The 57671-nt window shown below is 56.0% G+C and carries 50 protein-coding genes and 1 pseudogene (1 of these 51 running past the window's edge); 18 read left to right on the top strand and 33 right to left on the bottom strand.

Annotation, left to right across the window (positions count from 1 at the left end):
- Positions 1 to 8, top strand: the 3' end of a protein-coding gene (locus C0039_RS06190) for an SDR family NAD(P)-dependent oxidoreductase (protein ID WP_101517591.1). 709 nt of this gene lie to the left of the window's left edge; 8 of the gene's 717 nt are visible here — the last part of the coding sequence; its start codon lies beyond the left edge, outside the window; the stop codon is at positions 6 to 8.
- Positions 9 to 161: 153 nt separating this feature from the next.
- On the opposite strand, the gene C0039_RS06185 is transcribed toward C0039_RS06190, so the two are convergent.
- From C0039_RS06185 to C0039_RS06150, 8 genes are all read right to left on the bottom strand, one after another.
- Positions 162 to 1649, bottom strand: coding sequence for a DUF5666 domain-containing protein (locus C0039_RS06185; RefSeq protein WP_133125953.1), 1488 nt, complete (start codon positions 1647 to 1649; stop codon positions 162 to 164).
- A 173-nt stretch (positions 1650 to 1822) separates the two neighbouring features.
- Entirely contained in the window at positions 1823 to 3154 is a 1332-nt protein-coding gene (locus C0039_RS06180) for a sensor histidine kinase (protein WP_101517589.1), read from the bottom strand.
- Complete coding sequence (locus C0039_RS06175) at positions 3144 to 3818, bottom strand: winged helix-turn-helix domain-containing protein (protein ID WP_101517588.1); 675 nt, start codon at positions 3816 to 3818, stop codon at positions 3144 to 3146. The genes C0039_RS06180 and C0039_RS06175 overlap by 11 nt, the downstream gene beginning before the upstream one ends.
- Before the next feature lie 62 nt (positions 3819 to 3880).
- Positions 3881 to 4183: a PepSY domain-containing protein gene (locus C0039_RS06170; RefSeq protein WP_101517587.1), complete on the bottom strand. Its 303-nt coding sequence runs from the start codon at positions 4181 to 4183 to the stop codon at positions 3881 to 3883.
- A gap of 130 nt (positions 4184 to 4313) precedes the next feature.
- A complete protein-coding gene (locus tag C0039_RS06165; protein ID WP_243391565.1) occupies positions 4314 to 5159 on the bottom strand; it encodes a pirin family protein in 846 nt (281 codons plus the stop codon).
- Positions 5160 to 5193: 34 nt separating this feature from the next.
- Entirely contained in the window at positions 5194 to 6153 is a 960-nt protein-coding gene (locus C0039_RS06160; protein WP_101517586.1) for a glutathione S-transferase family protein, read from the bottom strand.
- 2 nt (positions 6154 to 6155) lie between these two features.
- Positions 6156 to 6752, bottom strand: coding sequence for an FMN-dependent NADH-azoreductase (locus tag C0039_RS06155; protein WP_101517585.1), 597 nt, complete (start codon positions 6750 to 6752; stop codon positions 6156 to 6158).
- 33 nt (positions 6753 to 6785) lie between these two features.
- Positions 6786 to 7232, bottom strand: coding sequence for a DoxX family protein (locus C0039_RS06150; RefSeq protein WP_101517584.1), 447 nt, complete (start codon positions 7230 to 7232; stop codon positions 6786 to 6788).
- A gap of 140 nt (positions 7233 to 7372) precedes the next feature.
- Here C0039_RS06150 and C0039_RS06145 point away from each other — a divergent pair, with 140 nt between their 5' ends.
- Both C0039_RS06145 and C0039_RS06140 read left to right on the top strand, forming a co-directional pair.
- Positions 7373 to 8275, top strand: coding sequence for a LysR substrate-binding domain-containing protein (locus C0039_RS06145; protein WP_101517583.1), 903 nt, complete (start codon positions 7373 to 7375; stop codon positions 8273 to 8275).
- A 205-nt stretch (positions 8276 to 8480) separates the two neighbouring features.
- Positions 8481 to 8747: a DksA/TraR family C4-type zinc finger protein gene (locus C0039_RS06140; protein ID WP_076001833.1), complete on the top strand. Its 267-nt coding sequence runs from the start codon at positions 8481 to 8483 to the stop codon at positions 8745 to 8747.
- Positions 8748 to 8813: 66 nt separating this feature from the next.
- Here C0039_RS06140 and fghA read toward each other — a convergent pair whose 3' ends face one another.
- Together fghA and C0039_RS06130 are read right to left on the bottom strand one after the other, a co-directional pair.
- A complete protein-coding gene (gene fghA / locus C0039_RS06135) occupies positions 8814 to 9653 on the bottom strand; it encodes an S-formylglutathione hydrolase (protein WP_101517582.1) in 840 nt (279 codons plus the stop codon).
- 48 nt (positions 9654 to 9701) lie between these two features.
- Positions 9702 to 10832: an S-(hydroxymethyl)glutathione dehydrogenase/class III alcohol dehydrogenase gene (locus C0039_RS06130; protein WP_076001835.1), complete on the bottom strand. Its 1131-nt coding sequence runs from the start codon at positions 10830 to 10832 to the stop codon at positions 9702 to 9704.
- A gap of 147 nt (positions 10833 to 10979) precedes the next feature.
- Here C0039_RS06130 and C0039_RS06125 point away from each other — a divergent pair, with 147 nt between their 5' ends.
- On the top strand, positions 10980 to 11846 hold the full coding sequence (locus tag C0039_RS06125) for a LysR family transcriptional regulator (RefSeq protein WP_076001836.1): 867 nt from the start codon (positions 10980 to 10982) through the stop codon (positions 11844 to 11846).
- 36 nt (positions 11847 to 11882) lie between these two features.
- On the opposite strand, the gene C0039_RS06120 is transcribed toward C0039_RS06125, so the two are convergent.
- The 4 genes from C0039_RS06120 to C0039_RS06105 all read right to left on the bottom strand — a co-directional run bounded on the left by C0039_RS06120 (position 11883) and on the right by C0039_RS06105 (position 15585).
- Entirely contained in the window at positions 11883 to 12302 is a 420-nt protein-coding gene (locus C0039_RS06120) for a nuclear transport factor 2 family protein (RefSeq protein ID WP_076001837.1), read from the bottom strand.
- Positions 12299 to 13207 (bottom strand): NAD-dependent epimerase/dehydratase family protein, encoded by a 909-nt coding sequence (locus tag C0039_RS06115; protein ID WP_076001838.1) that lies wholly within the window; start codon positions 13205 to 13207, stop codon positions 12299 to 12301. The genes C0039_RS06120 and C0039_RS06115 overlap by 4 nt, the downstream gene beginning before the upstream one ends.
- Positions 13208 to 13285: 78 nt before the next feature.
- On the bottom strand, positions 13286 to 13747 hold the full coding sequence (locus C0039_RS06110) for a nuclear transport factor 2 family protein (protein ID WP_084179935.1): 462 nt from the start codon (positions 13745 to 13747) through the stop codon (positions 13286 to 13288).
- 134 nt (positions 13748 to 13881) lie between these two features.
- A complete protein-coding gene (locus C0039_RS06105; protein WP_076001839.1) occupies positions 13882 to 15585 on the bottom strand; it encodes an N-acyl-D-amino-acid deacylase family protein in 1704 nt (567 codons plus the stop codon).
- Between the two features lie 261 nt (positions 15586 to 15846).
- On the opposite strand from C0039_RS06105, the gene C0039_RS06100 reads away from it, so the two are divergent.
- Positions 15847 to 16698 carry an SDR family NAD(P)-dependent oxidoreductase gene (locus tag C0039_RS06100; protein WP_076001840.1) on the top strand — a complete coding sequence of 284 codons (852 nt, stop codon included), beginning with the start codon at positions 15847 to 15849 and terminating at the stop codon, positions 16696 to 16698.
- A 43-nt stretch (positions 16699 to 16741) separates the two neighbouring features.
- On the opposite strand, the gene C0039_RS06095 is transcribed toward C0039_RS06100, so the two are convergent.
- On the bottom strand, positions 16742 to 19102 hold the full coding sequence (locus tag C0039_RS06095) for a membrane-bound PQQ-dependent dehydrogenase, glucose/quinate/shikimate family (protein WP_101517581.1): 2361 nt from the start codon (positions 19100 to 19102) through the stop codon (positions 16742 to 16744).
- 210 nt (positions 19103 to 19312) lie between these two features.
- Between C0039_RS06095 and C0039_RS06090 the strand changes: the two genes are divergently transcribed.
- Together C0039_RS06090 and C0039_RS06085 are read left to right on the top strand one after the other, a co-directional pair.
- Positions 19313 to 20464, top strand: a complete 1152-nt coding sequence (locus C0039_RS06090) for a helix-turn-helix transcriptional regulator (RefSeq protein ID WP_076001842.1) — start codon at positions 19313 to 19315, stop codon at positions 20462 to 20464.
- Positions 20465 to 20565: 101 nt separating this feature from the next.
- On the top strand, positions 20566 to 21351 hold the full coding sequence (locus C0039_RS06085) for an SDR family NAD(P)-dependent oxidoreductase (protein ID WP_101517579.1): 786 nt from the start codon (positions 20566 to 20568) through the stop codon (positions 21349 to 21351).
- Positions 21352 to 21773: 422 nt separating this feature from the next.
- Here the strand turns inward: C0039_RS06085 and C0039_RS06080 are convergent, their stop codons facing one another.
- The 4 genes from C0039_RS06080 to C0039_RS06065 form a co-directional block, all read right to left on the bottom strand.
- Positions 21774 to 23018 (bottom strand): sulfotransferase family protein, encoded by a 1245-nt coding sequence (locus C0039_RS06080; protein ID WP_101517578.1) that lies wholly within the window; start codon positions 23016 to 23018, stop codon positions 21774 to 21776.
- A gap of 16 nt (positions 23019 to 23034) precedes the next feature.
- Positions 23035 to 23868: an SDR family NAD(P)-dependent oxidoreductase gene (locus C0039_RS06075; protein ID WP_101517577.1), complete on the bottom strand. Its 834-nt coding sequence runs from the start codon at positions 23866 to 23868 to the stop codon at positions 23035 to 23037.
- 138 nt (positions 23869 to 24006) lie between these two features.
- On the bottom strand, positions 24007 to 26001 hold the full coding sequence (locus C0039_RS06070; protein WP_133125952.1) for a pyrroloquinoline quinone-dependent dehydrogenase: 1995 nt from the start codon (positions 25999 to 26001) through the stop codon (positions 24007 to 24009).
- 89 nt (positions 26002 to 26090) lie between these two features.
- Positions 26091 to 28643, bottom strand: coding sequence for a TonB-dependent receptor (locus tag C0039_RS06065; protein ID WP_243391564.1), 2553 nt, complete (start codon positions 28641 to 28643; stop codon positions 26091 to 26093).
- A 342-nt stretch (positions 28644 to 28985) separates the two neighbouring features.
- On the opposite strand from C0039_RS06065, the gene C0039_RS20900 reads away from it, so the two are divergent.
- From C0039_RS20900 to C0039_RS06040, 6 genes are all read left to right on the top strand, one after another.
- Positions 28986 to 29231, top strand: a complete 246-nt coding sequence (locus tag C0039_RS20900; RefSeq protein WP_133125951.1) for a hypothetical protein — start codon at positions 28986 to 28988, stop codon at positions 29229 to 29231.
- A gap of 112 nt (positions 29232 to 29343) precedes the next feature.
- Complete coding sequence (locus C0039_RS06060; protein ID WP_101517575.1) at positions 29344 to 30945, top strand: flavin-containing monooxygenase; 1602 nt, start codon at positions 29344 to 29346, stop codon at positions 30943 to 30945.
- A gap of 247 nt (positions 30946 to 31192) precedes the next feature.
- On the top strand, positions 31193 to 32407 hold the full coding sequence (locus C0039_RS06055; protein WP_101517574.1) for an NnrS family protein: 1215 nt from the start codon (positions 31193 to 31195) through the stop codon (positions 32405 to 32407).
- Positions 32408 to 32427: 20 nt separating this feature from the next.
- Positions 32428 to 33477 (top strand): NAD(P)/FAD-dependent oxidoreductase, encoded by a 1050-nt coding sequence (locus tag C0039_RS06050; protein WP_101517573.1) that lies wholly within the window; start codon positions 32428 to 32430, stop codon positions 33475 to 33477.
- Entirely contained in the window at positions 33474 to 34601 is a 1128-nt protein-coding gene (locus C0039_RS06045) for an NnrS family protein (protein WP_101517572.1), read from the top strand. The genes C0039_RS06050 and C0039_RS06045 overlap by 4 nt, the downstream gene beginning before the upstream one ends.
- 227 nt (positions 34602 to 34828) lie before the next feature.
- Positions 34829 to 35578 (top strand): succinate dehydrogenase iron-sulfur subunit, encoded by a 750-nt coding sequence (locus tag C0039_RS06040; RefSeq protein WP_101517571.1) that lies wholly within the window; start codon positions 34829 to 34831, stop codon positions 35576 to 35578.
- 32 nt (positions 35579 to 35610) lie between these two features.
- On the opposite strand, the gene C0039_RS06035 is transcribed toward C0039_RS06040, so the two are convergent.
- From C0039_RS06035 to C0039_RS05975, 11 genes are all read right to left on the bottom strand, one after another.
- On the bottom strand, positions 35611 to 36501 hold the full coding sequence (locus C0039_RS06035) for a DUF4344 domain-containing metallopeptidase (RefSeq protein WP_101517570.1): 891 nt from the start codon (positions 36499 to 36501) through the stop codon (positions 35611 to 35613).
- 90 nt (positions 36502 to 36591) lie between these two features.
- Positions 36592 to 37716, bottom strand: coding sequence for an ABC transporter permease (locus tag C0039_RS06030; RefSeq protein WP_101517569.1), 1125 nt, complete (start codon positions 37714 to 37716; stop codon positions 36592 to 36594).
- Positions 37717 to 37718: 2 nt separating this feature from the next.
- Positions 37719 to 40484: a ribosome-associated ATPase/putative transporter RbbA gene (rbbA, locus tag C0039_RS06025; protein WP_101517568.1), complete on the bottom strand. Its 2766-nt coding sequence runs from the start codon at positions 40482 to 40484 to the stop codon at positions 37719 to 37721.
- 2 nt (positions 40485 to 40486) lie between these two features.
- Positions 40487 to 41509, bottom strand: a complete 1023-nt coding sequence (locus C0039_RS06020; RefSeq protein ID WP_101517567.1) for an HlyD family secretion protein — start codon at positions 41507 to 41509, stop codon at positions 40487 to 40489.
- A 111-nt stretch (positions 41510 to 41620) separates the two neighbouring features.
- Positions 41621 to 42040, bottom strand: a complete 420-nt coding sequence (locus C0039_RS06015) for a hypothetical protein (RefSeq protein ID WP_076001856.1) — start codon at positions 42038 to 42040, stop codon at positions 41621 to 41623.
- Positions 42041 to 42166: 126 nt separating this feature from the next.
- The gene (locus tag C0039_RS06010) at positions 42167 to 42724 is read right to left on the bottom strand and encodes a TetR/AcrR family transcriptional regulator (RefSeq protein ID WP_243391563.1); all 558 of its coding nucleotides are present in this window, start codon (positions 42722 to 42724) and stop codon (positions 42167 to 42169) included.
- 402 nt (positions 42725 to 43126) lie between these two features.
- Positions 43127 to 45055 (bottom strand): vWA domain-containing protein, encoded by a 1929-nt coding sequence (locus tag C0039_RS06005; protein ID WP_076001858.1) that lies wholly within the window; start codon positions 45053 to 45055, stop codon positions 43127 to 43129.
- A 2-nt stretch (positions 45056 to 45057) separates the two neighbouring features.
- Positions 45058 to 45261, bottom strand: coding sequence for a hypothetical protein (locus C0039_RS06000; RefSeq protein ID WP_133125949.1), 204 nt, complete (start codon positions 45259 to 45261; stop codon positions 45058 to 45060).
- Positions 45262 to 45266: 5 nt separating this feature from the next.
- Entirely contained in the window at positions 45267 to 46349 is a 1083-nt protein-coding gene (locus C0039_RS05995; protein ID WP_133125948.1) for a hypothetical protein, read from the bottom strand.
- 75 nt (positions 46350 to 46424) lie between these two features.
- The gene (locus tag C0039_RS05990; protein WP_101517565.1) at positions 46425 to 47678 is read right to left on the bottom strand and encodes an acyl-CoA dehydrogenase family protein; all 1254 of its coding nucleotides are present in this window, start codon (positions 47676 to 47678) and stop codon (positions 46425 to 46427) included.
- 618 nt (positions 47679 to 48296) lie between these two features.
- Positions 48297 to 49184, bottom strand: coding sequence for an alpha/beta fold hydrolase (locus C0039_RS05975; RefSeq protein WP_101517564.1), 888 nt, complete (start codon positions 49182 to 49184; stop codon positions 48297 to 48299).
- A gap of 219 nt (positions 49185 to 49403) precedes the next feature.
- Between C0039_RS05975 and C0039_RS05970 the strand changes: the two genes are divergently transcribed.
- The 3 genes and pseudogenes from C0039_RS05970 to C0039_RS05965 all read left to right on the top strand — a co-directional run bounded on the left by C0039_RS05970 (position 49404) and on the right by C0039_RS05965 (position 51751).
- On the top strand, positions 49404 to 49883 hold the full coding sequence (locus tag C0039_RS05970; protein WP_076001863.1) for an MgtC/SapB family protein: 480 nt from the start codon (positions 49404 to 49406) through the stop codon (positions 49881 to 49883).
- 312 nt (positions 49884 to 50195) lie between these two features.
- A pseudogene (locus C0039_RS21315) lies at positions 50196 to 50359 on the top strand (transposase); the annotation flags it as partial.
- An 81-nt stretch (positions 50360 to 50440) separates the two neighbouring features.
- Positions 50441 to 51751, top strand: a complete 1311-nt coding sequence (locus C0039_RS05965; RefSeq protein ID WP_101517563.1) for a hypothetical protein — start codon at positions 50441 to 50443, stop codon at positions 51749 to 51751.
- A gap of 146 nt (positions 51752 to 51897) precedes the next feature.
- On the opposite strand, the gene C0039_RS05960 is transcribed toward C0039_RS05965, so the two are convergent.
- The gene (locus tag C0039_RS05960; protein ID WP_101517562.1) at positions 51898 to 52824 is read right to left on the bottom strand and encodes a pirin family protein; all 927 of its coding nucleotides are present in this window, start codon (positions 52822 to 52824) and stop codon (positions 51898 to 51900) included.
- Positions 52825 to 52992: 168 nt separating this feature from the next.
- Here C0039_RS05960 and C0039_RS05955 point away from each other — a divergent pair, with 168 nt between their 5' ends.
- Both C0039_RS05955 and C0039_RS05950 read left to right on the top strand, forming a co-directional pair.
- Positions 52993 to 54537 (top strand): glutamate synthase-related protein, encoded by a 1545-nt coding sequence (locus tag C0039_RS05955; RefSeq protein WP_101517561.1) that lies wholly within the window; start codon positions 52993 to 52995, stop codon positions 54535 to 54537.
- Positions 54538 to 54686: 149 nt separating this feature from the next.
- On the top strand, positions 54687 to 55334 hold the full coding sequence (locus C0039_RS05950) for a DUF924 family protein (protein ID WP_101517560.1): 648 nt from the start codon (positions 54687 to 54689) through the stop codon (positions 55332 to 55334).
- A gap of 55 nt (positions 55335 to 55389) precedes the next feature.
- Here the strand turns inward: C0039_RS05950 and C0039_RS05945 are convergent, their stop codons facing one another.
- Both C0039_RS05945 and C0039_RS05940 read right to left on the bottom strand, forming a co-directional pair.
- The gene (locus tag C0039_RS05945; protein ID WP_101517559.1) at positions 55390 to 56010 is read right to left on the bottom strand and encodes a 3-hydroxybutyrate dehydrogenase; all 621 of its coding nucleotides are present in this window, start codon (positions 56008 to 56010) and stop codon (positions 55390 to 55392) included.
- A 263-nt stretch (positions 56011 to 56273) separates the two neighbouring features.
- A complete protein-coding gene (locus C0039_RS05940; protein WP_101517558.1) occupies positions 56274 to 57668 on the bottom strand; it encodes a DUF3604 domain-containing protein in 1395 nt (464 codons plus the stop codon).
- Positions 57669 to 57671 lie beyond the last annotated feature (3 nt).

The following is a 57671-nucleotide window of genomic DNA, read 5'->3' as shown; positions in this document are numbered from 1 at the left end:
TGCCGTGAGGCGCCGCAAGATCAGTTCTCCTGAGACGCTGACTTATGCATATAAAGAAGAACCCACCCCCTGAGTGTAGAGGTTAACATTAGGAAAACATAATATATTTCTCAAAACCGCTGGAGGGCGAGCACCAGACCAACCGAGGCGCCAAGTGCAACCTAGTTGCTACCGCCCTTCAATTCAATCTCTCGAACAATAAGCGTGCTACCGTTCCATTCTCCTTCCGCTTCTACAATATCGCCCTCACCTACTGACAGAAAGAACGTTACCTGGTCCGATACACCCGGCCCTTCGAAATCGGTTGTGACATCGGTTGTTGCTGCGACTTCAAGTATTCGAAGCATTGGGTTACTGATAGCTGTGGCAGGGCCGGTGACTTCGTAATCAGTATCAGTGGTGATCTCCACCTTTGCTGCCACCAGCGCGCCCTCCGCATCGACTGAAGAGAAGCCCTCTACCTCGATCATTTGACCGGTAGCGATATCAGCGAAATCAAGTGGGGCGTTATTAGCGCCTTCCATTCGCGTTGTAGGAGTGACCATCACTGTGACCCCCATTATTACTAGAGACCGCGCTGCCGGGTCTACGGATTCTACTGCACCGGTTAACGAGTAGGCTGCGGTCACCTGGTCGGTCAGGAACTCAACCTCAGTTGCCACCAGTACGCTTTCTGCATCCAGCCGGCCCTCCACTTCTACATAAGCACCCACTACGACATCGCTGGCCATGCCCTCTTCATATTCAGTAGCTGCGTCAGTACGCACTATGCGCGAGGCAACGCTAAACTCTGTGTTTGATGTGATGGAGGTGATTTCTCCTTCCACAATAGCCAGGTCACCTTCAACGCTTTCAAAGCTCCGGTTCGATTCCAACTCGACCTGTTCCGCCATGAGTACACCGGCAGAATACACACTGCCTTCAACCTCAACCCAGTCGCCAGCCGCGGGAGCAGCGCTGAAAATCTCCAATGTGGCGTTGGCGTAGTCCACTGTAAGTGTTCCAATGTTGAATGTCTTATTCACGTCATCCACATCACCAATTGCTCCGCGCACCTCAAAGTCGTCGCTGGCATTGTCCAGCTCAATCCTGCCGGCGGTAACATTCCCGGAAGCATTGCGCTGCCCGGAAACCTCAATGAAATCACCTTCTGTTAACCCGGCCAGTTCATTTGGCACAATATTGCTGGCAAACACCGTCAGCTTGTCCACCTGTACGACCTGTCCCAGTACCTGCATTGTGCCAGCGTCGAGATCGATAGAATTGGCCTCTATGGGCCCCTCTACGAGGTTATCGATATGAATTGCAGTAAGCGCCAGCGTGGTTCCATTGTCGCTACTGGTGCCCTGATAGCGAATTCGCTGGCCCACCCGTAGGTCAGACAGTCCGGCAGGTTCGTCGTCTATTGTGACCCGCAGGTCGGCGTCAGATACGTCAAACTGTTTTGTGCCCACAGTCAGCGTAGCGCCAGAACCCGAGTATTGCCTGACGATGCCCTCTCCTACAACGGTGCTGGGAGAAGGAACCGGCACCACCGGGTCCGGGTTGCCGCCACTTCCGCCGCTGCTATTTCCGCTGCTGCCGCAGGCGGCAAGACCTATGCAAAGCACGGCGGCACCTATCAACCTGAAGAATCCTTTGTTAGACATGTTCACCTCATATACCTCGTAAATAGTGATAATTTACGATGATACAGAGGCGAGGTTACGCGCGTATTTCTGGAACTATACAGAACTGTAAGCTTGCTTGAGCGCCTCAGAAAACACCTCGCATTGCCCGGGCAGCCCCCCGTAGTAAGCCAGGTGTGCGACAGGGCCTGGATTTATGTTCTTTTGAATAAAATCCTGACCGCCAACCCCGGAGCGTTGTCGGCTAATTCCATAGCCGCCCCGTGGCGCTCTGCAATTCGCGCGGCAAGACTCAGCCCGAGGCCGCTTCCGCGACTCTGCCGGCTGCGATCCACCTGGAAGAACGGCTTCAACACTTCGCTACGCAGCGCCTCAGAAATGCCAAGCCCGTCGTCAGCAACCACAACCTCAACACCTTCGGCTTGTCCCATTGCTGAGATAGAAATAGCGACACCTGCGCAATTATGGGTTATCGCGTTTTCGATCAGATTCGCCAACATTTGAGTTATAAGCGCTTTGTCACCCTGAACAACAAGGCCACTGGTGGCGTTACAGCTCAGCTGCTGTCCATTGTCCTCGGCGATAGCGCTGTAGGTCTCATGCAGGTTGGCGATCAGAGTGGAAAGATCCACGGGCTCTCTCTCTATGCCTGTGGAACCAGATTCCATTTCGGCAATTCGCATCAGCGCGGCAAAGGTGCCCATCGTTTCTTCCAGTGTGCAAATCGCCCGCTGCAGAAGCTCATTTGCTTCTTGCGGCAATTCCAGACCTTCGAGTTGATCCAGTTGTTGACGCAATCTGCCCAGCGGTGTCCGCATATCATGTGCAATGTTCACTGACACGTTCTGCACATCTGCTACCAGCTTCTCGATGCGTTCCAACATCTTGTTGATTGTTACTGCCAGTTGCTCGAAGTCATCCCCGACACCGAGGAGCGGAATCCGGGCCGACAACGATTGTGCACCCACCTGCTCGGTAATATTGCGTAATCGCTCGACCTGCTTCAAAAATCTACTGCTTAAAATCGCCCCTGCCGCAAGGCTGAAAAACAGCACGGCGGTTATCATCAAGCCCGTTGAGCGCTTAATTGCGCCAGAAAACTCAGATAGACCACGCGTGCTCGCGGCCACACCAAGCCGGAAACCTCCTTCCAAGGGCGTGGTCAGCAGTAATAATTCAGGGGCATTGGTTCGGCTTATATAGCTCCACCCAGCGATGGGGGGCAGTTCAATGCGGTCGAATACGGTAACGCCCTGGTCATTGACCAGCGTGTACTTCAGTCGCGAATTGGGGGCACGCTCTCGCCGCTCAACGATATCGTGACGGAGTTCATCCGAACCGCTATCGTAATAGTCGCCCAGTAGCTGGGCTGTTTCACTGATGATATGGTCGCGTAACTCACGCTCCATACCTGCACTGACGGTATAGTAAATGAAAGCGCTCAGCAGTAACGTGAATACGGTGAAGACCAGCGTCGACAGGGCCGCGAATTGAAAATTGACTGTTTTTAGCCATCTAATCGCCATTGGTAATCATGTACCCGGCGCCGCGAATCGTCTTGATCAGTTCTTTATCGAAACCTCGATCGACCTTCGCCCTCAGTCGGCTGATGTGTGTCTCCACAATATTGGTTTTGGGGTCGAAGTTGAACTCCCATACATGCTCCAGCAACATGGTGCGGGTCACGACATTGCCTTTATTTTTCATCAGGTATTCGAGTAACCGAAACTCCGTTGGCAGAACCGCGATTTCCTGGTTCGCACGACGAACCGTCCTTTTCAGCAGATTGATCTCCAAATCCCCAACCGAGAGGCTATCTGGCGTTTGCCGTAGCTGGGGTCGGCGGGTGATCGCCTCAACGCGTGCGCGCAGTTCCGCAAACGCAAAGGGCTTAACCAGGTAATCGTCGGCCATTTTCAGGCCTTCAACTCGATCGTTGAGATTACTGACAGCCGTTAGAAAAATGGCGGGAGTCGTATCACCCCCAGCGCGCAGCATTGACAGCACTCTAAAGCCATCAAAACCGGGAACCATTCGATCCAGTATCAGGGCATCGTAGTCGCTTTCAGCGGCGAGCATTATCACATCTTCACCGCGCGAGGCGTGGTCTATAATATGGCCGTCTTCTCGAAAACCCTGCAACACATACTCTGCAGTGTCGGGATCGTCCTCAAGCAGCAATAAACGCATGGGTATCCTTGGCGTGAACCCGCCGCATAATCAGCGGCGGATTCCAGCAGTATCGTTAGCTGTCAATTTTTGTCCTCGCGCACCCCGAGCACCTCACCCGTTTCGGCGCTGACTCGTACGTCATAAACCACGCCATCGCGAACAAGCGTAACCTCAAACTCAGGTTTAAAGCTGTCTTCATCGATACCGGCTTCGATGGCCGTACCCTCATGCGCGGATTGTGCATGCTGAATCGCTTCAACCAGCGTAATCTTCGCCCCGGCTATCGCTCGCACTTCATCCTGATCAGCCATTGTCAGCCCTGAGAATGCGAGGGTAAATGCTGCAATACTGAAAAGGCTAACGTTCTTGATTCGAGTAATCATACCAATAATCTCCTGTTGCTTTGTTCCGTAGTCAGCTTATCTGACAGTGTCCAGACTACGCGGCAAGTGATAACAAAGGCATTACTCAAGCTATACAAAATTGTAATCTATTGTGGGCGCCTCTGAATGACTAACCGGGTGAAGACACCAACAGCTTTCCTTGCTGATAATCACGGATGGCCTGTTCGGTTTCCTCGGGGTGGTTCATTACAAATGGACCATACTGGGCAATAGGCTCTCGCAAGGGCTCGCCGGACAACACCAGCGCCTCAAAGCCGGCCTCCCCGGCCCGCAGTGTCAGCGCGGCGCCGCTCCCGTAAACGCCAAGCTGCCTGGTGTTCAGCTCCGTACTCTCTCCAGCGTAAACAAACACCAGTACACGCTCGTATTCACCCACGTCCAGAACCATTTCCTTTCCGGCTGACACGGATACATCGGCGAGTAGTGGCCTGGTAGTCATGACTGGCAGTCGGCCACTGAGCAGTTGGTCTTCAATCGTAACCTCGCCTGCTATAACCCGAACCTCGCCCTCCTGTTTGTCCCGAGTGCACGCGATCTCTGCACTGCGAATATCGCGATACGCCGCAGGCTTGAGCTTGTCGACTGCAGGCAGGTTCAGCCATAACTGAAAGCCATGCATCAGACCCTGTTCCTGCTCCGGCATTTCCGAGTGCAATACGCCCCGTCCAGCGGTCATCCACTGCACATCGCCAGGCCCTATCACACCCTCATTGCCCATGTGGTCGCGATGACGCATGCGACCAGCTTTCATGTAGGTGATGGTCTCGAATCCACGATGTGGATGCTCGGGAAAACCGCCCATATAGTCCGCCGCCGAATCGGAGTTGATCTCATCGATCATCAGAAACGGGTCCAACACCGCATGCATCTGAGCTCCGGCAATGCGATTTATCTTCACCCCATCACCATCATGGGACGGCTGCGCCTGATACACCTGCAACAATTTCCTGTTCACGTAAAACCCCCTTGCGCTGGCACGCTAAGTATTGTCAGACCAACTGGTCACGGTTATGTGGCAGCGTAAAATCCTGGTCCGGACCCACTGGCACCACCTGCGTTGGGTTGATGGTCACGTGACTGCTGTAGTAGTGCTGCTTGATGTGGACAAAGTCCACTGTCTGGGCAACGCCCGGGCGCTGATACAAATCCCTCAGGTAGTTGCTGATCGCCGGGTAGTCGGCAATACGCTGGCGGTTGGTTTTAAAATGCCCGTAGTAGACCGCGTCGAAGCGAATCAAGGTGGTAAAAAGACGCCAGTCCGCCTCGGTCAAGCGGTCGCCCGCAAGATAGCGTTGCTGCGTTAAGGTTTGCTCAACCCAGTCCAGCGCATCAAACAGCTTGTAATACGCTGCCTCGTAGGCCTGCTGATTGGTTGCAAACCCGGCGCGGTACACACCGTTATTGACGCCATCGTAGATACGCTCATTAATCACGTCGATCTGCGCGCGCAATGCTTCAGGGTAGTAATCACTGTCGTTGCCGGTGAGGCCGTTAAAAGCGCCGTTGAACATACGGATAATATCGGCCGATTCATTACTGACGATAGTCTGCCGCTGCTTATCCCACAGTACAGGTACCGTAACGCGGCCTTCGTAATCCGGGTTCGCTTTTAGATACAACTGATACAGATAATCCAGTCCGTACTGATCCCCCTTCAATTCCCAACCGTTGCTCAACATCAATGGCTCGACCACGGTAACATCAATCAAGTCCTGCAGGTCCTTGAGCTGACGAAAGATAAGCGTGCGGTGCGCCCAGGGACAGGCCAGTGACACGTATAAGTGATAGCGCCCGGGTTCTGCCTTGAAGCCCTCGTCACCGGTTGGCCCGGCCTCGCCATCAGCGGTCACCCAGTTGCGAAAGCGACTTTCCTGGCGGCGGAACTCACCACCACTTGAGTCCGTGTCATACCACTGATCCACCCACTGACCGTTCTGTAATAAACCCATAACTATGCTACCTCCAACTCGCGCTGCATCAGCACCGCATCAATTTGCTGCCGGGCACCTGCAATCACCAATTCTGGCGATCCCTTGGAGCCGCTGGCATCGATATGAATGACGTCGTCAACGCCCAAAAAGCGACAGATGTGTTCCATATAGCGGCTGGCGAAGTCCATGTCATTGCCAATCTGTGTGCCGCCAGACGCCGTGACAATGAACGCCCGCTTTACGGCGACCAGGCCTTCCGGCCCGTTTTCAGTGTAGCGGAATGACACGCCGGGGCGGCACACGTAGTCTATCCACTGTTTAAGATGGGTGGGCACACTGAAGTTGTACATGGGTACGCCCACTACCAGCGTATCGGCCTGCTGTAACTCGGCGATCAGTTCTTCGGACAGGGCAAGATGGCGTAGCAGGCTGGGTCGCTGATCATCATGCGTCCCGTGCACCCCCAACATATCCTGCGGACTCATCGGCGGCAGGGGGTTTTTAACCAGGTCACGTTCGATAACCGGCTGTCCCAGCTTGCGCACCAGATAGTCTGTGATGATGCGCGAGTTCGCGCCCTCCAGACGGGCGCTTGAATCAATTTTCAGTACAGTCATTAGAATTTCTCCCTTGGTTAAGCCAACAATGCTTTATCCGGCCAGTCTGTCACTGAGCAGCCGGTCAATACTGGCACTGCCTGCACCGCGAATTGCCAGGCCGACGCTCACCGCCAGCAACGCCAGGCCGAATTCGTAGCCGTTATTGGCCATAAACAAGCCGTTTGACAGATGCACCGTGACGATTGCCACCACCATGGTCAGTGCCAGCACCACGGCGGCGGGACGCAACAGCAAGCCCAGAATCAGTGCCAGGCCTCCGAAAAACTCGGCGCTACCCGCCATTGCGGCCATCAGCACACCGGGCTCCAGACCGATGGATGCCATCCACTCGCCGGTGCCCTGCAGGCCGTATCCGCCGAACCAGCCGAACAGTTTTTGTGCGCCGTGTGCGGCGAAGATCACGCCGGCGCCAATGCGCAGTGGCAGGGTGTCGTAGCCGGCTGAAGAGGCTGTGATGCGTCGTATTACATTTTCCATGATCGTCTCCTGATATAAACAAATAGGTTTGTTGAACTGACGAATACAATGTACCAATGCGTGACCGACCGAATAAGGGTGCATTTTCTTACAATATGTTCTAATTTATTGAACAATATTTTTATACTGAGGAACACTCGATGAGCCTTACCCCCATCACCCTTGATGCGTTGCAGGTACTGGACGCCATCGACCGGCGCGGCAGTTTTGCCAGGGCCGCTGAAGAGTTAGGCAAGGCAACTTCAGCGCTGTCCTATACGGTGCAGAAGCTTGAAGAACAGATGGCTGTGACCCTGTTTCAACGCCAGGGACGACGCTCGGTACTCACGCCCAGCGGCAGGCTGCTGCTCGACGAGGGACGCAAAATTCTCCGCGCCACAGCTTATCTCGCTGATCAGGTGCAGGAACTGGCTACCGGCTGGGAACCGCGATTACGCCTGGGGCTGGAGTCCACCACAGTACGTGAGCCCTTTTTTCAGGCCCTGGGCGCTTTATTGGCGGAGCAACCCAGCCTGGAAATTGATATACGTGAATGCGTGCTTGGTGGAGGATGGGAGGCACTGGAAATGGACAGCATCGATCTATTGGTAGGCGCGCCGGCACCGGTGCCTCTGCAGAAGGGGTTTCGCGCGCTGCCAATCCCTCCGGCGGACATGTTGCTGGTGGCAGCGGCCCATCACCCGCTTGGCCTCATTGCCAGGAATCCTCAGGCGATCGCGGCACAGTTACCTGACTACCGGCGAATCGTGACGCATGACACGACAAGGCATAACGTCATGCGCAGCGAAGGCTTGACCCTCGGCAAACAGGTGCTCTACGTACAGACCATGGAACAGAAGATCCAGGCGCAACTGGCAGGCCTGGGCGTAGGCCATCTGCCTCAAAAACTGATTCAGTCACATCTGGACAGCGGAGCACTGGTCAAACTGACCACCGAGGAACCGACCACCGAGGATCAGGAACGCTATATAGCCTGGAAAATCAGTAACAAAGGCAAGGCGCTCAAACGGCTCAGCCAACTATTGATGAATGAATCCTTTTAACCCGTCGCGCCTGTACGTTTACATGCATTGCCCCCGGTAACCATGAATGGCAAACCAGGGGTATCGCCTGCATCGCGCAATGGTTGGTAAATTGACCAGCGGCTCTGGCAAGACATGCTATTATGCTCGTATACAAGCACAAAACGTTTTCACTCTCTTGTGGTGCAAAGTAGCCGGGGAGTGGCGGTAGCCCGAGGGGACCATCATGGCCGGAGGTTTTGCTAAGGATGGCGCAGTTCAGGAACAGATTGATGCCAGCCTGGAGGACGAAATCAACCGCGCTCGCGATCAACTGCCCCGGGGAGAAAGCGCTTCCCACTGCGACGAGTGCGGCGTGACAATCCCCGAGGCCAGGAGAAAAGCAATTCCGGGCGTACGACTCTGCGTATCGTGCCAGGAGACTGTCGATGCTGAACGAAAGGCTTTTGCCGGTTATAACCGGCGAGGCAGCAAAGACAGTCAATTGAGATGAGCGCTCACTCATTCATTCGATAGAACGCCATATTCGCCCGTTACCCAGTGCACCCACTGGCAAAAACTAGCCGTTCAAGTGCGCGGCATGAAAGCGCAGGTGATCGTCGATAAAGCTGGCGATAAAATAGTAGCTGTGGTCGTATCCTTCCTGAAGGCGAAGTTCCAGGGGATAGGCGCTGGCCTCAGCCGCCGCTGCTAACAACTCGGGCTTGAGCTGCTCCACGAGAAAATCATCCCCCTCACCCTGGTCAACCAGCGCCGGGACAAACTGCGTGGCCCGCCGCATGAGCTCACTCGCATCATATTCGCGCCAGCTTTCCCGGTCTTTCCCGAGATAGGCGTTGAAGGCCTTTTGTCCCCAGGGGCAGTTCATAGGATTAGTAATGGGACTGAACGCTGATACCGATGCATAACGCTCCGGGTTGCGCAGCGCGATAACCAAAGCGCCGTGACCGCCCATAGAGTGACCGCTGATGGCGCGTTTGTCCGAGACCGGAAAAGTCGATTCGACCAGCCGGGGAAGCTCGTCAACCACATAATCGTACATGTGGTAGTGACTACTCCATGGCTCCTGGGTCGCGTTAACGTAAAAGCCCGCGCCCTGCCCCAGGTCGTAATTGTCGTCATCTGCCACACCCTCACCTCTCGGGCTGGTGTCCGGCACGACAATAGCTATGCCCAACTCCGCCGCCAGGCGTTGCGCACCAGCCTTGTGTATGAAGTTCTCATCCGTACACGTCAGTCCGGAAAGCCAATACAGTACCGGCACTTTGTCTCCATTAGAGGCGTTTGGCGGCAAGTAAATCGCAAACCGCATGGTACAGTTCAGCGATTCTGAATAGTGGTTGTACTGCTTGTTCCAGCCACCAAAGCTCTTATTTGAACTCACGTTTTCAATAGTCATTGCGTGTTTCCTGATATTGGCCTCCCGCAGGAGGCCGAGTTGTCGTCATTACTTGTCAAAATGGATAACGGTTCGAATACTTTCGCCCTTGTGCAAGAGATCAAAGGATTCGTTGATATCTTCCAGTCCCATGGTGTGGGTAATAAAGTCGTCCAGCTTGAACTCACCCTGCAGATAACGCTCAACATACTCAGGAAGTTCAGAGCGACCCTTGACGCCGCCAAATGCCGAGCCGCGCCAGACTCGACCGGTTACCAATTGGAAAGGACGTGTAGAAATCTCCTGACCTGCACCGGCAACGCCGATGATGACGGATTCGCCCCAACCCTTGTGGCAGCATTCCAGCGCCGAGCGCATGACATTGACATTACCAATGCATTCAAAGGAAAAGTCCACGCCGCCGTCGGTCATCTCGACAATTACATCCTGGATGTCCTTATCATGATCCTTGGGGTTAACGCAGTCGGTCGCACCCAGCTTGCGTGCCAGCTCGAACTTACTCTCATTGATGTCGATCGCGATAATCCGTGACGCTTTTGCCATGGTGGCGCCGATGATTGCGGACAGGCCGATACCGCCCAGGCCGAATACAGCCACGGTGTCGCCTTCCTGAACCTTGGCCGTTTTGGTCACCGCACCCATACCCGTGGTCACGCCGCAACCTAGCAGACAAACTTCTTCCAATGGTGCGGCAGGGTTAACCTTGGCCAGGGCGATTTCGGGCAACACCGTGTACTCGGAAAAAGTTGAGCAACCCATGTAGTGGTAAATGGGCTTACCGTCCTTGTAAAACCGGGTGGTACCATCGGGCATCAAGCCCTTACCCTGGGTTTCGCGAATCTTCTGACACAGATTGGTTTTCCCAGACAGGCAGAATTTACATTCACCACATTCGGGGGTGTAGAGCGGGATGACATGGTCACCTACTTGAACACTGGTAACACCCTCACCGACCTGCTCGACAACCCCACCACCCTCATGGCCCAGGATGCAGGGGAAAATGCCTTCCGGATCGTCGCCGGACAAGGTAAAAGCATCGGTGTGGCAGACGCCTGATGCCAGGATTTTCACCAGCACCTCGCCCTTTTTCGGCAGCATGACATCCACTTCCTCTATCGATAGTGGCTGGCCTGGTCCCCAGGCTATGGCGGCTCTTGATTTTATAAATTGCTCAGACATGTTCATTCTCACTTGTTAAGGGGATAGTTGATGGAACAGGACATTAACTATAGGCCCGATCATCATGTGGGGTAGCCATTATATTAATTTCCACATGACAAACAATTGCACTATTATGCAATTCACTTTTACTTCACGGTAACAATCATGCAATGGGAAGGCATCAGTGAGTTTGTTCATGTAGCCGAAACGGAGAGCTTCACCAGGGCCGCGAAAAGGCTGTCTATTTCGATACCACAGGTTAGCCGCCAGATCAGCGCCCTGGAAAAGCGGCTGAATATCAAGTTGTTCTATCGCACAACCCGCCGTGTTTCCCTGACTCAAGAGGGTGACATCTTTTATCAACACTGTCGTAGCGTGCTCGATGGCCTCGATGCTGCTGAACGCGCCGTGACCAACCTTCAGAGTCGACCCCAGGGTAAAATCAAGCTGACTGCGCCGGTAACATACGCCGAGCGGAAAATCCTGCCGCTGCTGAACAATTTCTTACAGCAGCACGCCGATGTCCAAATCCACGCAAACTTGACCAACCAACAGCTTGACCTTGTGGAGGAAGGTTACGACATTGCGATTCGACTGGGGAAGTTAGCCGACTCCACTTTGATGGCAAAAAAGTTGAGCAACCGCCGGAACTATGTCTGCGCGTCACCCGCCTACGTGAAACGAAATGGAACCCCCCATTCACTGTCGGAACTAGCCTCACACAATTGCCTACTGGGGACCCTTGACCACTGGCGATTCAAAGAAGACGGCCGGCAGAAACTACTTCGCGTGAGTGGAAATCTAACCTGTAATAGTGGTTCCGGGTTGATTGACGCGGCGTTGAAGGGCCTGGGACTTGTTCAACTCCCTGACTACTACGTTGAGTCACACATCGAAGATGGCAGTCTGGTGACGGCGCTGGACAAATACGCAGAAACAGGCGAAGGCGTCTGGGCGGTTTACCCGCAAAACCGGCACTTATCACCGAGAATACGTCTGCTGGTAGATTATCTGGTGGAGAACCTGGAATAACCCGTAAGACCACCGAGTTCCTTAGTCACAGGCGATTCAGCCCAGAATCGGTGCAGTGATCTCTCGCTCGTCCTGCCACACCACATTAAGGTCACGCGACAAATAGCGCGCTTCTCCACCGCGCACCTCAATCACGTCCTGGTAGCGGATGCCCATGTCCATACACAGTGAGCGGCCGTCGCGTTGGAAGAAATGCGATGCCACGCAGTAGGTCTCACCACGATACTGATCGCCCTGCCACTCCCCCGCCACCTGGCCGAGCAAATGAAAGGTGCTATCGAAGGAGCGCAAAACCGCCAGGTTAGCGATAAACACCGTCCGCGACTCCGCTGAAAACCCCGGCCCCTGCTGCGTAAATTCGGGCCACATAAGTGTCTCCATGGCGCTGAACTGGCGATCATCAACGGCCCTCGCATAGTCTGCCGCAAGGGTTGAAGGGGCATTCTCGCGATTCATTGGGATGCCTCATAGCTGGCAACGATTTCGGCAATAGCGGATCGCACACGCCCAGTTCGGTAACCAAGCTCTGCCACGCCTTCCGGGGTATAGCTGACCGTCGCGTTGCGACCGGCAAACATGATGATATCAGGCATCAGCGGGTGTTCATCACCACGCACCTCCAGCTCTTGAGAGTTGCCGGTTTCCTCACACCACATCTCGAAGTACTCTTTCCAGGTGAGGTTTTCGTCACCCACCAAATAGGCGCGGCCCGATTCACCATTTTCCAAAGCACCCTGCACTGCCTCAGCCACCGAGAGAGATGTGATGTGGTTGGTGCCGCCCTCGGGCGCCCAGAGTGGCACACCTTCCATCAGGCCCTTCGTATAGAGATAGTTGTAATGCAAATGGGGAACGTCCAGTCCCGGCAAATGCCCCAGCACGAAAGGCGCATTCAAGCTGCACACTGCAAAGCTGTCATCACTCATGGCGCGAATGGCATCGTCAGCCAGCTTGCGCGAACGCACGTAGGGGCTGGTCTCGATCTTATCCGGCGCCACCTGGGGGTAGAACGTGCCGATGTAGGCAGCACGCTTAATACCCGCCGCCCTGGCGGCCGCAAAAAAGCGCGGGATACCCTCGGTGTTGTAGCGCGTGTAAAAATCATCTTCGGTCACCGAGCCGTCCTGGGGCAGTTGGCGAATATCCACGCCTGCAGCAAACACCAACCAGTCGAAACCCGCCAAACGCCCATCGCCGACGTCGTCCTCAACGTAATGCGTGGGAATGAAAGGCAGGGCGGCCAATACAGGGGCCGCAGGGGCCGAGCGCGCCATCAGGGTCACTTCATGCCCAGCCTGCGCCAAATGTAATGCACAGTGCCCGCCGATCAACCCGGTTCCACCCACTACCAGTATCCTCATTTTCATCTCCTCAATTTATCAGACATATTCGTCGCCCTTGTCGTCGACTCACGGGCTATGTAATCAGGTGCTACGACGCTAATAGATGACGCTGGGGTCTCCTGTTAAAGCAGACCACCTGGCATCGCGTCGAACAATGCGCCAACCTTCTGGACGGCGCTCCCAGCGATCAACGTACTCGCCATTAGAGTCAAACACCTTCCCGCCGCTGTCTCCCACCGACTGGTGCCGGGCTTGCACATAGGCGCGACTGGTCGCCTCATCGCCGTGCACATCAACTAAAATACTGCCTATCAGATGTTGCGTACCTCCACAGTGATCCAGGAATCGCGTCATGTTGGCCCGCAGTGCATCTATGCCTTGCTGCTCTCCATCAGACCCGTAGTCAAAGCTAAGGTCCTGGGCAAACACGTCACCAAGCTGATCCCAACTTTTGCTGTCGAGGATCCGGGCAAAACGCGACAAACCTCGCGTGATCTCACGCTCGTCCAACAGCGCTTGCAACTGGGGCGGTGTCTGCGAATTATAGAGCTCAGTCATACATCTTTCCTTGTTAGATCCAGAATAATTGGTCACCTCTCCCGGTCATTGTAGATGCGAGCTGCTTCGATTGGAGCAGTCCATACGTCGCTGACTCAACAGAACGTAAAGCCAGAGGGACAACCTCAACACGGTCAGGGTCGTACCAGGCGTCCGGGCAATGCTCCGGTGGCCTCACCATGGCGATAAACGGGAACGCCACTAACCAGGGTCGCCACATATCCAGTCGCTCGCTGGGTGAGGCGACACCCGTTGCCTGGCAAATCGTACCTGATCTCAGGGGCGTGCAGTGACAGCCCCTCAAAGTCTATGACATTGATGTCGGCCTTCTTGCCAACCTCTAGCAGGCCTCTGTCAGTCAGCCCCATCAGGCGGGCAGTGGACGAGGTTAGACGCTTGACGATATTTTCAACGGAAAACGAGTCGCGCTGTCGATCCCTGGCCCAGTGCGTCAGGGCAAACGTAGAGTAGCTTCCATCACAAATCGTCGCCGCGTGTGCTCCACCATCACCCAGGCCTGGCACAACATGCGGATGATTAAGCATCGTGCTCACGGCATCGAGGTTACCGTTTGCGTAGTTACCCATCGCCAAATAAAAACAACTTCCCCGCTCCCCTTCAAGCAGGAGATCGTAGGCTAATTCTTCGGGTTTAATGCCCCTGGCTTTCGCGCGTCCTGCGATGCTCAATTCCCACGGTTGCTCGTAGTCTGGAGGATCACCCAGTACAAACATATAATCAAAATTGCGGACAGAGCGGCCAAGTACCAACGCGGGGTCAGGGTCAGGCGGTTCCGAGAGAATCTGCGCGCGAACCCGGGGCTCACGAAGCTTGATTAGACGTTCTGACAAAGGCAGCTCTTGCAGCGCCTGGTAAGTCGCAGTTGTATAAAACGGATTCAGGGTCAGCTCATGCCCCAGCATCACGCCTATAGCACGAGGTAGGACCTGGCCCTTAATAACGACGCCCTCTGCGTTGGCGCAATCCAGCTCCTCCAGGAGTTCCGGCCAGTGGAAAGGCCCATCGTTGCCGCTGCCAAGGGTAAACGTCAGGGGGCGCCCGGACACTCTAGCGATCGCCACCAATTCACTGAAATTTCTGCCAGGCTCATGAAGATCCTCCACAATCTGGAAAACACCTTTGCCTTTTTCCCGTAATACACCCGCCAGCGCCTGCAATTCCTCACTATTGGCATCCAGGGTCGGGATGGGCCTGCCATCGCTGGAACGGTGAAACAGGGTGCGAGACGTCGCAATCCCGATGGCACCCGCATCCAGCGCTTCGCCCAGAAGCTGACACATCCTGGCAAGATCTGCTGCGGTGGCGGGCTCGCGGTTGACGCCGCGTGCACCCATGACATACACGCGCAGCGCCGCATGGGGGAGATATGCAGCCACATCCATATCGAACTCTCGGGAGGCAACGACATCCATGTACTCCGGGAAACTCTCCCATGTCCAGGGGAGACCCTCGGCCAGAACGGGAAACGGGATATCTTCCACGCCATCCATCAAACGGATGAGTGCCTCGTGATCGTCTGGCTTACAGGGAGCGAAACCAACACCGCAGTTTCCCATGACAACCGTGGTCACACCATGGTGGGAAGAGGGACTGAGCCGGTTCTCCCATGTGACATGCCCGTCGTAGTGGGTGTGCACATCAACGAAACCCGGTGTCACCAGGTGCCCTCTTGCGTCAATCTCTTCCTTACCACCATCGAGACCGACCCCGATTGCCGCGATCAGCCCATCTTTAATGCCTATATCAGCTCGCGTACTTTCACCACCCGAACCGTCCACCACCGTACCGCCGCGGACCACCATGTCGTAAGTGCTCATGCCTGCGCTCCCTTTCTAGCCATCTGCTAATTCGCGGCCCATTTGCGTACCTTCACGAAGTATACCGCGCGGTACTATGCGAATGTCATCCATGGGATGCCAGAAGGCCAGCAGAAACCTGAGGCTTCATGACGCCGGCGAGGTTCGGACCATGAGTTTCCGGGGATGCTCAAACAGCAGTGATAGACTCCTACATTCGTAGGATGCCCTGTGTGTCTCAAAAGACCTAAGGTGTATTTGTTATTACTCGGGAGATTGCTCATGACAGATTGGAAAGGACGCGTCTGCGTTATCACCGGCGCGGGCAGCGGCATAGGAGCCGGGCTGGCCCGCTACGCGCTGCAGCAGGGCATGCACGTCATCGGCGCCGATGTCGACACGGCTGGCTTACAGCGGGTGACAGACAGCGCCCCGGAGGGTCAGGGCAGCCTCTCCACATACGAACTCGATGTCGCCAATGCCGATGCTGTAGCGAACTTTGCCGACTGGGTCTACGCAGAACATGGCAAGGTAAACCTGTTGTTCAACAACGCGGGAGTTCTGGTGGATGGAAAGTGCTGGGAGCGGCCGCTGCGTGACTGGCGCTGGATCATTGATGTGAATGTGATGGGGGTAATTCACGGGCTGCACCACTTTGTGCCGCGCATGTTACAGCAAGGCGAGCCGGCCCGGGTGATCAATACAGCATCCATAGGTGGTTTGCTCGGTGGAGGGACTTTTATGAGCCAGTATCAGACCACCAAACATGCCGTGGTGGTGCTGACAGAAAGTCTGTACAGGGAGTTGGCGCAAGAGCCCGGCGAAATAACCGCCTCGGTGCTATGTCCTGCGGAAGTGGCCACAGAAATCTGGCATTCAGAACGCCTCCGGCCTGCAGACGAGCGCGTCACACTAGGCACAGCCGAGCAAGAGTTTCACGACGCGGTCGCCAACAACGTGGCGGCGGGACCGTCGCCCGACGAGTTTGCGGCACTGGTGTTCAAGGGCATCGAAGCCGGGCAATTCTGGTTGATTCCCGACACCGCTTTCATGCCATTACTGGAACAACGCACAGACGAGATTGCGCAGCAGCGCAATCCTGACGTCGTCACAAACATCGACTTCGACCGTTGATAGTCGCCCGCCTGGAGCGGGCGGGATGGCCGCACCACTGCCTTCAGTCGGGAAGACTGAAGGCAATGACATAATCCCCAATGGTGGTCTGCATATACTGATGCCCTCCTGCGGCAATCACTACATACTGCTTGCCGTTGTCAGCCGACACAAAGCTCATCGGCGTGGCTTGACCACCCGCCGGCAGGCGGCCCTTCCACAATTCCACACCCGTTTCGATGTCGAACGCCCTGAGGTAGTCGTCCTGAGCGCCGGCAATAAACACCAATCCGCCGCGGGTGATAATAGAACCACCCTGGGTAAACGCTCCAGGCATGGCAATGCCCAACGGAGCCACGTCACGCGTGGTTCCCAAAGGACGCTGCCAGAGCAGCTCGCGACTATTCAGGTCGATCAACGACAAGCGCCCCCAGGGCGGCGCATTGCAGGGCACGCCCAACGGCGACAAGAAAGGCCGCTCGGTGCTGACCGCATAGGGCGTTCCCATTTGCGGTGAAATTGGCACATTGCGCTGATCAAAGCTGATCTGCTCCCCGGGAGGTGCTGCGTCGCGTGGCAGCAACTTCACCAGCAGCGGCATATAGGAGGAACTGACCGCCATGAGCTTTCGCGACTCATCTACGGACACGCTTCCCCAGTTCATAACACCGTTGTTACCCGGCCAGGACAGGGTTCGCTCCAAACCAGGCGGCGTAAACTTGCCTTCATAGCGCAATTGTTTAAACGCGATACGACACCAAAGCTGGTCCAGTGCCGTCGCCCCCCACATATCCTTCTCGACCATTTCAGGCGGTGTAAGACTGGGCATTCCGACGGATGCGGGCTGCGTTGGAGAGTAACGCTCACCGGGTATACTGCCGCGAGGCACAGGCTGTTCCTCGACGGCTGCCACAGGCTCGCCACTACGACGATCAAGCAGGAAAATCTCGCCGTGCTTGGTAGGCTGGATCAGTGCGGGTACCAACTCACCATCAACGGGCAGATCAATGAGTACCGGCTGGGAGGCCACATCGTAATCCCAGAGGTCGTGATGTACCGTCTGAAAAGACCAGCGCACTGATCCGGTGCTCGCCTCCAGTGCCACTACTGAACTGGAATAGCGGTCCTGCGCAGCAGTGCGCTGACCACCATAGTAATCAGGGGTGGCGTTGCCGGTGGGAATGTAGACCAGTCCCAGCGCCTCGTCGGCGCTAAACACGCTCCAGGCGTTTGGAGAACCTCGAGTATAGGGCTCTCCCGGTTGCCAGGGCCCGGCCGCGTCAGGCCGTCCGGCATCCCACGCCCAAAGCTGGCGCCCGCTGCTCACATCATAGCCCCGAACCACTCCCGGCGGCTCATCCACCGACATGTTGTCCAGTACGAAGCCACCGACTATCGCCACCTCACCGACGATGGCCGGTGGTGAAGACACCAGATAGTAGCCGGGCTTAACTTCCCCAAGACCGTCCAGCAGGGAGATTTCGCCGCCTTCACCAAAGTCCGGACAACGGTTACCCGTTGCCGCATCCAGTGCAATCAGCCGGGCATCCAATGTGGCAACGAGAATACGTTTGGCGCATGCCGCCTCAGCGTTGGCGCGCTCATGGTAGGAGACTCCGCGGCAAGCCAGCATGTAGATGCCACTCGTATTGATACCGGGGTCGTGTCGCCATCGCTCCTGCCCCGTTTCTGCGTCCAGCGCGATAACGATATTACGTGGCGAGCACAGGTAAAGGCTATCGTCGGCCTTGAGCGGCGTGGCCTGGAAACTGTAGGCATTGCGCGCCCCGGGGTAAGCTTCCGGCAAGTCTCCGGTGCGATAACTCCAGGCAACCTGCAACTGGTCGACATTATCCGGGGTTATCTGATCGGCTGGCACATAGCGCGTACCGGCCCTGGTACGGCCATAAGCGCGCCACTGCGTGGCATCTTCGGCGTCGGCGACAGCGTCAAGGGTGAGTGGGCGAGTTGGCGCCGGAGAGCCAGGCGATTCGCCCTCACCGACAAAGGCAATGGCCATCACGCCGGCAAACGCGCCGACAACAGCAAGACCCGCCCAGGGCGCCCGCGAACGCCCAGCACCCGGTAAAAATCGGCCACCGGGCCACAGAACCAGCAACAACAGGATTGTCAGCCCCAGCGGCATCCCCAATCTTGGCAATAGCAACCAGAAGTCGAGACCGGACTCGGCCAGAGCCCAAGCCAGCGTGGCCAAAGCCAGCCCCAGATACAGCCACAGTGCCAGCAATCGCCTCCTCCACACCAGCAGCGCCACAGACAGAGTAACGAGACCCGCGGGCAGGTAATACAGTGAGCCACCCAGGCTCGCGAGCCAGGCCCCACCGATGGTGAGCCAGCCGCCGATGAGGAACAGCAGCAGGCCTAGCAGCCTCGAGAACGACTTGCGGATAACATCACTATCCATTACTTGGGCTCCTCAGGGTTTTCAAAACAATAACGTGTATCACGTTCAGCTCACCTCATCCATTTGCAGGATCTGCCCATCAACGATCACTGCTTGCCGCAAACTGCTATCCGGAATTGTGTGCTAGCATATCGACTACAAAAAGACCCAACTTGTCGGTGTCGCAACGCTGACTGCCAGCCAGACCGCACCCCGATTAAGGCCAACCACATGGAGCGCAGTGCCAACTTGTCGACGCCGTATTCTCAGCGACACCCGTTGTCTGTTGAGCAATATGCATCGCTGGTTGCGGCATTATACCGGGGAAGATTTCAGGAGAAGCCCTGGGAAGACTTCCTGGCAGAGCTTCGCGACTTATGCCAGCCGTGCCTGACCGTTATCGGGCTGCGTCTTCCCACACCTGGCGATGCCGGTATCGCCTATGTAGGAGGAGCGGATTATTCGGCACAGGACATGATGAGTTTTGCCAATAAATACTCAGCACTGGCACCCCTGGTCGACTTGCCTGACGGTGAGACCGTCGCCCTGGACGACCTAGTCACCCGGGAACAGCTGCACCAGACCACTTACTACCAAACCTTTATGCAGCCTTTCAACCAGGAACAGGTGATGGGTTTCGACATACACCGTGGCGGTAAAGTAGCACTGTTCCTTCGCCTGATACGCGGCCCCGGAGAGCCGGATTTCGACAGCCGGGAGCGCGAGATATTCGCGCTGCTCAAGCCCCAGTTCAGGGAGCTTGCGCTCTGGTTGGAAACCAGCGGCAGTCTCGCGCGTAAACACGACCTCTACGAGCAAGCTTTTTCCAGTCTCGCGTTGGGCACTGTGATTCTCGATACCAACCTGTCCATCGTATATCTGAACAGCATTGCCGACCAGTTGCTAACAAGCAATAGCGGCATCGCCAGCGTAGGGGGCAAGCTTCGACTCATGCGGCGCCAGGAACACCAGCATCTGCAACAGGTTTTGGCTGACCTGCTGTGCGACAGTGTTCAGAAACTCCCCCAGGTCATCTCAATAAAAAGGGAGGAAGGTCGTTCGCCACTCTTCCTCACCATGCGACGGCTCCCATTGCAGGACCGCCTGGACGATACTCACCACATCGCCTTATACCTGAGTGACCCGGAGCTGCGTCAGATCGACCAGACACAGTTGGTTATAGAGGCGTTCGGGCTTACTCCCCAAGAGGCCCGGTTAGTCATCGCCCTGGCCAACGGGGGTACACTGGAGAACTTCGCAAACGACCTGGGTGTGAGCAAAAACACCGCCCGAACCCACCTGTATGCCAGTTTCCGCAAAGTTGGGGTGACACAACAGTCTTCCCTGGTCAGCCATGTCATCCGGGCCATCCACGGGCTGTGAAGGTCGTTCCAGACTTACCTCATGAGTATGCATGATGTCTTTTAAGCCGGGCAAGATCACCATGGTCACTCGCTGATAATGTATCGAGCTGGAGATAAGCTATGTATGAAGATCTGAAGGACAAGGTCGCCGTAATCACCGGCGCGGGCAGCGGCATCGGTCGCGCCACAGCGCAGTTGCTCAGCAGTGAGGGCTGCAAGCTGGTATTAAACGACCTCAGCACAGGAAACGCCGAAGCGACACGAATGTCACTCGCTTCACCGGATGGAGCGGTTATCCTGAGCGCAGATATTGGCGATCCCGATACTGCCGGCCAGTTGACGAAACTTGCAACCGACAACTTTGGCGCGCTGCACATCTGGGTCAACAACGCCGCGCTCTCATTATTCGGGCCGCTTGTGGATTGCAGCGATAAAGATTGGGACGCTGTGTTCAAGGTCACACTAAATGGTGCTTTCTACGGTGTGCGCAGCGCTATTGCTGCGATGCGCCAGAATGAAGGACCCCAGCGTGGAGCCATCGTCAACATCGCCTCGGGCGCGGCCCTAGGTGGCGAAGAGGGACTGGGCTCCTACGGGGCAGCCAAGGCAGCCCTTGTAAACCTGACCCACACTGTCGCTGTGGAGAACGCGCGCGACGGCATTCGCTGCAATGTCATCCTGCCCGGGCCCATCGCCACACCGCCGATGCTCGCAGCGGCAGCCCAATCGCCCGGTGGTGTGGAGGGCTGGGCCGCCCAGACCGTACCTGGCCGCCTGGGCGAACCCGAAGAAATCGCCAACGCAATCTGCTTTCTGGTCTCTCAACAGGCTTCCTACATCAACGGCACAATGCTGCGTGTTGACGGAGGCGTCTCGGCGCGCACTAACTCACCGCGCTTTGATTGAAACACTGCACCCGGTGCGTCACATGCCCCTGTCATAGTGATATGCCCGCCGTTTAACGCCTTCATCGTGAGCCTGGCTGACCTTACCTGGTATGTATCTCCACATGCGGAACTACCTGCTGAAAAGTTCTTCAGTGTGCGCCAACTCAGGCCCGCCTCAAAACCGCTTGACCGTGAGAGCAAGAAATATGCCTCATTAGGTGCGAGCGGCAGCGCCCTACCAGGGCGCAACGCAGCTTGTTTTATGCCACGCAATTCGTTCCAGCGCCAGGTCAAACCATTCAGTCATGGGCAGATCGATGGTCTCGAACGGAACGAGATAGTCGTATTTCACCGGGATACACGCCTTTACAGGCCCACCGTATTGCTGCCACCAATGGTGGGACAAGCGCGGACTAGCTTTAGAGGCTAAAACCCGTTTGCTTACGTTTCATCCGGTACACCAAAGTACTGCTGATAGCGTTGGAACAGGGCGCGCTTGCGGTTACGCTCCTGTTCGTCGTCTCCTTCATAGAGGTGCTTACCAAATTTCCCCTGGGGTTTTTGCGCGAGATAACTGTGCATGGCTTGTCGAGAGTTGTCACTGAACGGAAGCCCCATATCAGTGTACAGACGCTGTAAAGTATCCAGTGGTTGCTGCACCAGTTGTGCGTAAAGTACATGGCTTACACGATCCTTCGGAACTTCCCCCGATTCAAGAAGTTCTACAACGCCATCAAGGCGAGCCGAGCCCGCCTCTGGCGTCATGAGACTCTCGAAGGCACTGGCGTCGAAGTCTTGACTGCTGCGCATCCAATACAGCGTGCCCAGTAAACTGGTCACCGAAGCCTGAGCCACCAGTGGGTCCCGGTGAGAAATAACAACACGGGCATCGGGAAAATTGCGCAACAGTACCGGCAGGTTGCCCAGGTGGCTGGGAGCCTTGAGCAACCAATGTCGCCGCGGGTTCTTCCACTGAAGGACTTTAAGCATTCGCTTGTAGTAGGCGTAGGCATAATCCAGTTCTTGCTGGTAGTACCATTCGTTGTAGCCAGGTATCTGATACTGGCCCGGCAGGTTCTCACTGAGGAAGGTGCAACTCATGGCCACAATGCACTCATTGGGTATATTAGCGCCCATCTCATGCATCGAGGCGTAGCTGGGAGCCACTCGATTCCACTGGGTTACCAGATGCTCACAGCGTTCTATGCGCGGGTCAGTTTCATAACTCGCCGCTTCCGGTGGTGGGTAGGGAAACATAATCTCCCAGTTTCGCGGGGAACCAAACTGGTCATCCTGCGCCAGTAACTCGAATAGAATAGACGTGCCCGAACGTGGCAATCCGGTCACGACGACCGGACTGTCAATAATTTCATCTTCTATTTCGGGATGCTGCGCATACGCAGCCTCAATACCTAAGCGAGCTTCCAACCAGCGCAAAATGTCCGACCGGGTCATCAGCCGACCCAGCAGGTGCAGGTCGGCCTCTTCATTGACCGATTTAATAAAGACGTCAAAGCCTTCCCGCCACTCGTCACTGCCGAAGTCGTCAAAACCCGTGTTACGCCTGGCGGTGTCCATAAGCTCCGATGCTTCCAGCGGCACCAGGCTTTCGATATCCATGTGACGGCCCTCGTCGATAATCTGACGAACCCACTCGGGGCGTTCTGGCGGAGTCCATTTACTCATAATACAGTTACTCTCATTAAGGCATGTAAGCGCCGCCGCTAACGGAAATCAGCTGGCCCGTCACATATCCCGAAAGATCAGAAGCGAGGAACAGCGTCAGCCAGGCGATATCCTCCGGGCGCCCGAGACGCGGAATCGGTAAGCCGCTCATATTGTACAAAGTACCATCTTCAAGGGCCTGTTCCATGTCCTGGGGCTTACCCATGGTGTCGAATCCGAAGCGGTTCCAGAAACTCCCGCTACCGACTTCATCTGCATTGCGGGGCACGATCCACCCGGGACAGATGTTGTTCACCCGTACGCCCTTACGAGCCCACTCCCATGCAAGACCTTTACTGAAGCTGTTCACGAAGCCTTTCACACCACCATAGTGAACAATATCGGCCGCGGCTTCGCCGAGCAGCGATGAATTAGAGGAAATATTGATCACACTGCCGGACTTGCGCGACAACATGTCTTCTGCCACTGCCTGGCAACAGTTCACCACCCCGTCCACATTCAATGCAATTTCCCAGCGTCGCGCTTCCTCATCAAGTTCCTCAAAAGCCGATGGATGGGCGACGCCCCCGGCGTTGTTCACCAGGACATCAATCGGGCCAAACTCGGAGTGGGCCACAGCCACCGCCGCATCGACGCTGGCCCGGTCTGTTACATCGGTAGACACCGCCACGATACGCCCGGCCAGTCCCTGCTCTACCGCTTCCATTGCCAGCGCATCGCCTGTCGCCTTATCGCGTGAAGCGCTGACCACATTAACGCCCTCTCGAGCGAACTCCAGCACCAGGCCTCGGCCTATGCCACCGCTACCGCCGGTGATCAATGCGGTTTTGCCTTGCAATCTCAGATCCATACCAATATTCCTCCAATATTCCTGCTAGCGGACTTTACTCAGGTTCAGACGCCGGAGCACTGAATAACCCTCCTGCGGCGTGGTGCTGTTGGTAACGCTCTTTCAGAGGCACTCATAGTATTGATATTAGCAGGCAGGCTAGCCTCCACCTCTGGAAGTTTGACCTGCGCGGGCTCGGGCAGGGGACAGTGAGTATGCGACCAACGAGTCTCCCTCTCTGGAGCCCATATAATTGTTGCCACCCGCCGCGATCACCACATACTGACTGCCATTTTCCAGTTCATAAGTCATTGGCGTGGCGTGCCCGCCGGCTGGCAAGCGGTCTCGCCAAAGCTCCAGGCCCGTTGCCGTTTCAAAGGCGCGAATATATGAGTCTGTCGTCGCAGCGATGAACGTTAACCCACTCGCGGTAACCAGGGAACCACCACTGTTGGGCACGCCCAGGTTCATCCACAGCGGGAACGGCGCCAGATCCCGCAGGTTACCCAAAGGCACCTCCCAGCGCTTCTTCCCCGAGGGAAACTCAATTGCGGTGAGCACCCCCCAGGGCGGGCGATTGCAAGGCGCACCCAGCGGCGACAGCATTGGGCTGCGTTCCACCGCGAAGGGGGTACCCAGTTGCGGCTCAACCAGCTTTCTGCGGGCCTCCTCGTCCAGTGACTCACGCGGTATTAATGTAACGATCGTTGGCAGTCGGGATGTATTCGCGATAAGGAGATTACGCTGCGGGTCCCAGCTCACTCCGCCCCAATTACTTCCGCCCATATAGCCCGGATACACCAATGTAGGCTGCGTGCTGATCGGGGTAAATAGCCCCTCGTTGTTTAGCTCTCGGAGCTTCCGCTTACAGGCTTGTTTATCGAACCACACAAAGCCGAACATATCCTCTTCCGAAAGACCCAGCGGATGTAATGGTTGGGGCAGTATGGGGAACGGCTGAGTAGGCGAAAGCGCTTCTGGCGCTGGACCACCGCCCGGAACAGGACGCTCCTCTACGGGCAATATTGGCTCGCCAGTTTCCCGATTGAGTACAAAAAGAAACCCGGTTTTGTTGGCCTGAACAAGGGCGGGCACCGGGCCATCGTCGCCGGGAAAATCAAACAGCAAAGGTTGTGCGGGTACATCATAATCCCAAATGTCGTTGTGCACCGTCTGGAAGCGCCATGCCAACTCACCGGTGTCGGTGTGCAACGCGATCACAGAGCTACCATAGTAGTCCGAACCCTTGCGCCCTCCTCCGTAGTAATCCCCGGCCGGGTTTCCAGTGGGGACAAACACCAGTTTACGCTCTGGGTCCGCGGAAAATGGTGCCCAGGCGTTGGGCGATCCGGGCCTGAATCCCACAGGCATGCGCAGGTTCTCCTGCAGCGGATCCCAGGCCCAGATCAGTTCACCGGATCGCGCATCGTAGGCGCGTACCACACCGCTGGGAACCTCGTCGTGCTGCAGGTCAGTGACTAACGCCCCGGTAATAACTTTGTTGCCAATCACCTGAGGTGGCGAGGTGACAATATAATCACCCCCATCAACGTTTTCGAAATCGGCGGTTAGATCGACTTCTCCATCATCACCGAACTCTGGGCAGGGTAGGCCAGTCCTCGCGTCCAACGCGAGCAACCTACCATCTACGGTACCGGCAAGAATTCGGGTTGGGCAGCTATCACCGGGTTTTGCTGCCGTGTCCGCGTGATAACTGACGCCCCGGCATTTGATACTGAATACTCCTTCCAGATCAGGTTTGGCAGCAAAGGCCCATTTTTCTTCCCCGGTCGCCGGATCCAGTGCTATCACTTGATTGAGCGGAGAACAGAAATAGAGCGTATCCTGCGCCAATATCGGGGTAGCCTGAAAGCCCCGGGTGCTGAAGGCATCAAAACTTGCTGGATCGAGGTCGCCGGTGTGGTATTCCCAGGCCTTGCGCAGCTGCTTGACGTTCCCGGGGGTGATGGTCTCCAACGCTGTAAACCGGCTCCCGCCCGCATCACCGCCAAAGTGCATCCAGGTGGTCGCCGCAGGCGATCCTGCATTGGCCAGCGCAATAGACGGATCGACCCCTTTTTCACAGCCACCCACGGCCACAGCCAGAGCTGCCCCTGCCAGCAGGCGATTTACTGTGGAGTACGTCAGTTTCATTGCGCTAGAACCCCTGTTACCACAGTGTTTATGATACCGCACAGCTACTTTCAGCTATGGGAATCTGCGCTGTATGCTGCAGCTTCGTTTCAGTATTCGTAGCTAAACTCCAGGCCATAGGTTCGAGGCGGACCGTACTGCTCAGTTACCAGGCCCAAGCCACCGAAGTTGATCGAGTAAGTGGGATAATCATCGTCGAGCAAATTCTTGCCCCATAGGGTGACGCGCAAAGTGCTATCCCCAAAGCGAATATTCTCCAAACTCAAACGCGCATCTACGAGTGTGCGAGCATCCATACCAATCTGGTCATAGATAACTGGATCACCACCGACGACACCAGACCACAGGGCATTTTCTACCGATTCGCTCTGGTAGTTCACCTGAACATAGCCACGAATATCACCAAACCCTGTGCGGCCAAAGATGTAATCAAGCGCCAGGTTTACCTGTGTATCAGGCGACTGGCGTCTAGCATCGTCGGTAGTGTCCAGACACGTAATCGGTACGTTGGTACCGCAAATCTGTCCATATTCTTCGAAGTCACCGTGTATATAGGCATAGGAAAAGCTGACGATCAGGTCCTCAACAGGAGCCGCCGTTACCTCAATCTCCCCACCCCAGCGTTCTGCCGCACCGGCATTGGCAATTTGCGTTGTCGCAGCACCGTTCACAACCTTTGACTGCGTGACCTGAAGATCGTCGTAAGTGTAGCTATACAGCGACGCGTTGACGCGAAGACGATTATCCCACCAATCACTTTTAAGACCAATTTCATATTGCTCAATGGTCTCTTCATCATAGGAATTATCAAAGATCTCCCCATTGAATCCACCACTGCGATAGCCGGTTGAGTAGGTCAAATACGTGTTGATATCGTCACTTGCCTGATACGAAACCGTGAAATTGCCGCTGATATTGTCGAACTCTTCTTCGCGACTGACAGACATTGCAGGCGTTACACCGAACGGAGTTACCACTTCGCCATAGTTGTAATCAATAGACTTTTCTTCTTCGGTGTAGCGCAGACCACCTGTAAGTGACAATCGCTCATCCAACCAGCCTGGCGTCCATGTGGCTTGCGCAAAAAAAGCCAACGCATCGGTAGCGTTATCATAGTACTGGTCCGCACCAATACCATTAAGTGGAGCTGCAAAGGTGGCGTTACGTCGGTACTCCCCCTCATCCTCAAAGTAGTACACGCCAAGCACATAGTTAAGTCGATCGGTCGAGCCAACCATTTGTAGCTCTTGAGACCATTGATCGTAATTCGTGAGCGTGTTCTGCAGCGTGTGAAACGCGCCTCCGCTGTCGATAGCGCTCCAGAGCCCGTCCAGCAGCGGGAAAGCGAACCCTGAAGAACCGGCGTAGAACTGGCCCAACGTCAGGTGGACGAGGTCAGAATAGGCGCCAATACCGTCTTCGTCGATCCGCGAATCGATGTCCTCCAGGTCACCCGTTACAAAAGTTTCCAGTTCACGCCGTGCACTGATAGATCGAAAAGATACGTCACCCAGCGCGCCAAGGTTACCAGCGTCCCACTCAAGCGTAAGTGAATGTCCGCTCACTTCATTGTAGGTGCTCGGTGAGAAATCCGCCCTCCCTGAACTCGCGCGACCCTGCCCCTGGGCTTCGGCTTTCTGGTAGGCAGAAATCGTTTCCTGCAAAGAGGGAATCCAGCGCTCGGTGAGACGCGGATCGGACCCCGGTATCGTTGCCCAATTCTGTGCCGCCGCCACCAGTCCCTGCATTGCATCTATGCGGCCAATCGTTCCGGCGGCATCGACCTTGGTAAAACCCACGGTTTGCTGCAGCGGCAGAGCTTCATCGAGCTCGCTTTCATCATAGGAGTAATCCACATGAAATGAATCGCTAAAAGTCCAGCGCGCGGCGATTTGCCAGGCCTGGCGATCGATATCATCGAAATCGTCCCCACCTGGGCTGTCGTTGTCATACAACGCATCTTGTAAGCGCGTCTGATAACCGAAATTCAAAGCCAACTCACCGAGCCCTTCACCGACCTGTCCGATCGCTGGCGTATCGAGGTTGACCTTGAATTGACGAGAATCGTAATTGCCAATACTAGCAGTGGCGCGCAAGCCAAACTCACCCGTTGGCTTCCTGGTAATCACATTGACCGCGCCACCGGTCGAATTACGGCCATAGAGGGTACCCTGCGGGCCGCGAAGCACTTCGATACGTTCGATTTCAGCGACATCCATCGCAGAACCTACCTGCTTACCAATGTAGACACCGTTCATATAGAGCGCGATGGCTGGGTCGATCGACAGGTTGGCTGGCGAGCCACCTATAATTCCACGCATGTTCAGTGCGACAGCGGAGCGCGACCCCGGAGAGCTGAACCCCGAAAGCCCCGGTATTTGTCCCATTAGATCTTCAGTGTTAGCGACACCTCGATTTTCAATAGCGCTCTCGCCCAGTGCCGTGATGGAGATAGGGGTTTCCTGAAGTGATTCCTCGCGCTTCTGCGCAGTTACCACGACCTCCTCGAGGCCAGTTACTTGCGAAAACACGGGTGAGGAGCCAATTGCTGCCGCCACGGCCAGAGAAAGAACGGATACGGGGTACCCTCGGTATTTCAATATTTGCATATGAACCTCTGTAAGGGGGTCTTCAGATTTCAATTATTGTTAGACTGTTTAGCGTCACGGTCCATGGAGCTGGATCATCCGCTGTGACTTGCTGATGCCTTATCGATATATGACCGGGTCACTCCTGTATTTAGCGTCCTTTGGGCAATATATGAGAAAGCGTGTGGTAGCTAACTCCCGTGGGCAGGATTCAGCACTCAAATTGACTATACGTCCGGCCCAAGGCAGGAATCCTCATACGAATGCACTAGCATCAAATCAGAAACATGGGCCGTAGTTTTGCCCGGCCTGGCGGCGGCAAACGCTCGGCCACTCGCTCCATATCATCTTCGTTCACGGCGCGCTGCAGAATTTCTGCCTTTCAAGGCGGGGAGCGTGGAGTACCCTATAGTACATATACAGGATGTATATTTCGTGGCGGGAGCGCTAATGTATGTGGCTCAACACGCTCAAGGGCATAGCGATGGACGTAAGCGCGCCAGAATGATCTTTGAGGGTATTCGTAAAGAACAGTTCTGGATATTTGCGCATGATGACGTCAAAGCCAGTTACCAGGCCCGCGTAGACAGCGTTATCGAGCCTACCAACCCGGAGTATCAGATCTACGTGACCCCGGAGTGACTCAGTTGGCAGCGTTACTATCAGGACATGCTCGTGAATACGGGGCAGAAAATTTCAACAGGTCGCTGTTCTTTGAACAGATAAAAAGCACTTCCAGCTACGGGGTATTCTCATGAGCAGTGAAAATGTCGAGAACGTTGATATCGTTATTATTGGTGCCGGTTTCTCAGGAATGTATGCCCTGCACCGTCTACGCAACCACAACGTCGTTTGCCTGGAAGCCGGTGAAGGCGTTGGTGGCACCTGGTACTGGAACCGCTACCCTGGCGCACGAGTGGATATAGAGAGCGTCGAGTATTCGTATAGCTTCGACGAGGAGCTGCAGCAGGAATGGAGCTGGCCAGAGTACTTCTCCGCCCAGCCGGACCTTGAGCGCTACGCCAACCACGTGGCTGATCGCTTCAATCTGCGCGAGCGCATCCGCTTTTCAAATCCCGTAAAAAGCATGCGTTTCAACCAGGATGAGAATCTGTGGCACGTCTACACGGCACAAGGTAATCATCTGGTATGCCGCTACGTGATTGCAGCAACTGGCAGTCTCACAGCACCAAACATGCCGCCCTGGCCGGGCCGGGAAGCGTTCAAGGGCGACATATACCATACTGCCAGGTGGCCAGCTGAGGGTGTGGATTTTTCAGGGAAGCGGGTCGGTTTCATCGGCACGGGCTCCACCGGCATTCAGGCTATGCCAATCATTGCGGAACAGGCAGAGGAACTGTACGTATTTCAGCGCACCCCTGCCTTCTGCATGCCCTCGGGTAACAGACCTCTCGATGAGGAGTATGAACGAGACTGGAAAGACAACTATCAGGAACGCCGCAGGCAGATGCTGGACACCTATGGTGCGTCGCTCATCAAGCAGCCGGAATTTTCTGCGCACGAGTGCACCGCCGAACAGCGTGAAGACATTCTGGAGCAGGCCTGGAAATCGCAAAGCGCGTTTCAGCTGATTCTGGCATTTAGCGATGTAATGACCGACCCCGAAGTCAACGAAATGGTCTGCGAGTTCGCGCGCAACAAAATCCGCTCAATAGTAAAAGACCCAGAGGTCGCAGAGTTACTGTGCCCAACGAGCTACCCCATAGGCGGCAAGCGACTGTGCATAGGAAACGGTTACTTCGAAATGTATAACCGCGGGAATGTCACTTTAGTTGATGTAAAAAAAGCGCCAATCATCGAATTTACCGAAACAGGGTTGCGCACGGAGGCCGCCCAGTACGACCTGGACATTATCATTACGGCCACCGGTTTTGACGCAGTTACCGGCGCCATGGAGCGGATAGATATCGAGGGCTGCAACAACCGCAAGCTGGTCGAGAAGTGGGCCGACGGTCCCACCACCTACCTTGGCGCGATGGTGTCCGGCTTTCCCAATCTATTTATGATACACGGCCCTTCCACTCCCGCAGCGCAGGCGCAAATGATCACTTCCGGTGAATGGCAGGTGAACTGGACCGCCGACATTATCGACAACATGGAGCAAGAAGGTTTATCACGCATCGATGTCACCGAGGAAGCTGAACAGAGTTGGGCGCAGGAGGTAAACATGGTTTCAGAACAGACCCTGCATAAGCTTGCTGACTCCTGGTACAACGCTAAAAACATCGAAGGCAAGAAGGGAGGAATGATGATCTACGTTGGCGGTTTCCCTCGCTTCTCGGAGCTGTGTGAGGCCGCCATTGCCGACGGTTACAAGGGCTTTACCAGAGAGTAACCGTGCTGGCGGTGGGAGGGCATTATCAACCGGGTACGGATGGATGCCGGTTCACTGGTAATTCGCTAGAGCCAAAGATGAATCCGCGATTAGCGTAATCTGTGAAAGCCGGCAGGCGCATGCGGCCTCCGCTCCTATTGGGGTCTGCCAGCCCGTCATAACATGCGTTTTGTTTGCATCTTTTAAAGATGCATCTATAATACCTCTTATCCTTTAAGCATGGCTGTTGCCACTGGGAAGATAAGAAATGAGCAGACTGTTGACCACGGGTGAGATCGTTGAACGGCGCCGAAGAGAAGAGCCACCTGCGCTATTTCGGTTGGCCTTCAGGCCCTTCTTTCTGCTCGGCGCCTTGTTTAGCATCATTAATCTGGCGCTGTGGGCCGGTGTATTTACAGGTAGCCTGGACCTGACCGTGTACGGCGGGCCCCTATGGTGGCACGCCCATGAGATGTTGTTCGGATTCGTGAGCGCCATCATCGTGGGCTTCTTGCTCACTGCCGTTCGCACCTGGACGGGGCAACCGGGTATTCAGGGTACGTGGCTTGCCTGCCTGGTCATCCTTTGGCTATCGGGACGCCTGGTTCTTTTCTTTCCCTCGGCCCTGCCCGCCTGGCTTACGGCCCTGACAGATCTTGCTTTTCTTCCGATGGCAGCCCTGGTCCTTGCGCGGCCTGTCGTTCGCGTCAAGCAGTGGCGCAACATTATTTTCGTCCCACTTCTACTTGCAATGACTGCATCCAATGGCGTCATGCACTGGTCTGCCCATACGGGAAATATGGCGTTACAAACCCAGGCCAGCAACGCCATGGTGATGTTCGTGACGCTGTTGATGACCGTTATGGCGGGCCGCGTGCTGCCTATGTTTACTGCCAACGGCACAGGAACGGAAAAAGTAACGGCCGTCGGCTGGCTGGAAAAAATGGCATTAGCAACCCTGCTGCTTGCCGTGATTACCAGCTTTCAATTTCCAGGCATCCCTGCCATTGCGACATCGCTGTGCTTTATTCTGGCAGCTTTTATCCACAGTGTGCGCGCCTTTCGCTGGCGCATCTGGGTTACATTCCGAACACCTCTGGTTTGGTCGCTCCATCTGAGCTACTGGTGTATTCCTCTGGGCTTACTGCTATATGGTCTGAGTGACATCAGCAGCACCGTAACGCGCTCGCAGGCTATTCACACTCTCACGGTTGGCGCGATGGGCATGATGATTCTGGCCATGATCTCACGGGTTTCCCTGGGACACACAGGACGCGCCATCAGAGTGGGCAAAGTCATGGCCGGAGCATTTGCATTTTTATTCGGCGCTTTTCTGATGCGGGTTTTTGGCGCCGTTTGGATTGATAACTACGCCCACCAGATCATCGCTACAGCGGCGCTCTGGTCGGTGGGGTACGGCTGCTTCGTTGTTCTATACCTGCCGATACTGACCCAACCGCGAGTGGACGGGCAGCCGGGATGAGCGCGCAGGAGGATTACAGAATGAAAGACCCGCTCTCTGTTTTTACTGCAGATGTCGGCATTATCGGCGCTGGCCCCTGTGGCCTTTTCCAGGTATTCGAGCTTGGATTGCACGGGCTGAGCGCTATTGTGTTCGACGCACAGCCCACGACCGGCGGCCAGTGCCGTGAACTCTACCCGAACAAACCCATTTACGATATTCCCGGTTTACCCCATGTCAGCGCATCACAGCTCATCGTCAATCTGGAGGAACAAATTGCCCCTTTCCATCCGCAGCTGGCATTGGGTGAGGAAGTCATAGCCATCGCCCGCCGCAATAGTGGGGAAGGTTTCGAGCTGACCACACGTGATGGCGTAGTCTACGCTGTGCGATTTATCGTGATTGCATCCGGTGGTGGCGCGATGACGCCTGTCCATATAAAAGTGCCCGGAATCGAGCAGTTCGAGGGCCACTCAGTCTTTTACCAGGTGGGGGACCCCACCCGACACCACCACCGGAAAGTTGCCATTCTGGGCGGCGGCGATGCGGCCCTGGATTGGGCGATGGCACTGCAGCCGTCTGTTGAAGAACTGATACTGATACACCGGTCCGGCCGCTTTCGAGCGGCACAGGATACTGTCCGTCAGTACACCGCACTGGTCGACCAGGGTAAGGCGCAGATGATTCAGGGCCAGCTAACGGGGTACGAACAGAGTGAATCAGGCGACCTGGATGGCATCAGAGTTCAGGGCGCGGATGGCATAGTGCGCCGGGTAGCGGTAGACCATGTGCTGGCCTTTTTCGGCATGTCGCCGGACATACTCTCACTGCTTGATTGGGGCCTGGAGATGGAGCGCTTCCAGGTCAAGGTGCGCACCGACACCTTTGAGACTTCCACGGACGGGATCTACGCAATTGGCGACTGTAACCACTATCCCGGAAAGCAAAAGCTGATTCTTTCAGGCTTTCATGAAGCAGCCCTGGCTGCCTTCGCCATCAGCGAACGCGCGCGTCCCGGGCACCGGGTGCGTCTGGAGTACACAACTACCAGTCCGACCCTGTTGAAGCGGCTGGGTGTACAGGCCGCATGAGTGTAAAAACAGACAGGGTCGGTCTTCCCGGTAGTCGATCGCTATCGGTTATATCGGCACACCAGCTTTTCTTCCCGGCCGCCGCGGTATTCGCCGCCATCGCTCCCTGGCTACTGTTGGTCTCCCTGGCCGGTATTACTGAGCCCCTTGTCGATGTCTCCACCCATGCACGTGGCCTGCTTATTGGGTATATCGGCGCATTGATCGCCGGTTACCTGGGCGGGAAACTACCGCTTCGACAACTTGTGGTACTGTTCGGGCTTTGGCTGGCCGGGCGATGGGCGGAGGTGTTCTCAGGATCCCCACTGATTACCTACACACTTTATATCGCTTTTGGACTCTCTCTTGCCAGTATTGTCGTGCCACGCTTTAGCGCCGCAAAAAAATGGCGCAACCGCGTCGTCGGCCCACTCATTGCGCTAGTTACCTGTTTTCCCCTCATCCTTGGGGTATACGGTGCGACGGGCTATCAGCCGCCCGTACCGCTATATACCCTGTTATTACTGATCGCGCTGCTGATGTTTTTCATGGGCGGCCGCCTTATCACCCCGATTCTGGCACGGGCCTATGCAAACACTGGAGGCACCCTGCCCCAGCGCGTACAACCACGGTTGGAAGGCGCTGTGATAGTGCTGTTACTATTCGCCAGCGCATTCAGTATTTTCCCGTTTGGAACAGCCTGGGTGGCGCTACTTGCCGGGCTCGCTGGCGTCCTTGTGTTGGTCAGGCTGTATCGCTGGAAAATTGTAGGCCCCGGATGGCAAGACGCGGACCTGATGGCCCTGGGCGTAGGCTACCTATGGCTTGGTTTGGGGCTGCTGGTATTTAGTCTTTCTCTAGTTGAACGCCTTTCCCCCTTCACCAGCCTACATATCATTACGATCGGCGCCTTAGGCACCTTGTCCTCCACTGTCATGCTGAAATTTTCCTGCAGGACTCGTCCGCCGCCACCAGCGGCCTACTATGTCGTTGTCATTCTACTTTTTCTTGCCACATCTGCCCGGTGCCTGGTGGACGCTTTGCCCGCATATCGCCAGAGCCTGCTATTTGCTTCCGGCTTGATGTGGAGCGTCAATTTTCTGTTGGTCTTGCTTCGAACACTACCTGGAAAAGAGGGTCAATAAGTATCATGGATGTTTCAAAACTCAAGAAACCCGATCATGTGAAAGACCATATCTGGCGACAACATCTGAACTGGATGGAGGTCGTTGGGAAGCAGGTTGCGGAAAATATCAAGAAGCGCCAAAAGCAAGTTGACAGCGTTGCGCCCTCTCACCGCCGCGGATAAACGCGACTTTGCTGACGCCCTGCATTCCTGAGGACGGTGCAACCCTGAAGTGGAGCCAAGTCTATGAAGATCAGCATCTACCGGTACATCCCGGATCAGGACGGTGAACCATGGATGAAGGATTACTTCTTCGAGCTGCAGCCCGGACAGGACATGATGGTGCTGGATCTACTCGAACGACTGAAAGAAACAGATCCGACACTCACCTACAGACGCAGCTGCCGGGAGGGAGTTTGTGGTTCAGACGGTATGAATATCAACGGCATGAATGGACTGGCCTGCATTACCCGTGTTTCTGATGTGTTAGCTGGCGGAACCCTTCCCTCGGGGCAGCGTATTCATGCCAATAGAAACGGAGCAGATATCGTACTCAGGCCTCTTCCCGGGCTGCCAGTCATCCGCGACCTGGTGGTCGATATGTCCCTGTTCTGGACCCAGTACGAACGTATCAAGCCCTACCTTATCAACGATCAACCGGCACCTCCCATCGAACGACTGCAGTCTCCCGAAGATCGCGCCAGGCTGGATGGGCTCTACGAGTGTATTTTGTGTGCGTGTTGCTCGACTTCCTGCCCCTCATGGTGGTGGAATCCTGATAAATACGTTGGGCCAGCCGGCTTATTGAACGCCTATCGTTTCTTGATCGACTCACGCGACACCGCCACGGCAGAGCGACTTGAAGAACTGGAGGACCGTTATAGCGTGTTTCGTTGCAAGAGCATTCTGAATTGCGTTTCCTTCTGCCCCAAGAAACTCAGGCCAAGAGAAGCTATCGGGAAAATCGAAAGGATGTTGCTCAAGCATGGTTCATAGTGACGCCACAACGGACCCGTCAGTGTGCTGATTCAGTATTGCCACCTCGCCAGGCAGAGATCCAGATCCTTATCCGTCATATTACTGTTCTCGAGGCACTGTTTGGCCTGGTAAAGATAAAGAAATCGAGCGAGTAGTTCATAGCACATCACGATCTCCTTACTATCCTGACGCCAGAAGGCCGTTTCATCGCCGGCGCATTGCGCGAAGACGATGGTAATATCGTTGGGCAAAGCCAGCATCCTTTCAGCACGCCCGGCGATACGTTCAGCAATGCCCGCTTTCCGGATGACCGCTACAATCGCATGTTGCTCACTCGTGAACGTTTTTTCGTAGTTGACCAACACCTTTCCTTGATTTGCGTCACCACCGTGCTGAGGGCCATAGGCCTGGATGATTCGTTCTACGGCGCGCCGCGCTCGCGCGCTCTCGTAGTCCACACATCCATAGGCACGTTCATAAGGCAAACCGAGATGCCCTTCCATTTCATCATATTTTTCAGGGTCACTGCCGTACAGTAGACACATCATATTGTAAAAACGCTGAATGCTCAGGGAGTGACTATCCCAATAGCTGGCCTCGGTTCCTTCACGTTTTTCCAGCTCCCACTCGATGCGCCAGGCAGTAGCGGCTGCAATCACCGATTCAACAGCCGTCACACCGCCCGGTAGGTCGAAGTCTGGATCGCCACGAAGCAATGCTATCGTCGCCAGCTGGTCGGCAGCATCCTCTTCAGACCCAAGAAAAACTATATCCATCTCTTCAATCACCGCGTGAGCGGTTTCGTGGAGCAAGGTCCACAGTGCATTGGCCACCATGAATTCCTCGCTGCTCAGCTCTCGAGGAGGCTTATCATGGAGCTCTATGCCAGACAGAGAAAAGGGACATAACAGTGTGGTGAAAAAACCCACCCAACGTATCATTTCAAGCACGATAATCGCTTCCCTGTGGCATTAGCCGCGACGCGCTGTTCGCTACAGCCGACGATAAGGCGCAGTAATCTGATCCACATCTCAGCTACCCAGGCTCATCGAGCGGCGAAAGAGTGCAAGGCTGGCCGTAAAGAACCCAGCCCCCAGCGCTGCCATCAGTACGAGTTCGAGCCAGACCAGTTCAATACCTGCGCCGCGAAATGCCACCGCTTTGGCGAAGGCCAGAAAATGGCGGGATGGCAGTACCTGCGTCAGCCGCCGGACGAGTTCGGGTTGACTCTCCACCGCACCCATACCACCCGAGAGCATGATTATCGGAATAATCACCATAATCACCAGCAGTGCAAACTGAGCCATACTGCGCGCGACAGTGCCCAGAAACATGCCAATCGCGGCGGCCGCCCACAGATAGACCGTTGCACCCGTGACCAGCAGTGGTACAGACCCCGCCACCGGTATCTGCAGTACGCCTTGCACGACGAGTAGAAGCGAGCCGACAAACGCCAACAACACCACGGCCATCGTCGCCAATACCTTGGACAAGGCGACTTCCACCGGAGTCAGCGGCATCACCATGAGGTGCTCGATGGTGCCATGCTCCCGTTCGCGCAACATCGCCGCGCCTGTCAACGCAATGGTCAACAGCGAAAGTTGGTTGAGTAATGACGATACGGCTTTGAACCAGACCGGATTACCGTTGGGGTTGAAGGCGCGGCGCAACTCCAACCGCAGAGGCGGAGTGGGCGCATCGGGGCTACCCGAGAGGAACATACGTGTTTCCGACTGCACAATATTGCTGACATAGTCGGTACCGAGCTGCGCTTGCGACACTGCGGTAGCATCAACCTGAAGCTGTGCAGAGGGCGTGTTGCCGGCAATCACATCGGCCTCAAAATCAGGCGGAAAGGACAGTATGAACATGATCTGGCCCCGGTCCATGGCTGCGCCGGCCTGCTCGGGATACATGGCAACCGGCTGCTGAAACCAGGGCGGCACCAGAGCTGAGGATATCTGTCTGCTAAGTGAAGACTGGTCCTCGTCCACGACAGCGATGGCGGCGTTGCGCACGGTATCTCCTGCACCACTGGCCTCCAGTATTACGGCAACCACGAAGGACCAAATAATCAGGATGACCATGACCGGGTCGCCGAGTACGCTTTTCAGTTCCTTGCCGAAAAGCCAGAATATATTGGCCAGGCGCCGCATGATCACCGCTCCTGCCTGCGCAGAGCGAGAATAGCCAATCCGGTAAAAATAGGGCCGAAAGCCGCCAGCCGAATCAATGCACCGCTCAAGTCCGCCAGACCCAATCCCTTGGTGAAGCTGCCGACGCTGACCGTCATATACCAGGTTGTGGGCCAGAAGGTCCCCATTAATCGCGCCGGACCCTGGAGTGAGGAAACCGGTTCCATCATGCCGGAAAACTGTAGCGTAGGCATCACCGACAGAATGGTCGTGGCGAACACAGCCGTGACCTGGGTCGCTGTCATCATCGACACCAACAACCCAAAGCCGGTGGCCGCAACCGCATAGAACAACGACGCTAATACCAGCAACAGCGGGTCACCGCGCAGCGGTACGCCCAACACCAGGACCACCAGCACCGTCAGAATGGCAAAATTCAGTAGCGTTATGCCTATGTAGACCAGTTGCTTGCCGATTAAGAACTCAGCCCGTCCGGTGGGGGTGACGTAAAAGTTGGTGATCGTTCCTATCTCTTTCTCACGGGCCACGCTGACAGCCATCAGGATCGCCGGAATCAGCAGCAGTAGCAGCGGCGGAATAGAGGGACCGACGGCGGGCAGGCTGGCCATCGTCGAGTTGTAGCGAAAGCGCGGCTCCAACACCACGGACGTCGCGGGACCGGCTACCGGCGACTGCGCCAGCATATCGAGCGCAGGCACTGCGCCGACGCTTTCACCCAACACGTGGGAGTGTGCGCTCAAGACATAGCTTTCGATCGTGCCAGCACGCCCGGTATCAGCCCCGTCTATCATCGCCGCTACTTCAGCTACGCCGCCGCGCCGCAGTTCAACGCCGAAACCGGGCGGAATCTGCAACGCCAGCGCCAGTTCACCGCTGGCCAGGCGGCGCTCCAGTTGATCGATATCCAGTAGTGGTGGGCGTTCCTGAAACCACGGCGAATCCTCGAACGTTGAGAGATAGGCGCGACTCTCGGGACTGACGTCCTGGTCCAGAACGGCGAAGGGGATATTCCGCACCTCCTGGGAAATGCCAAAAGACATTATCAGCAGCAGTAAGGCGCTACCCAGAAATGCAAAGGCCAGCCGCACCGGATCGCGGCGGACCTGCATGGCCTCGCGTGTAGTAAAGGCCAGCAGGCGACGCAGACTGAAGCCGGATGCATCAGGTGCCACACTGGTGTCGGCATGTGCGCTAGCCAGCCCCTCACTCATGGTAGGTTCGGGTGGAATTTCTGCTGAAATATAAGCGACGAAGGCATCTTCCAGCGTCCCGGTATCGCGCGAACGAATAATTGCCGCCGGCGTATCGGTAACCAGGACCCGGCCGGCATGCATCAGCGATATGCGATCACAACGCAGCGCCTCGTCCATAAAATGAGTCGAGATGAAGATCGTCACGCCATCCTTGCGGGAAAGGTCCAACAGTAGCCGCCAGAAATCGTCACGCGCTTGCGGATCGACACCTGATGTCGGCTCGTCGAGGATCAGGATCTCCGGCTGGTGAATAACCGCCACCGCGAGTGACAAACGCTGGCGCAGGCCCAGGGGCAGCGTATCAGCACGCTGATCCAGGTAGAGTTCAAGGCCGAAGTGGGGTACCAGTTCAGCCAGCCGTTGCTCTGTCTGTGCCCGTCTGAGGTGAAAGAGTCGTGCGTGCAGCGACAGGTTTTCACGTACGCTCAGTTCGCCGTAGAGTGAAAAAGCCTGTGACATGAAACCAACGCGGCGACGAGACTGCAGGTCCTGAGCATCCACCGGCTTGCCGAAAATCCAGGCCTCACCCTCCGAGGCGGGCAGTAATCCGGTGAGTATTTTCATGGTCGTGGTCTTGCCGCAGCCATTGGAGCCGAGGAAGCCAAAAATCTCGCCTCGTGCGATGTCGAAGCTGACAGCATCCACCGCGGTGAAATCACCAAAGCGTCGGGTCAGTGCGCGGGCGCGTATCGCTGATTCAGCGCTCGCATCGAACGAAGCAGCGGAGAGCGCGTAATCCGTAGCCGCAGGCTTAGCGGCCGGCACCGACGACTGCAGTAGCGCGACAAAGGCCTCCCCTACCGATTCAGTGTCGGTCTCACTCATCAGCGCCCGCGGACTGGCCTCGGCCAGCACACTGCCTGCGTTCATCGCCACAAGATGATCGAAACGCGCAGCCTCCTCCATATAGGCCGTGGACACCAGCACGCTCATTTGCGGCCGATCGGCGCGAATGGCATCAATCAGGTCCCAGAACTGGCGCCGTGATAGCGGGTCCACGCCGGTGGTGGGTTCGTCCAGTAAGAGAAAGTCCGGGTCGTGGATCAGCGCCGAACACAGGCCCAGTTTCTGCTTCATTCCACCGGACAATTTACCCGCCAGTCGATCCAGGAAGGGGTACAGACCGGTGGCGCGCGTCAATCGCTCAATGCGTGCGGCCCGCTCGGTGCGGTCAAGACCGAACAACTTGCCAAAGAATTCAAGGTTCTCGCGCAGGCTGAGATCGTGATAGAGATTGCGGCCTAGTCCCTGGGGCATGTAAGCAATACGGCCGCCCGTGGCGGCGCGGTGCCCGGCATCGGCCATGTCGCCGTCAAGGGTAATCACCTGACCCCGCTGTAGGCGCTTGGCACCGGCAATCAAACCCATCAGTGTCGATTTTCCCACGCCGTCGGGACCGATCAAACCCACCATCTGTCCGGCCGGTACCGCCAGTGTCAGATCATACAGCGCGGTGACCTTCCCATAGTGGTGACTGACGCGTTCAAGCCGGGCGACATCTGCAGGCTGCGGCATGCCTACTGCCTTGAGGGGTCATTGGGCGAATCGACCAAGGGTGGGATCAACCCCTGGGGCCACTCCGGCAGGCTGCCATCGTCGCTCACCAGGCGAACCCAGGCGACCCCGCGCACGCCGGTCTTGACCTGATCCATGCGCTGCGCGACCAGTTCCGCGGGAATTTTCACGCGGATGCGGAACATCAGGCTCTCGCGCTCGGTTCGGGTTTCAACCTGCTTGGGCGTGAACTGCGCCTGCGGTGACACGAAGGTCACTGATGCGGGCATGGCGTTGGCGGGCATGATATCGGGGACGATGCGTGCTTCATCTCCTATCCTCACCCGCGGAGCGTCGGCAGCTGACAGGAAGAACTCCATGTAGACCTCCTCAAGACTCACCAGCGTCAGCAGCTTGCCGCCACTGCCCAGAATCTCTCCCGGCTGCGCCAGGCGGTAGAGTACCCGCCCCGCGCTTTGCGCATAAAGTGTGCTGTCGGCGATACGAGTCGTAACCTCGGCGTGCGCTGCAGCCTCAGCATCTACACCGCGCTGTCGGGCACGCAGGTTTGCCCTGGCGGCAGCCACTGCAGCCTCTGCTACCTGCGTCTCGGTGCGTCGTATATCGAGGTCCTGGCGCGAAAGCATGTCTCGCTTGCCCAGTGTTTCGGCGCGGGCCTGCTCACTGCGCGCCAGCGCCAACCTCGCCTCTGCTTCGACCACCTGTGCCGCCGCCACGCCCACCGCCGCTTCCGCGCTGGCCACTGCAGCCGCTGCGCGATTAAGCTGGGATTCCAGCTCAGCCGTATCCATGACTGCCAGCACATCACCGAGCTCTACCCGATCGCCCTCGCGCACCCTGATTTCGGCCACCCGCCCGGCCAGGCGGGGTGAAATATCCACCAGGTCTGCCTCGATCCGGCCATTGCCAAGGGCAAATCCTTCGGGCGGTCCACCGGCGGATTTGAACAGCACTGTCCATGCACCGAAACCCAACAGAGCCAGGATGGCAATCAATACGATAGGAATAAATCGTTTACGGGACATAGGCCCTCCTTGCTGGCGGCAGCAACCCGGCAATAGTGGGCGACGAGCCAGCAACTACGGCATATGGTCGGGCGCGGCTGGCCCGCACCGTAGCGCGGGGAAAGGTTATTTTCATGGCGCTTCTCTCGCAGAGCTACTGACTCCCGTTACACGCCAGGCAATAAACGAGATCGCTATCCACACCAGCGAGCGCAGGCTCATGGCCACCACCGTGCGCTGTTCATACGCACCGCCGGAAAATGTGTGTACGCCAAAGACGGCGAAGGTGAGCAACGTTGCCGCAGCAATGGCGACCGCCAGCCAGACGCCCCAGCGCCGTTGCAGCCACAATCCGATACCGGCAACGACATAAGCAAAGCCTGCTATGAAGTTGAACCACAGCACGAACGGGACATAGTCCCCGGCACTGATACGGGCCACAGCGTCGCCGAACAATACGGCTCCACCCTCCTTGATCGTGAGCAGGCCGAAAGCGATGGCAACCAGGGACATCGCCCATGACCAGAGACCTCGGTGTTTACCTGTTGCCATGCTTGTCTCTCCTGTTTCATCCAGAACAAAGGCACTTATTGCTGACGGTGGTCGTGCGTTTCTCTCTGGCCCCCTTTCGCCGCCCGCTTCTTAGTAGGTCACCACGTGAAGCAGGTTGCGGGTATTTCACTGGGCACTACCGATACCTCGTCGATAAATGGCGAACACCCCTGGCGCGTCGCGGCTGATGCTGGTCACGTCGCCTGCCAGCAGCGATTGCATTACCAGTCCCTGAATGGTGCCGATAAAGAGCGTGGCTGCGGCCTCCGTATCCAGCGCCTGGTCAAGCTCACCTTGTGCCTTGCCCTTCTCGATCAGCGCCTGTAAACGCACTCCATAGCGCTGAATCATGGTCTGTACCATGCGTTTGGCAGGCGTCGATTCCGCGCGCTGCAGTTCGCCAAACATCATTCGGGGAACGCCAGGATGCTCGGATACGAACTCGATATGACACCTGAACATGGCCTCCATGGCGGCTAGCGGTGACTCAATACCCTGTATAGATCGATCAATTCGTGCTATCAGGCATTCCGCGACCCACTCCATGACCGAGACCCAGATAGCCTCTTTGTTGGGAAAATGTCGAAACAACGATCCCTGTGTCACGTTCATCTGCTTTGCGATCGCCGCGGTCGTAATCCCACTGGGATTCTGGGAAGCAGCCAGATCAACGACTGCTTTCACGGTTACCGCCCGCCTTTCATCGGCCGGAAGGTTCCTGGAACGAGATGCCATAAATAACCAATAAGATAGTAATCAATTACTATCTTATTCCTGTGGCGCCAGAAAGACAAGTGGCCTTGCGCAAACTACCCGGACATGGGCGGGAAGATATAGGCCTGATAACCGGGACTGTCATAGTTTATCGGGCCGCGGTGAACGGTCCCTATAAACAAACCAAAACAAAACGCTGCACTACTGAAGTTGAACTGCTTGATCCAGTGATTCGAGGGCTGCGGGCGCAACATACTCTCACGCAGGCGCTGAACACCCCTCGCTTCGAAGAGATATCACGGGACAATATAGGGGCAATCACACCGCTACCGGCACAACGGTCGTTGCGCAGTTTTTGGCCGGGAGCGCTCTTCATTCTGGCGGTTGCAGCGTGACTACGCTCAATTCGTCACCCTTGATCCTGACGCTGTTGGGGGAAGCTGAGATCGTGGTCACTACAGTATAGTTGCCGGCAGCCAACTCTATGGGTGGTCCGTTTACGATACCGCTGCCAATGATCTTCCGACTCTCATCGAGTACCTGGAAGGGTACTTCGAGTGCCTGCGAAAGCCCCGTGGCAAGGTCCGCGGCGCCACGCGCATCGAAATACTGTCCGTTGCCCAGGCGGGCCCAGGCCTGGAAGCTCTCCCTGAGCATCAACTCGTCAATGGCAAAGCCCACGATATTTACACGCAGGTCCGTACCTTCAGCTGCCAGTGACCTGATAACTGCCTCCGGGTCTCCCCCGCAGGTTTCCTCCCCATCGGTAAGTAATATCAACAGTTTTGGCCCCGACACGGTCCTCAGGTCACCACCGGCCGCAGCCAGGGTGGCTGCGATAGGTGTTTTGGCGAGATTCATCGCATTGATGGAGGCAATTGTCGCGGTCGCACTGGACCGGTTCAGAGGGCCCAGGGGAATTTCCAGGTCCGTGCGACATGAGTCTTTTTCTTTGTGGCCAAATACCCGGAGGGAGAACTGCACCTCCGGCGCCAGGTCTGTTTCCACCAATTGCATCACGGCTTCCCGGGCAATATCGATGCGACGCCTGTCGCCTATGCGCTGCAGCATACTCCCGGATGCGTCGAGCACCACGATCACGGCGGCATCAGCCGCTATTCCCGAGCGGGTATCTGTGCTCACCACTTCCAGCCGCCCCGGTATTGGACGGGGTATAACCTCGAGCGGCCGGGTGGCCAGAGTCCTGTGTTTGCGACCGGTCAGGTAACGGATTTCGTAGTCTCCCGGTTCATCCGGAGTCTGGATACGCAACTGCGGACCCCGGCTGGTGTAGGCGAAATGGCCGCTGCTATTGTTGTCCGCACCTACAGGCAGAATGATGACATAGTCCTGGGGATTATCCGGCCCCTCCCAGCTCACTGTGACCACACTGCGCGTTTCCACCGTAGCTGCTGCGGAAACGCTGGCAGTAACTGGCAACACCTGGACCGGAGCCCGTGCCAACACGGTATAGTTTTGTCCGGTCAGGTAGCGGATTTCGTAATCTCCGTGGTCGTCGGGAGCAGGCAGCGAGGCGGGATTGCCAGCTTTGGTATACGCGTAGTCTCCGAACTCCTTCTCGGTGGTACCCCGGGGAACGATGGTCAGAAAGTCCTGGTGATTGTTGGGCCCTTCCCAACTGACGGTAAAGTGCGCCCCAGCGTGGACTGTTGCCGGAACGTTGAGGGAGGCCGAAACGCCCGCCACAGTCAGCGCCCTGCGCCCCAGCGTGCGATGGGGTGCCGCGCCCATCAGGTAGCGGATTTCGTAGGAGCCGGCAGACTCCGGGGCGCGTATCTCCAGTGGTGATCCGCTACGGGTATAGCGATAGCCTCGCTCGTATTTACCTTCCGGCGTCCCTGCGGGCACAATGGTGATGAAGTCCTGTGCGTTGTCGGGGCCAGTCCAGGCTACTTCGAACTCCGCTCCACCATCCACCTGCTCGGGGGCGCCAACAGTGGCTACAGCATCAGCGACTGACAGCGGTTGACGCCACAATGTGGCAAAGGGCCGTTCTGCCTGTAGCAGCCGAATCTCATACTCACCGGGTGTCACCGGGGCAACGAGTGCGACCGATTTGCCACGGGCATAGCGATATGCCTTGTAGATTCCCTCCTGGGAGCCAGCCGGAACAATTGTCACGAAGTTCCGCGGGTTAGTCTCTTCCTTAAACGACACCGTCACCCCGGAGCCCACAACGGTATCGACCGGTGCGCTGATTGAAAGGGATTCCGCCGCCGCGCCAGAAACGGCCACAGCCATGATAAAGCAGGTGAATCGTGCCAACATTGAACGCCTCATGGCTACTCCAGAATAGTCAGGTAAACGGGAACAGGGGAATCTGCATTGGGCAGCGCAACGGCGGCAGTAAGATCAGCTGGCGTGCGCTTTATCCATATCCTGTTGAGGTAGTCACCAGAGTCTGCGGTAAAGCCCGGCCAGACTGCCGATTCCTCGCTGCGGATGCAGGTAAAATGACCCTGGTAATAAGCGTGGCCCATTCTCATGGTTCTCAGAAACCAAATGTGAAATCGAAGATGGCATCGTCATAGTCCCTGGGCGACACACCAGCCCCAGGCGATTGTTCAAAACCGAGCTGATCGTCGCCAAGGGATACAAAATGGTTAGCGCCGCCAACATTGGCCGCCTCGAAGACGAAATAGAGATTTTGCGGACTGTTCATCCCATGGCGTAAAAAGGCTTCTGTCTTTTGTCTGTCCTCTGTAGTGAAAGACAACCCGCTCAGCACACCGCTCGTTCTAGCACCAGCGCCTTCAAAACGAAGATACGGTGCATACAGGGCGCCGCCCGCCAACTGGATCTCGCCAAGGTATTGCTCCTGTCCGGCGTGTTTGGATACATAGAGCCTGGTTTTTTCCGCGCGAATCTGTACCTGGGTGGCATAGTCCGTGTCGCCGGGCCTGACATCCGCAATTCCGTCACCATTCTCATCAATACCACCGTTGGCATCTACAATTCGGTAGAAACCGACGTAGTTTCTTATATTGCCAGTGTCTCCCGCGGGTTTAACGTCCTTTCCAAACTGCACACTGACATCGCAAATCACGTTGTCACCGTGTGCTCTCAAGTCGAAAACAGGCACGCCCGCGGTCATCACTTCGACGGTTTTAAATTCACTGCCTGAACCTGTGCTAACAGCTGCAGCGCCTGACGCGGACGCCGAACCGGACGCACGGTTCGACCCGGAATTGCTATAGGTCCCTTGCAACCGCGCAATGCGTCCGGCGGTACAGTCTTTATTCCGGGCGACATCAAACATCGAGCTTGCGGCAAAAGCCCTGTCTTCGCCAATAACCTCGAGAATGGCACCGGCTTCATCATAGCGCATACTCATGTCCAGGCCGACGTAGCGCGCTGCCTGTTCGCCATGCGCTTCTACGACCTCATCAAGTATGCAGATGCACGGGTCCGGATCGATACCGTTAGCATTACAGGCGGGCTCATAAAGCGACCACAAATCTTCAGTCTTAGCCTGCGGCGTAAAAAGTGCCAGCGAAACGCTTACGGCCACGGGGCCGAAAAATTGTCGAAACATTTTCTCCCTCCTCGTCAGACCCGGTCCTCGTTGGCTCACTAGAGCCTTTCTCCAATCTGGATAAGCTTTTGGAGCTCGACACATTTCTGCGAAAGCGCCGCCGGTTCCGGGAACTCAGTTTCGTGCAGGGGGCGTGAGGTAGACGGATGTAGCCCCCAGTTTCGTCTGGCTTTCCTTGATCTCCATGCGGGCAATCGCCTGCAGGTGTACCTCGTCGGGACCGTCGGCGAGACGCAAGCAGCGACCCCAGGTGTAGATGTCTGCCAGCGGCGTGTCCGGTGTAAGCCCCATTGCGCCAAATACCTGCATGGCACGGTCCGCAACGGTGGTGTGCATGGTGGGAACCAGAGCCTTGATCATGGCGATTTCCCGGCGTGCCTCCTTGGCACCTACATTGTCCATCATCCAGGCGGCTTTCAGCACCAGCAAACGAGCGGTTTCAATTTCGATACGGGATTTTGCGATTCCTTCTCCGATGCTGCCGTGCTGGTGCAGGTACTTGCCGAACGTCTTACGCTCCTGAGCACGCTCAACCATAAGCTCCAGGGCAAGCTGGGCAGAGCCAATAGAACGCATACAGTGGTGGATACGCCCCGGGCCCAGACGCGCCTGTGCCAGGGCAAAACCGCTGCCTTCCTCGCCTAGCAGATTGCTGGCGGGAACGCGCACATTGCGGAACACAATTTCACAATGGCCCTCGGGGGAATGATGATTGAGCACCGTGGGGTTGCGTATAATCTCCAGCCCCGGGGTGTTTCTTGGCACCAGGATCATGCTCTGCTGTTTGTGCACATTTTCATTGTTCGGGTCGGTTTTCCCCATCACGATGAAAATACTGCAGTCGGGCCGTGCCGCGTTGGAAATAAACCATTTTCGCCCGTTGATTACATAGTCGTCACCTTCGCGCTGCATCAGGGTCGTGATGTTGGTAGCGTCGGAGGAGGCTACATCCGGTTCAGTCATCGCAAAGGCCGAGTGGAAATCACCGTTCAATAGCGGTTTGAGCCATTGTTCGCGCTGGGACTCGCTGGCAAACATGTGCAGCAATTCCATATTGCCGGTATCGGGTGCGTTACAGTTAAATACTTCCGGCGCCCAACTGACCCGACCCGTAAGCTCAGCCAGCGGAGCGTACTCCAGGTTGGTGAGGCGGGTGCCGGGTTCGTCATCTTTTAGATGTGGGAGAAACATGTTCCACAGACCTTCGGACCTGGCCAGTTCTCGCAGGTCTGCCATAAAAGAGACTGGGTAATTGCCAGCGTGTACTTCCTCGTTGTACTGCCCGATGCGGGGGACGATGTGATCGTCCATAAACTTCTGTACGCGGGCGAGCATTTCCTGGGTTTTCGGGGTATATGAAAAATCCATGATATTTCCTTTATCGTTCCGTTAAATTGTCTGGTGTTCCTGCCAACTCCGTCTACAAAGTCAGCCCGCCATCGACCACCACGCAGTCACCGTTAGTGTAGCTCACAGCATCAGATACTGGGTAAAACACCGCACCGGCGAACTCAGTTGATCTGGCACTGATTTCCCGGGCCAGACCTGAAAGACTAAAACAAGCAAATGAGGGGATGTGAATCCTGCCAAAGAAACGATACAACGCCGAGGAGGTCATTCACAAGCTGCGTGAAGCCGACGGACTGCTAATACGCCGTTGCCGAAACCGGCAAGCTGCCGGGCGCCGAGAACCCGACCTACTGCGACTGGTGCAAGAATGTTCCCAGCATAACCCGGGTGCCTCAGAAGCCCATAAGGGCCGCTAAAACATACTACCTGTCCTCGATCCGTCTGAATGGTCACTACGCTGTAAATAAAAACGGTTCTCTACCAACGCCCATGTGGCGAAAGCATATCCAATCGAGGTCAAACAAACTGTGACCATCTCCAGAATCAGGGGCTGTCACTATTTCGAAAGGGGACGTTCCGGGGGCCACGCCGATTCCGGGCGAGGAGATTTCCGCTTTCACCTCGTTCGAGACAAGATTAGCGTTCCGACCTTCGGCTATCCAGGTGGCCTAGCACAATACGCGCTATCTCTTCTGGTTGTTCAGGCAGGATGGCATGACCAGCACTCTCCAGGCTTACTATCTTTACTCGATCTGGATAGAGCTGTTTCAATTTCTCGGCACCGTGGGGGGCGGCAGCATCTTGAGCAGGCTGAACTACCAGCATCGGAGCCGTCCCGCCGCTTGACCATTGGGCCAATGGAGTACTGGCAGTGGCCCTGCCCTGAGCCAGCCCTGCCCGGGGGTACCATCCGCTCATCCAATAGTTCGGTGCGTTATTATCGGGAGCGAAAAACGCACGATGCAAAGCCCCGCTCCGAATTGAATCTGGCAAGCAACGGACAAGGATCTTGAAAATGTCGTTCCTTACATCGACTGGAGGGCCGCCGTCACCTGCTGCCAGTAATATCAGGGAACGGACCCTCGCTGGATAACGGCTGGCAAAAGCCCTCGCTATACGGTTACCAAAGGCGTGACCCACCAAGGTGACAGGAGTTCGTAACTTCTCTTGATTCAACACTGCAGCCAAATCATCAGCGTAATCAAACAGCGTTAGGTCATATTCAGGAAGGCCTGTTCCATCGATCCCACGTGCTTGCAGTATTAACGCTCGATATCCAGCCCCATTGACGCTGTCGACTAACTCATTGAAATCAGACCCCGAGCGGGCGTAGCTTGCTAGCAGTACGACGACTTCTGCATTGTCAGGGCCGCTAATGTAGTAACGGACATCAACGCCTTGATTGACCGCCAGTAGAGGCTGACCGGCAACCGGGCGCGCCGGATTATCGAGGAGGATTACCGCGAATAAGATGCTGATAATTATCGCTGTGCCAACCATCACCAGCGCGAACTTCTTGATCAATCCGGACCTTCTATCATTTATTTTCTGCTACTAAAGGAACATGTTAATTATATTTGCGTGAAATCGCCATCAGCGCGGCTACTAACCGCAACCACCGCGCGAACGTGCACCCACGTTTTCAGGTCCCGCAAGCATTTTCTGGACGACCAATTCCTGTCGACAACTCATTAATACTTCTTATACTTTACGATCGCCTTCCTGATATTGCAGAGATTAAGCATGACTTTCGAAACCCTGTTGTCAATCGAACCATTCAGTTGGGGCTCGGTGGGCGCTGCTGCATTGTGCGGCACCATCGTTGGTCTGGAGCGCCAGCTTCGCGGCAAACCCGTGGGCATCAGGACATCATCACTCATTGTTCTGGGCACATATATATTTATTGCCGCTTCCATTAGCGTTGCCGCAGAGGTGACCGATCCGTCCAGAATTATAGGACAGGTGGTCACCGGCATTGGCTTCCTTGGTGCTGGAGTGATGCTTGCGAGGGAGGGTATGGTGGTAGGGGTGACGTCTGCCGCCACCATCTGGGCGCTTGCTGCTGTGGGCGTGTGCCTTGCAGTAGTAGGGGCGCTGGTGGCCATCAAACTGGCAGTGCTGGTCGTGCTGATTCTGTTTGGTGTGGATTTGCTTGAGGATTACTCAACGGCACTGAGTCGCGGCGTGCACAGTAAATACAGTAGCTGGCGTAAGAACGATTAGCGGTTACGTCGCAGGGGTCTATGGACTCCCCCCGGTACATGGAGCTTCCAATATGAAGCGTAATCGCTACTCAGAAGAACAAATCATTTCGATCCTCAAGCAGCAATAGGCCGGTGTCACGATGGTCAACCTGGCCCGTGATTCGATCCGTAAATGGCAATGACCGAGGGAGGTGCCCTGCTTCCAGGTTGGCTCGGGGTTATCTATCCATTGCTATCTTAGTCTGTCGTAAATGCCAAGTCTGGACCACTACATATAGATTGCTCATCGAAATGTTGATAACGTGAAACCTCGCGATGATGCCAATCCCCGCGGGAGATTCCGGGTTGCTCCGCGTCCCTGCCCGAAGCGGAGGTGCATTTACGCGTCTTCCTGACCTCGCCGAAGGATAGGGGCTTGTGCGGGGTTGAACTGATTGCCAGTGACGGCCACGAAGGGCTTAAGGCGGCCCGCAGGGGGTGTTCCCCAGCGTGCCTCGCCTGGTGTCGGCGGTACTGATGGAGATTGCCGGGGACTGGTAGACCGCAGACAAGCGGTACATCTCCTTCAGCGACTCAATGGCGGTCGAGGTAGAAGCTGGATTGAAAATTGCGCACACCCAATTCGCCGGCATCCTGCTGTGTTGCATGATCCTGACGTCGATCCTCCATGGTATCAGTCCAACATTCCCGGCCTGGATCGCAGGCTTGTTCGGCTGGTCTGCCGGTTTGCTATTAGTAAGCGATGTTAGAGGTATTCCCCGGATTCAGGCTGTCATCATGCTGGTTCTCGGTAGTCTCGGATTGCTCTATGGTGCTTACACGCAGGGGGAGGCAGATTACCTTAAAGCCGTCGCCGCCAACCAGGCGTTGTTGAGTATGCTGGCCGCGGTCAGCTTTCTGAAACTCATCACACTTACCGCCACCAACAAAGTTGATATTCTTCCGACCGGTAAGCGGGCAATGTGGCGAACTCTACTCGGGGTGCACCTTTTCGGCGCAGTTATCAATCTTTCGGCCATCATGATCGTGGGTGACCGCCAGTCCAGACACAGCCCTCTGTCGCCGGCTCAAGCCACCGTCCTCTCCAGGGGGTTTGCCATGGCCGCCAATTGGTCACCGTTCTTCGCGGCCATGGGGGTCGCCCTGACAAACGCGCCTGGTGCTGAACTGTCAGTGATCTCCCCTGTTGGATTGCCCATTGCCATGATCGCGCTCGCCTGGAGTGGCTGGCAGCTCACACGTCAGTTTGATGTTGATAACTACGAGGGCTATCCACTGCATTTCGGGTCGCTCTGGATTCCGGGTTTACTCGCCATCGCTGTATTGCTGACCCATCATAACTTTCCAAGTCTCCCAATTCTGACGCTGATTTCGCTGCTCTCTGTCTCCCTTACTCTCCTGGTAATGACAATGCGAAAAGAGCAGTCTTCCCGTGCCAGAATCGTCGACTTTGTCACCTACGATTTACCAGGACTGAGAGGAGAGCTTATGCTATTTCTATCCGCAGGGGTCTTCGCCGCGGGTATCTCGAGTGTGATCAGGGCAACGGGATTCGATTTGGTACCCGATAGTTTTGGTGCGTCCGAGGCAAGCCTGTTACTCCTTGTCATGACTCTGCTTAGCATCCTGGGAATTCACCCTGTTATCAGCATCGTCACGGCAAGTGGACTGATCCTGCCTGCATCGCCTGACATGAACCTTCTGGCCATGACATTCCTGATGACCTGGTCAATCGGAGTGTGCGTTTCGCCTTTGAGCGGGCTTAGCCTTGCAATTCAGGGACGCTACAATATCAACAGTTTCAATTTTCTAAATTGGAACGGGATGTTTGCCTTGCTTTTGCTAGGGCTCGATATCCTGGTTTTACATCTGATGGAGTGGTATTGAATTTTTTGTAAGTACCCCCTGGTTAGGTCTACGCGATACCAGGCTTCTCAGCCCGTGCTGGGCAGATTTCGGAGCGGCGCCGAATGAGGAGTAAAGGGGCAGCTATCGCAAAACAGGCAATAGCTGTACCTCCCCTCCACCCTCGCTCACTCTGGCATCGGGATAAAGTCATCTTCGTCTCCAGCTACCTTCGGAAATGTTTGCTCTTTCCACTCCGCCTTGGCTTGTTCAATGCGCTCGCGGCGGCTGGATACAAAGTTCCATTCCATATAACGCCGCCCCGGACTTTCCCCGCCGATGATAGCGATGCGCGATTCCCGCGTTGCGGTGAGCTCTATCTCCGGTGCGCTGGTGAATACCGCCATGGCGTGTTCGGGTATGACGGTTTCGCTTGCGCATAATTCACCCTCGGCCACGTACACCGCGCGCTCAATAGCATCCGGCACGCGGATGCTTTGGCCCGCCTGCAAGTACGCTTCAACGTATAGCGTGCTGGCAAACACCTTTACCGGTGAGCTTGCACCATAGGCGCTACCCATGACCACGCGAGCCGGTACGCCGTCCACGTCGACACGGGGAATGTCGGCGCTCGGGTAGTGGTAAAAAGCCGGATCAATTTCTTCATCGGCCTCCGGCAGGGCCAGCCAGAGCTGCAGGCCGTGAAGGCGATGGGCGCTTTGGGTGACCTCTGGGCGTTCTCGTTCGGAATGGGTAATACCCCTACCCGCAACCATCAAATTCACATCGCCCGGGCGGATAGGCTGTTCACTGCCCAGCGAATCCCGGTGCAGTATCTCCCCCTCGAACAGGTAAGTGACCGTCGCCAGGTTGATGTGCGGATGCGGCAGCACATTGATGCCATCACCGGCGGCGAACTCAGCCGGCCCCAGGTGATCAAAGAACACCCACGGCCCTACCATTCGGCGTCGAATGGTGGGCAGCAGGCGCCGCACCGAAAAACCACCCAAATCTCTGTCGCGGGGCTCAATCAACAGCTCGATGCTTTTGCATCCGACCGGGTTTTCGCACTGTTGGTCATAGGCTTCATCTGGTGTTTTTGTCTGTGTACTCATGGTGATACCTGCTCTTGGTGCGCCCAAAAGTACGGGCAACGCATAGTTCAGAATTTCTGACCACTAAGATCAAATTGTTCCTCTATTAGCTTCTAACCCACTGAAATACAATGGCTCTACAAAACGACATAACTGATAGGGCATATCTGCCACACCTGGAGAGAGTCGATGAGACCGATTGTTGCAAACATCAAGCCCAAAAAAGTGGACCTTACCGAAGGCCAGGAGTACTACTTCTGCACCTGCGGCCGTTCTGCCAACCAGCCCTTCTGCGACGGTTCTCACGCCGGCACAGAGTTTAAGCCCAAACCGTTTACTGCGGAAAGCTCGGGCGATGCCTTCCTGTGCCAGTGCAAGCACTCCGCCAACTTGCCATTCTGCGATGGCAGCCACAAGCAATTCGATGACAACGCCATAGGCAAAGAAGGCCCGGGCATAGAGTCCAACGCGGGTAAGATTCCAGTGGCCAATGCCACCACCGAAGAGCCCACCGTCGAGTTTATCCACCAGCTTGCCCGGGAAGGCTTGTCAAAGATGGGCCACCATGGCCCGATGACGTCTATGGGCGTGCCTCGCCATTTGCTGCCCCACTGGGACAACATTCAAGTGATGACCGCCCAGATGGCCACTAAACCCCTGCTTGAAGACGTTGCCGTATCCACCGAGCTGGTGATTGGGCCGCAGGCTAGAAAGCCACTGAGGCTTAACATTCCCCTGTTTGTTTCCGATATGAGTTTTGGCGCCCTGTCAGAGGAGGCGAAACTGGCCCTGGCCAAAGGCGCTGAGCTGGCCGGTACCGGCATCTGCTCCGGTGAAGGCGGCATGCTGCCGGAGGAACAAGTGGCTAACTCCCGCTATTTCTATGAGCTGGCCAGCGCGCAATTTGGCTACGACGAGGAAAAGCTGAAAGACGTGCAAGCGTTTCACTTCAAGGGCGGCCAGGGTGCCAAAACCGGCACAGGCGGCCACCTACCGGGCAACAAAAATACCGGAAAAATCTCCAGTGTGCGCGGCATTCCCGAAGGCCAGCCAGCGGTGTCACCGCCTACCTTCGCGAACTTGCACACAGCAGAGGATTTCAAAAAGTTCGCCGATCGGGTGCGCGAAGTCACCGGCGGCATTCCCATTGGCTTCAAACTCAGCGCCAATCACATCGAGCAAGACATTCAGTTTGCCCTGGACGCCAGTGCTGATTACATCATCCTGGACGGCCGTGGCGGCGGTACCGGCGCGGCACCGGAAATGTTCCGCGATCACATCAGTGTGCCCACCATCCCAGCGCTGGCACGGGCGCGCCGATACCTGGACCAGCAAGGCGTGAGTGGCCAGGTCACCCTGATCATTACCGGCGGATTGCGCACGCCGATGGATTTTGTCAAAGCCATGGCGCTGGGTGCCGATGGCGTGGCGGTATCCAACAGCGCCATGCAGGCCATTGGCTGTGTGGCGGCGCGCATATGCAACACCAACAACTGCCCTGCTGGCATAGCCACCCAGAAAGCCGATCTACGCCAGCGGCTGAATGTGGAAAAGTCGGCCACACAACTGCGCAACTTCTTCGAAGCGTCTGTGGAGCTAATGCAGGTAATGGCCCGGGCCTGTGGCCATGACTCTCTCAGCCGATTCAATCATGAGGATTTAGCCACCTGGCATCGGGAACTGGCGCTGCTGTCCGGCGTGAAATTTTCCGGATTTATGGCGCCTGGTGGCTAACAGTGAACAAAACCAATGAGCACCTCGATTTAGCCAGGGACAAATCCCGTTAACAGAATCAGCGCGGGGGCTTATCTCAATCGGGCGTTAGTATTCCCTATACTTTGATTCTTGATACTATGATTCGACAATCTGATATAAGAGTCGATATGTCGGTCATCAAAGATCGTCAGGAATGGGACGATGTTCTCGATTTCTGGTTTCCCGAGGCAGACTCGCTGGATGTCGATGCACAGATACACCGGGTGCATTGGTTGTGGAGGATGCAAGGCGGTGCGGATGATCAGATAGAGGCGCAGTTTTCAGATCTTACTGAGCGGGCGGCCCAGGGTGCCCTTGATCACTGGACGCTGGCGCCGCATGGACGACTGGCGCTGATCATCCTCCTCGATCAGTTTTCCCGCTCTGTGTGGCGAGATAGTGCGCGCGCCTACGCGCAGGACCCTTACGCGCTATCACTGGTAAATGAGGGCTTCTCGAATGGTCATTATTCCGCTTTGCCGACCCCCTGGTTCCAGATTGTGTATGCACTGCCATTGGGCCACTGCGAAGGTCCTGACCATTTACAGCGTATCGACCTGTTGATTGACTTGCGTGAAGCAATAGCTGCTACTGCTCCCATCGCTCTGCAGCCGATCTATTCATCTCTGGTCAATCAAGCCCACGACGTTCGAAAGATTATTGCCACGTTCGGCCGACATCCTCATCGCAATAAAATTCTGAACCGAAAATCGACCGCCGCAGAGGAGACATACATCGCCAAAGGCCAGTTCCCCCACACACGAGCATTTCGCTGATCGGGTTTTCTGGTTCTTTCTGGCCTCTACGTCGCTTTATATTTTTTTAAAAGTGTCAGTCAATATGAACGACACCTATCAGCGACGGATCATCTGCATGCTCCAATAGTATCCTGCGTACACGCTCCTGCCAGAGCCGTGCAAACTCGACCTGCTGCTCGTGAGTTTCGCGGTTATGGATGACCGCCTGCATGCGTTCGTGCTGGGATTCATCGGCGGGTATCCTGTTGAAATCGAACGTCACTTTTACAGCAGCGCCCGTGTCGACTCGCTCGACGCGCACAGCATCGTCATGCTCACCACCATGGGTAGCGAAACTGAGCAGTCCGTTGCGCGCAAAGCGGCCACCAATACCCTTGAAACCCCCTTGTGCGGCAGCGCCGGTAATTAGAGTAAGCACCTGCGCGACCACACCTGTAGTGCCTTCCATTTCCGGGGACGGCATGTGCACGAGTACACCACCACGCTCGGGTAGCGTATCAGGATAAAGCGCCTTTAATGCGGCTCGCGCGGTCAGGAAAGCACCAGCCACAGTCGGGCAGGAATGCCCCGCCAACCTTACTGCATCCTCAAAACGATAATCCATGATGCCATCTGTGGTGCTACCTAACAGTTTGGCTAATGGGTCGCGCACACGAACCACTGGCGCATGCTCGAAGAAATCAGGAAAACCCATGGCACTATCCTCTATCAAGAACATCGGTTACTGGGCAATAAACGTTCAGCGCTAAAGGCCACCATTTCCAGTAAGAGCTCATATTACATTGAGTACGTTCATGCGTCGCAAATTCGCGGAGCTATGTATTTTGCCGCCTCGCCATGCCCCCAAATGCCTTGTAAATCAGCGAGTTCAAAAATAAGCCAGACATCAGAAGACGTGGAGATGGCCCCATGGTGACCCGATAATCTAGTATCGTAGGCAATAAAGCCGGCTCCTTCTCACCTGAATATTTCCGCATCTGCTTGCCTGGTCCATATGGGAGAAGACCAGGCGCGCTCCTGTACTATCGGCGAGTAAAAAGCCTGTTCAGCGGGATCCATGCAACACTTGCTGAACACATCACCCGTAGCGCCCGACTGTTGCGCTCGCGCATTCGCTGCCTCTGCTTGAGTATCACAGGACTCGGAAAGTGGATTTACTCCCGCCGCCTGACATTGCAGCGTGCTCCAACGGCAGGTTGGGTTCTCCAGCACCCTGACATAATAGAAAGCATTTTCCTTGCGCTCGAAATCCGGATCGCGCCAGACCGTGCACGCATGCTTCAGCCCTTCCCCCACCGGGGCACAGCTGCTGGCATCTACGCTGGCGCCGTTGTCAGCGTCACCCAGAACGTCGATCACCTGCTCGTGCGCTTCTCCTGTCGCATCTACCCAACCCTTGATGACCTGAACGCGCTGCAGGTCCGTACCCGGATAGCGCTGTGTTCCCTGGTCTTTGCGCACGGCGACCAGGAACGCCGGCGGCTCACTTTCAGCCGACAATTCCAGTTCGCCCCCCATAGGAACGCCAGAATTGTAGGCTTTGCGCAGCATGTCCGGGTCAGTGCACAGGTCATCAGCGTAGTTACCGGCGAAGAACCTGACTTCCGGCCGGGTTCCGCTGGTAGCGTAGGTTTCCTTGCGACGAATGGCGGAAAAAATACTGTCACGGGAATTTTCTTCTGCCCACACGACGGCCAAACCGCCTGGATTAGAGTAAAAGTGATCCTGGACGTTAGTGTACTCGGCGTCCCGGCGCCCCAGGTGGCCAACGTAGTTATTTTCCTCGGCTGCCCCCGGTGTAGCACTGTGCGTATCTGTACTGCCGATGAAGCCCATGACAAACGGATTTTTACCCAGGCTATCCTGCAACAGCAGACCATCCTTGAGCGTATTCCTGACCATATTGCGGCGCGCAAACGTCTCCAGGGGCACCTCCAGTGCCTTGTCAGTGCGCACCTTGCCGTAAACAGTTCCCATCATGTTCAGGTTGTCTGACGGAATTTGCTCAAAGTCACATGACTCGTCGATGGTATCCAGGCCAAGCCCTCGAAGTCTGTCAAATCGACACTCCGATGCGCCCTTGTGCTGGATCAATTCCACCACAGGCTCGAAGAACAGCCGGTCTTCCAACTCCTGGTCGGTTTCAGGATCACGAAACATCAACCCTCCCGCCAGATTGGGGTTGTGGGGAATGGACATGACATCACAACCATTTTCCAGGTCTATACAGCGCTCTCGCAGTTGCTGCCACAACATGGGGAAGCTGTCGTAACCTGTGTCATAGACTGATACGGGCAGCTCCACGACATTTTCGTTACGAAAAATGACATTGCGGTCACTGCTGTCCCACAATTA

Origin of the sequence: Pseudohalioglobus lutimaris (assembly GCF_002866825.1) — a bacterium.
Taxonomy (GTDB): domain Bacteria; phylum Pseudomonadota; class Gammaproteobacteria; order Pseudomonadales; family Halieaceae; genus Halioglobus; species Halioglobus lutimaris.
The sequence above is the reverse complement of the archived record's forward strand: the minus strand, read 5'-3'. Positions and strand labels throughout refer to the sequence as shown.

What these genes read in the sequence shown, in the direction of transcription:
- C0039_RS06175 (WP_101517588.1), bottom strand. Translation starts at nt 3,818, where the DNA reads ATGCGTTTATTGCTGCTTGAGGACGATCCCGACACTGCAGAGTATGTG.
- C0039_RS06160 (WP_101517586.1), bottom strand. Translation starts at nt 6,153, where the DNA reads ATGGGTTTATTACAGAACGGTCAGTGGGTGGATCAGTGGTATGACACG.
- C0039_RS06015 (WP_076001856.1), bottom strand. Translation starts at nt 42,040, where the DNA reads ATGGCAACAGGTAAACACCGAGGTCTCTGGTCATGGGCGATGTCCCTG.
- C0039_RS05960 (WP_101517562.1), bottom strand. Translation starts at nt 52,824, where the DNA reads ATGAGTACACAGACAAAAACACCAGATGAAGCCTATGACCAACAGTGC.
- C0039_RS06140 (WP_076001833.1), top strand. Translation starts at nt 8,481, where the DNA reads ATGGCCGGAGGTTTTGCTAAGGATGGCGCAGTTCAGGAACAGATTGAT.
- C0039_RS06030 (WP_101517569.1), bottom strand. Translation starts at nt 37,716, where the DNA reads ATGCGGCGCCTGGCCAATATATTCTGGCTTTTCGGCAAGGAACTGAAA.
- C0039_RS06050 (WP_101517573.1), top strand. Translation starts at nt 32,428, where the DNA reads ATGAAAGACCCGCTCTCTGTTTTTACTGCAGATGTCGGCATTATCGGC.
- C0039_RS06000 (WP_133125949.1), bottom strand. Translation starts at nt 45,261, where the DNA reads ATGAGAATGGGCCACGCTTATTACCAGGGTCATTTTACCTGCATCCGC.
- C0039_RS06070 (WP_133125952.1), bottom strand. Translation starts at nt 26,001, where the DNA reads ATGAAACTGACGTACTCCACAGTAAATCGCCTGCTGGCAGGGGCAGCT.
- C0039_RS06110 (WP_084179935.1), bottom strand. Translation starts at nt 13,747, where the DNA reads ATGACTGAGCTCTATAATTCGCAGACACCGCCCCAGTTGCAAGCGCTG.
- C0039_RS06145 (WP_101517583.1), top strand. Translation starts at nt 7,373, where the DNA reads ATGAGCCTTACCCCCATCACCCTTGATGCGTTGCAGGTACTGGACGCC.
- C0039_RS06075 (WP_101517577.1), bottom strand. Translation starts at nt 23,868, where the DNA reads ATGGATCTGAGATTGCAAGGCAAAACCGCATTGATCACCGGCGGTAGC.
- C0039_RS06150 (WP_101517584.1), bottom strand. Translation starts at nt 7,232, where the DNA reads ATGGAAAATGTAATACGACGCATCACAGCCTCTTCAGCCGGCTACGAC.
- C0039_RS06095 (WP_101517581.1), bottom strand. Translation starts at nt 19,102, where the DNA reads ATGGATAGTGATGTTATCCGCAAGTCGTTCTCGAGGCTGCTAGGCCTG.
- C0039_RS06020 (WP_101517567.1), bottom strand. Translation starts at nt 41,509, where the DNA reads ATGTCCCGTAAACGATTTATTCCTATCGTATTGATTGCCATCCTGGCT.
- C0039_RS06155 (WP_101517585.1), bottom strand. Translation starts at nt 6,752, where the DNA reads ATGACTGTACTGAAAATTGATTCAAGCGCCCGTCTGGAGGGCGCGAAC.
- C0039_RS06100 (WP_076001840.1), top strand. Translation starts at nt 15,847, where the DNA reads ATGACAGATTGGAAAGGACGCGTCTGCGTTATCACCGGCGCGGGCAGC.
- C0039_RS06090 (WP_076001842.1), top strand. Translation starts at nt 19,313, where the DNA reads ATGGAGCGCAGTGCCAACTTGTCGACGCCGTATTCTCAGCGACACCCG.
- C0039_RS06125 (WP_076001836.1), top strand. Translation starts at nt 10,980, where the DNA reads ATGCAATGGGAAGGCATCAGTGAGTTTGTTCATGTAGCCGAAACGGAG.
- C0039_RS06180 (WP_101517589.1), bottom strand. Translation starts at nt 3,154, where the DNA reads ATGGCGATTAGATGGCTAAAAACAGTCAATTTTCAATTCGCGGCCCTG.
- C0039_RS06120 (WP_076001837.1), bottom strand. Translation starts at nt 12,302, where the DNA reads ATGAATCGCGAGAATGCCCCTTCAACCCTTGCGGCAGACTATGCGAGG.
- C0039_RS05955 (WP_101517561.1), top strand. Translation starts at nt 52,993, where the DNA reads ATGAGACCGATTGTTGCAAACATCAAGCCCAAAAAAGTGGACCTTACC.
- C0039_RS05945 (WP_101517559.1), bottom strand. Translation starts at nt 56,010, where the DNA reads ATGGGTTTTCCTGATTTCTTCGAGCATGCGCCAGTGGTTCGTGTGCGC.
- C0039_RS05950 (WP_101517560.1), top strand. Translation starts at nt 54,687, where the DNA reads ATGTCGGTCATCAAAGATCGTCAGGAATGGGACGATGTTCTCGATTTC.
- C0039_RS06045 (WP_101517572.1), top strand. Translation starts at nt 33,474, where the DNA reads ATGAGTGTAAAAACAGACAGGGTCGGTCTTCCCGGTAGTCGATCGCTA.
- C0039_RS06115 (WP_076001838.1), bottom strand. Translation starts at nt 13,207, where the DNA reads ATGAGGATACTGGTAGTGGGTGGAACCGGGTTGATCGGCGGGCACTGT.
- fghA (WP_101517582.1), bottom strand. Translation starts at nt 9,653, where the DNA reads ATGACTATTGAAAACGTGAGTTCAAATAAGAGCTTTGGTGGCTGGAAC.
- C0039_RS05970 (WP_076001863.1), top strand. Translation starts at nt 49,404, where the DNA reads ATGACTTTCGAAACCCTGTTGTCAATCGAACCATTCAGTTGGGGCTCG.
- C0039_RS06105 (WP_076001839.1), bottom strand. Translation starts at nt 15,585, where the DNA reads ATGAGCACTTACGACATGGTGGTCCGCGGCGGTACGGTGGTGGACGGT.
- C0039_RS06185 (WP_133125953.1), bottom strand. Translation starts at nt 1,649, where the DNA reads ATGTCTAACAAAGGATTCTTCAGGTTGATAGGTGCCGCCGTGCTTTGC.
- rbbA (WP_101517568.1), bottom strand. Translation starts at nt 40,484, where the DNA reads ATGCCGCAGCCTGCAGATGTCGCCCGGCTTGAACGCGTCAGTCACCAC.
- C0039_RS06005 (WP_076001858.1), bottom strand. Translation starts at nt 45,055, where the DNA reads ATGAGGCGTTCAATGTTGGCACGATTCACCTGCTTTATCATGGCTGTG.
- C0039_RS06040 (WP_101517571.1), top strand. Translation starts at nt 34,829, where the DNA reads ATGAAGATCAGCATCTACCGGTACATCCCGGATCAGGACGGTGAACCA.
- C0039_RS06060 (WP_101517575.1), top strand. Translation starts at nt 29,344, where the DNA reads ATGAGCAGTGAAAATGTCGAGAACGTTGATATCGTTATTATTGGTGCC.
- C0039_RS06170 (WP_101517587.1), bottom strand. Translation starts at nt 4,183, where the DNA reads ATGATTACTCGAATCAAGAACGTTAGCCTTTTCAGTATTGCAGCATTT.
- C0039_RS06085 (WP_101517579.1), top strand. Translation starts at nt 20,566, where the DNA reads ATGTATGAAGATCTGAAGGACAAGGTCGCCGTAATCACCGGCGCGGGC.
- C0039_RS06055 (WP_101517574.1), top strand. Translation starts at nt 31,193, where the DNA reads ATGAGCAGACTGTTGACCACGGGTGAGATCGTTGAACGGCGCCGAAGA.
- C0039_RS06130 (WP_076001835.1), bottom strand. Translation starts at nt 10,832, where the DNA reads ATGTCTGAGCAATTTATAAAATCAAGAGCCGCCATAGCCTGGGGACCA.
- C0039_RS05965 (WP_101517563.1), top strand. Translation starts at nt 50,441, where the DNA reads ATGGCGGTCGAGGTAGAAGCTGGATTGAAAATTGCGCACACCCAATTC.
- C0039_RS06080 (WP_101517578.1), bottom strand. Translation starts at nt 23,018, where the DNA reads ATGAGTAAATGGACTCCGCCAGAACGCCCCGAGTGGGTTCGTCAGATT.
- C0039_RS05990 (WP_101517565.1), bottom strand. Translation starts at nt 47,678, where the DNA reads ATGGATTTTTCATATACCCCGAAAACCCAGGAAATGCTCGCCCGCGTA.
- C0039_RS06035 (WP_101517570.1), bottom strand. Translation starts at nt 36,501, where the DNA reads ATGATACGTTGGGTGGGTTTTTTCACCACACTGTTATGTCCCTTTTCT.